General features: G+C 40.3%; 56 protein-coding genes, 1 tRNA gene and 5 pseudogenes (1 of these 62 running past the window's edge). 39 read left to right on the top strand and 23 right to left on the bottom strand.

What is annotated here, in order from left to right:
• Window positions 1-244 carry the 5' end (the start) of an MBL fold metallo-hydrolase gene (locus tag HMPREF0851_RS10565; RefSeq protein WP_000690868.1) on the bottom strand. Its footprint begins 386 nt before the window's first position, so only the first 244 of its 630 coding nucleotides appear in the window; its start codon is at window positions 242-244; its stop codon lies beyond the left edge, outside the window.
• A gap of 123 nt (window positions 245-367) precedes the next feature.
• Entirely contained in the window at window positions 368-595 is a 228-nt protein-coding gene (locus HMPREF0851_RS10560) for a hypothetical protein (RefSeq protein ID WP_009014309.1), read from the bottom strand.
• A gap of 379 nt (window positions 596-974) precedes the next feature.
• Here HMPREF0851_RS10560 and HMPREF0851_RS10550 point away from each other — a divergent pair, with 379 nt between their 5' ends.
• Complete coding sequence (locus HMPREF0851_RS10550; protein ID WP_001123810.1) at window positions 975-3197, top strand: RelA/SpoT family protein; 2223 nt, start codon at window positions 975-977, stop codon at window positions 3195-3197.
• A gap of 29 nt (window positions 3198-3226) precedes the next feature.
• The gene (gene dtd / locus HMPREF0851_RS10545; RefSeq protein WP_000691419.1) at window positions 3227-3670 is read left to right on the top strand and encodes a D-aminoacyl-tRNA deacylase; all 444 of its coding nucleotides are present in this window, start codon (window positions 3227-3229) and stop codon (window positions 3668-3670) included.
• Window positions 3671-3707: 37 nt separating this feature from the next.
• Here dtd and HMPREF0851_RS15800 read toward each other — a convergent pair whose 3' ends face one another.
• The 5 genes and pseudogenes from HMPREF0851_RS15800 to HMPREF0851_RS10525 form a co-directional block, all read right to left on the bottom strand.
• Window positions 3708-4121 carry a hypothetical protein gene (locus HMPREF0851_RS15800; protein WP_000720036.1) on the bottom strand — a complete coding sequence of 138 codons (414 nt, stop codon included), beginning with the start codon at window positions 4119-4121 and terminating at the stop codon, window positions 3708-3710.
• Between the two features lie 18 nt (window positions 4122-4139).
• Window positions 4140-4553, bottom strand: a complete 414-nt coding sequence (locus HMPREF0851_RS10540; protein WP_000732792.1) for a hypothetical protein — start codon at window positions 4551-4553, stop codon at window positions 4140-4142.
• A 119-nt stretch (window positions 4554-4672) separates the two neighbouring features.
• Window positions 4673-5383, bottom strand: a complete 711-nt coding sequence (locus HMPREF0851_RS10535; RefSeq protein WP_000749114.1) for a nicotinamide mononucleotide transporter — start codon at window positions 5381-5383, stop codon at window positions 4673-4675.
• A pseudogene (locus tag HMPREF0851_RS10530) lies at window positions 5349-5537 on the bottom strand (hypothetical protein). Before HMPREF0851_RS10530 ends, HMPREF0851_RS10535 begins: the two are co-directional and overlap by 35 nt.
• Window positions 5503-6153 carry a metal-dependent transcriptional regulator gene (locus HMPREF0851_RS10525; protein ID WP_000188528.1) on the bottom strand — a complete coding sequence of 217 codons (651 nt, stop codon included), beginning with the start codon at window positions 6151-6153 and terminating at the stop codon, window positions 5503-5505. The pseudogene HMPREF0851_RS10530 and the gene HMPREF0851_RS10525 overlap by 35 nt, the downstream one beginning before the upstream one ends.
• 111 nt (window positions 6154-6264) lie before the next feature.
• On the opposite strand from HMPREF0851_RS10525, the gene HMPREF0851_RS10520 reads away from it, so the two are divergent.
• Together HMPREF0851_RS10520 and HMPREF0851_RS10515 are read left to right on the top strand one after the other, a co-directional pair.
• Window positions 6265-7107 carry a metallophosphoesterase family protein gene (locus HMPREF0851_RS10520; RefSeq protein WP_000160927.1) on the top strand — a complete coding sequence of 281 codons (843 nt, stop codon included), beginning with the start codon at window positions 6265-6267 and terminating at the stop codon, window positions 7105-7107.
• Between the two features lie 75 nt (window positions 7108-7182).
• Window positions 7183-7620 carry an Rrf2 family transcriptional regulator gene (locus HMPREF0851_RS10515; protein WP_001166788.1) on the top strand — a complete coding sequence of 146 codons (438 nt, stop codon included), beginning with the start codon at window positions 7183-7185 and terminating at the stop codon, window positions 7618-7620.
• Window positions 7621-7828: 208 nt separating this feature from the next.
• Here the strand turns inward: HMPREF0851_RS10515 and HMPREF0851_RS10505 are convergent, their stop codons facing one another.
• From HMPREF0851_RS10505 to HMPREF0851_RS10500, 3 genes are all read right to left on the bottom strand, one after another.
• Window positions 7829-8902, bottom strand: coding sequence for a DUF2974 domain-containing protein (locus HMPREF0851_RS10505; RefSeq protein WP_000181729.1), 1074 nt, complete (start codon window positions 8900-8902; stop codon window positions 7829-7831).
• 127 nt (window positions 8903-9029) lie between these two features.
• The gene (locus HMPREF0851_RS0104085) at window positions 9030-9806 is read right to left on the bottom strand and encodes a hypothetical protein (protein ID WP_000820272.1); all 777 of its coding nucleotides are present in this window, start codon (window positions 9804-9806) and stop codon (window positions 9030-9032) included.
• 88 nt (window positions 9807-9894) lie between these two features.
• The gene (locus tag HMPREF0851_RS10500; RefSeq protein WP_156790867.1) at window positions 9895-10464 is read right to left on the bottom strand and encodes a TetR/AcrR family transcriptional regulator; all 570 of its coding nucleotides are present in this window, start codon (window positions 10462-10464) and stop codon (window positions 9895-9897) included.
• A 409-nt stretch (window positions 10465-10873) separates the two neighbouring features.
• Here HMPREF0851_RS10500 and HMPREF0851_RS10495 point away from each other — a divergent pair, with 409 nt between their 5' ends.
• The 8 genes and pseudogenes from HMPREF0851_RS10495 (at window position 10874) to HMPREF0851_RS10465 (ending at window position 17406) form a co-directional block, all read left to right on the top strand.
• Window positions 10874-11551: a response regulator transcription factor gene (locus HMPREF0851_RS10495; RefSeq protein ID WP_000548991.1), complete on the top strand. Its 678-nt coding sequence runs from the start codon at window positions 10874-10876 to the stop codon at window positions 11549-11551.
• The gene (locus tag HMPREF0851_RS10490) at window positions 11544-12518 is read left to right on the top strand and encodes a sensor histidine kinase (RefSeq protein WP_000887974.1); all 975 of its coding nucleotides are present in this window, start codon (window positions 11544-11546) and stop codon (window positions 12516-12518) included. The genes HMPREF0851_RS10495 and HMPREF0851_RS10490 overlap by 8 nt, the downstream gene beginning before the upstream one ends.
• 794 nt (window positions 12519-13312) lie before the next feature.
• On the top strand, window positions 13313-14824 hold the full coding sequence (locus HMPREF0851_RS10485) for an ATP-binding cassette domain-containing protein (RefSeq protein ID WP_000938207.1): 1512 nt from the start codon (window positions 13313-13315) through the stop codon (window positions 14822-14824).
• A 290-nt stretch (window positions 14825-15114) separates the two neighbouring features.
• Window positions 15115-15525, top strand: a pseudogene (locus HMPREF0851_RS10480) (DUF389 domain-containing protein); the annotation flags it as partial.
• Window positions 15524-15757 (top strand): annotated as a pseudogene (locus HMPREF0851_RS16205) (TMEM175 family protein); the annotation flags it as partial. The pseudogenes HMPREF0851_RS10480 and HMPREF0851_RS16205, both read left to right, overlap by 2 nt.
• Complete coding sequence (locus HMPREF0851_RS10475; protein ID WP_000397556.1) at window positions 15682-16023, top strand: hypothetical protein; 342 nt, start codon at window positions 15682-15684, stop codon at window positions 16021-16023. The pseudogene HMPREF0851_RS16205 and the gene HMPREF0851_RS10475, both read left to right, overlap by 76 nt.
• 13 nt (window positions 16024-16036) lie before the next feature.
• A complete protein-coding gene (locus HMPREF0851_RS10470; RefSeq protein ID WP_001253404.1) occupies window positions 16037-16360 on the top strand; it encodes a potassium channel family protein in 324 nt (107 codons plus the stop codon).
• Window positions 16357-17406, top strand: coding sequence for a DUF389 domain-containing protein (locus HMPREF0851_RS10465; RefSeq protein WP_000126417.1), 1050 nt, complete (start codon window positions 16357-16359; stop codon window positions 17404-17406). Before HMPREF0851_RS10470 ends, HMPREF0851_RS10465 begins: the two co-directional genes overlap by 4 nt.
• A 153-nt stretch (window positions 17407-17559) precedes the next feature.
• Here the strand turns inward: HMPREF0851_RS10465 and thrS are convergent, their stop codons facing one another.
• The 3 genes and pseudogenes from thrS to HMPREF0851_RS16705 form a co-directional block, all read right to left on the bottom strand.
• Window positions 17560-19503: a threonine--tRNA ligase gene (gene thrS / locus HMPREF0851_RS10460; RefSeq protein ID WP_000608359.1), complete on the bottom strand. Its 1944-nt coding sequence runs from the start codon at window positions 19501-19503 to the stop codon at window positions 17560-17562.
• A 21-nt stretch (window positions 19504-19524) separates the two neighbouring features.
• Complete coding sequence (locus HMPREF0851_RS10455) at window positions 19525-20139, bottom strand: ATPase AAA (RefSeq protein WP_009014305.1); 615 nt, start codon at window positions 20137-20139, stop codon at window positions 19525-19527.
• Window positions 20124-20324, bottom strand: a pseudogene (locus HMPREF0851_RS16705) (hypothetical protein). The gene HMPREF0851_RS10455 and the pseudogene HMPREF0851_RS16705 overlap by 16 nt, the downstream one beginning before the upstream one ends.
• Window positions 20325-20643: 319 nt before the next feature.
• Between HMPREF0851_RS16705 and rpsO the strand changes: the two are divergent.
• The 6 genes from rpsO to HMPREF0851_RS10425 all read left to right on the top strand — a co-directional run bounded on the left by rpsO (window position 20644) and on the right by HMPREF0851_RS10425 (window position 26213).
• Window positions 20644-20913 carry a 30S ribosomal protein S15 gene (gene rpsO, locus HMPREF0851_RS10450; RefSeq protein ID WP_001018251.1) on the top strand — a complete coding sequence of 90 codons (270 nt, stop codon included), beginning with the start codon at window positions 20644-20646 and terminating at the stop codon, window positions 20911-20913.
• A gap of 946 nt (window positions 20914-21859) precedes the next feature.
• Window positions 21860-22471: a CadD family cadmium resistance transporter gene (locus tag HMPREF0851_RS10445; protein WP_000250865.1), complete on the top strand. Its 612-nt coding sequence runs from the start codon at window positions 21860-21862 to the stop codon at window positions 22469-22471.
• Window positions 22472-22706: 235 nt separating this feature from the next.
• Window positions 22707-23753 (top strand): FecCD family ABC transporter permease, encoded by a 1047-nt coding sequence (locus HMPREF0851_RS10440; protein WP_000949333.1) that lies wholly within the window; start codon window positions 22707-22709, stop codon window positions 23751-23753.
• 1 nt (window position 23754) lies between these two features.
• Window positions 23755-24510 (top strand): ABC transporter ATP-binding protein, encoded by a 756-nt coding sequence (locus HMPREF0851_RS10435; protein WP_000364128.1) that lies wholly within the window; start codon window positions 23755-23757, stop codon window positions 24508-24510.
• Between the two features lie 19 nt (window positions 24511-24529).
• Complete coding sequence (locus HMPREF0851_RS10430) at window positions 24530-25540, top strand: ABC transporter substrate-binding protein (RefSeq protein WP_000753244.1); 1011 nt, start codon at window positions 24530-24532, stop codon at window positions 25538-25540.
• Window positions 25521-26213, top strand: coding sequence for an alpha/beta hydrolase-fold protein (locus tag HMPREF0851_RS10425; RefSeq protein ID WP_000175775.1), 693 nt, complete (start codon window positions 25521-25523; stop codon window positions 26211-26213). The genes HMPREF0851_RS10430 and HMPREF0851_RS10425 overlap by 20 nt, the downstream gene beginning before the upstream one ends.
• A 43-nt stretch (window positions 26214-26256) precedes the next feature.
• On the opposite strand, the gene HMPREF0851_RS10420 is transcribed toward HMPREF0851_RS10425, so the two are convergent.
• A complete protein-coding gene (locus tag HMPREF0851_RS10420; protein ID WP_000500202.1) occupies window positions 26257-27006 on the bottom strand; it encodes a lysophospholipid acyltransferase family protein in 750 nt (249 codons plus the stop codon).
• Window positions 27007-27139: 133 nt separating this feature from the next.
• Here HMPREF0851_RS10420 and HMPREF0851_RS10415 point away from each other — a divergent pair, with 133 nt between their 5' ends.
• The 6 genes from HMPREF0851_RS10415 (at window position 27140) to HMPREF0851_RS10385 (ending at window position 34399) form a co-directional block, all read left to right on the top strand.
• A complete protein-coding gene (locus HMPREF0851_RS10415; RefSeq protein WP_009014303.1) occupies window positions 27140-29476 on the top strand; it encodes a cation-translocating P-type ATPase in 2337 nt (778 codons plus the stop codon).
• A gap of 101 nt (window positions 29477-29577) precedes the next feature.
• Window positions 29578-30255, top strand: a complete 678-nt coding sequence (locus tag HMPREF0851_RS10410) for a tRNA (adenine(22)-N(1))-methyltransferase (RefSeq protein WP_000624084.1) — start codon at window positions 29578-29580, stop codon at window positions 30253-30255.
• Window positions 30242-31039 carry a Nif3-like dinuclear metal center hexameric protein gene (locus HMPREF0851_RS10405; protein ID WP_000881152.1) on the top strand — a complete coding sequence of 266 codons (798 nt, stop codon included), beginning with the start codon at window positions 30242-30244 and terminating at the stop codon, window positions 31037-31039. The genes HMPREF0851_RS10410 and HMPREF0851_RS10405 overlap by 14 nt, the downstream gene beginning before the upstream one ends.
• Before the next feature lie 16 nt (window positions 31040-31055).
• Complete coding sequence (locus HMPREF0851_RS10400) at window positions 31056-32159, top strand: NAD(P)/FAD-dependent oxidoreductase (protein WP_000754646.1); 1104 nt, start codon at window positions 31056-31058, stop codon at window positions 32157-32159.
• Window positions 32160-32412: 253 nt separating this feature from the next.
• Window positions 32413-33432: a UDP-glucose 4-epimerase GalE gene (gene galE, locus HMPREF0851_RS10390; RefSeq protein ID WP_001156553.1), complete on the top strand. Its 1020-nt coding sequence runs from the start codon at window positions 32413-32415 to the stop codon at window positions 33430-33432.
• A 1-nt stretch (window position 33433) separates the two neighbouring features.
• The gene (locus HMPREF0851_RS10385) at window positions 33434-34399 is read left to right on the top strand and encodes a glycosyltransferase family 2 protein (protein WP_009014300.1); all 966 of its coding nucleotides are present in this window, start codon (window positions 33434-33436) and stop codon (window positions 34397-34399) included.
• Window positions 34400-34456: 57 nt separating this feature from the next.
• Here HMPREF0851_RS10385 and HMPREF0851_RS15785 read toward each other — a convergent pair whose 3' ends face one another.
• Window positions 34457-34654, bottom strand: a complete 198-nt coding sequence (locus tag HMPREF0851_RS15785; RefSeq protein ID WP_198004170.1) for a ferredoxin — start codon at window positions 34652-34654, stop codon at window positions 34457-34459.
• Between the two features lie 45 nt (window positions 34655-34699).
• Here HMPREF0851_RS15785 and HMPREF0851_RS10380 point away from each other — a divergent pair, with 45 nt between their 5' ends.
• The 8 genes from HMPREF0851_RS10380 (at window position 34700) to HMPREF0851_RS10345 (ending at window position 40450) form a co-directional block, all read left to right on the top strand.
• The gene (locus HMPREF0851_RS10380; protein WP_001040917.1) at window positions 34700-35182 is read left to right on the top strand and encodes an SAG1386/EF1546 family surface-associated protein; all 483 of its coding nucleotides are present in this window, start codon (window positions 34700-34702) and stop codon (window positions 35180-35182) included.
• Between the two features lie 8 nt (window positions 35183-35190).
• Complete coding sequence (gene cmk / locus HMPREF0851_RS10375) at window positions 35191-35862, top strand: (d)CMP kinase (RefSeq protein ID WP_000849402.1); 672 nt, start codon at window positions 35191-35193, stop codon at window positions 35860-35862.
• 129 nt (window positions 35863-35991) lie between these two features.
• The gene (locus tag HMPREF0851_RS10370; protein WP_001061604.1) at window positions 35992-36330 is read left to right on the top strand and encodes a zinc ribbon domain-containing protein YjdM; all 339 of its coding nucleotides are present in this window, start codon (window positions 35992-35994) and stop codon (window positions 36328-36330) included.
• Window positions 36331-36332: 2 nt separating this feature from the next.
• Entirely contained in the window at window positions 36333-36962 is a 630-nt protein-coding gene (locus HMPREF0851_RS10365) for a Pr6Pr family membrane protein (RefSeq protein ID WP_000042388.1), read from the top strand.
• Window positions 36963-37247: 285 nt separating this feature from the next.
• Window positions 37248-38399: an MFS transporter gene (locus HMPREF0851_RS10360; protein ID WP_000808695.1), complete on the top strand. Its 1152-nt coding sequence runs from the start codon at window positions 37248-37250 to the stop codon at window positions 38397-38399.
• Between the two features lie 99 nt (window positions 38400-38498).
• Entirely contained in the window at window positions 38499-39248 is a 750-nt protein-coding gene (truA, locus tag HMPREF0851_RS10355; protein WP_000199192.1) for a tRNA pseudouridine(38-40) synthase TruA, read from the top strand.
• On the top strand, window positions 39238-40011 hold the full coding sequence (locus HMPREF0851_RS10350; RefSeq protein WP_000794761.1) for a bifunctional hydroxymethylpyrimidine kinase/phosphomethylpyrimidine kinase: 774 nt from the start codon (window positions 39238-39240) through the stop codon (window positions 40009-40011). Before truA ends, HMPREF0851_RS10350 begins: the two co-directional genes overlap by 11 nt.
• The gene (locus HMPREF0851_RS10345) at window positions 39989-40450 is read left to right on the top strand and encodes an ECF transporter S component (protein ID WP_000814966.1); all 462 of its coding nucleotides are present in this window, start codon (window positions 39989-39991) and stop codon (window positions 40448-40450) included. The genes HMPREF0851_RS10350 and HMPREF0851_RS10345 overlap by 23 nt, the downstream gene beginning before the upstream one ends.
• Before the next feature lie 246 nt (window positions 40451-40696).
• On the opposite strand, the pseudogene HMPREF0851_RS10340 reads toward HMPREF0851_RS10345, so the two are convergent.
• From HMPREF0851_RS10340 to HMPREF0851_RS10325, 4 genes and pseudogenes are all read right to left on the bottom strand, one after another.
• A pseudogene (locus HMPREF0851_RS10340) lies at window positions 40697-41170 on the bottom strand (GNAT family N-acetyltransferase).
• A gap of 48 nt (window positions 41171-41218) precedes the next feature.
• Window positions 41219-41941 (bottom strand): ABC transporter permease, encoded by a 723-nt coding sequence (locus HMPREF0851_RS10335; RefSeq protein ID WP_000191421.1) that lies wholly within the window; start codon window positions 41939-41941, stop codon window positions 41219-41221.
• 1 nt (window position 41942) lies between these two features.
• Window positions 41943-42854 carry an ABC transporter ATP-binding protein gene (locus HMPREF0851_RS10330; RefSeq protein WP_000205300.1) on the bottom strand — a complete coding sequence of 304 codons (912 nt, stop codon included), beginning with the start codon at window positions 42852-42854 and terminating at the stop codon, window positions 41943-41945.
• Complete coding sequence (locus HMPREF0851_RS10325; protein WP_000675234.1) at window positions 42851-43984, bottom strand: ThiF family adenylyltransferase; 1134 nt, start codon at window positions 43982-43984, stop codon at window positions 42851-42853. The genes HMPREF0851_RS10330 and HMPREF0851_RS10325 overlap by 4 nt, the downstream gene beginning before the upstream one ends.
• A 439-nt stretch (window positions 43985-44423) precedes the next feature.
• Here HMPREF0851_RS10325 and HMPREF0851_RS10320 point away from each other — a divergent pair, with 439 nt between their 5' ends.
• A complete protein-coding gene (locus HMPREF0851_RS10320) occupies window positions 44424-45131 on the top strand; it encodes a LytR/AlgR family response regulator transcription factor (protein ID WP_000912215.1) in 708 nt (235 codons plus the stop codon).
• A complete protein-coding gene (locus HMPREF0851_RS10315; RefSeq protein WP_000961369.1) occupies window positions 45131-46399 on the top strand; it encodes a GHKL domain-containing protein in 1269 nt (422 codons plus the stop codon). The genes HMPREF0851_RS10320 and HMPREF0851_RS10315 overlap by 1 nt, the downstream gene beginning before the upstream one ends.
• A gap of 18 nt (window positions 46400-46417) precedes the next feature.
• Here HMPREF0851_RS10315 and HMPREF0851_RS10310 read toward each other — a convergent pair whose 3' ends face one another.
• The 4 genes from HMPREF0851_RS10310 to HMPREF0851_RS10290 form a co-directional block, all read right to left on the bottom strand.
• The gene (locus HMPREF0851_RS10310; RefSeq protein ID WP_000040947.1) at window positions 46418-47500 is read right to left on the bottom strand and encodes a M24 family metallopeptidase; all 1083 of its coding nucleotides are present in this window, start codon (window positions 47498-47500) and stop codon (window positions 46418-46420) included.
• Window positions 47501-47627: 127 nt separating this feature from the next.
• A complete protein-coding gene (gatD, locus tag HMPREF0851_RS10305) occupies window positions 47628-48410 on the bottom strand; it encodes a lipid II isoglutaminyl synthase subunit GatD (protein WP_000263159.1) in 783 nt (260 codons plus the stop codon).
• Window positions 48410-49753: a lipid II isoglutaminyl synthase subunit MurT gene (murT, locus tag HMPREF0851_RS10300; protein WP_001050239.1), complete on the bottom strand. Its 1344-nt coding sequence runs from the start codon at window positions 49751-49753 to the stop codon at window positions 48410-48412. The genes gatD and murT overlap by 1 nt, the downstream gene beginning before the upstream one ends.
• Before the next feature lie 296 nt (window positions 49754-50049).
• Window positions 50050-51366 carry an FAD-containing oxidoreductase gene (locus HMPREF0851_RS10290; protein ID WP_000958920.1) on the bottom strand — a complete coding sequence of 439 codons (1317 nt, stop codon included), beginning with the start codon at window positions 51364-51366 and terminating at the stop codon, window positions 50050-50052.
• Window positions 51367-51695: 329 nt separating this feature from the next.
• Between HMPREF0851_RS10290 and HMPREF0851_RS10285 the strand changes: the two genes are divergently transcribed.
• The 5 genes from HMPREF0851_RS10285 to HMPREF0851_RS10265 all read left to right on the top strand — a co-directional run bounded on the left by HMPREF0851_RS10285 (window position 51696) and on the right by HMPREF0851_RS10265 (window position 56224).
• A complete protein-coding gene (locus HMPREF0851_RS10285) occupies window positions 51696-53270 on the top strand; it encodes a DEAD/DEAH box helicase (RefSeq protein WP_000671136.1) in 1575 nt (524 codons plus the stop codon).
• A 254-nt stretch (window positions 53271-53524) separates the two neighbouring features.
• Window positions 53525-54313 carry a GTP-sensing pleiotropic transcriptional regulator CodY gene (gene codY / locus HMPREF0851_RS10280; protein ID WP_000940739.1) on the top strand — a complete coding sequence of 263 codons (789 nt, stop codon included), beginning with the start codon at window positions 53525-53527 and terminating at the stop codon, window positions 54311-54313.
• Window positions 54313-54888: a cysteine hydrolase family protein gene (locus HMPREF0851_RS10275; protein ID WP_000158720.1), complete on the top strand. Its 576-nt coding sequence runs from the start codon at window positions 54313-54315 to the stop codon at window positions 54886-54888. Before codY ends, HMPREF0851_RS10275 begins: the two co-directional genes overlap by 1 nt.
• 80 nt (window positions 54889-54968) lie before the next feature.
• Window positions 54969-55054, top strand: a tRNA-Leu gene (locus tag HMPREF0851_RS10270).
• Between the two features lie 210 nt (window positions 55055-55264).
• Window positions 55265-56224: an Rpn family recombination-promoting nuclease/putative transposase gene (locus HMPREF0851_RS10265; protein ID WP_000603347.1), complete on the top strand. Its 960-nt coding sequence runs from the start codon at window positions 55265-55267 to the stop codon at window positions 56222-56224.
• Window positions 56225-56519 lie beyond the last annotated feature (295 nt).

The raw sequence follows: 56519 nt of genomic DNA, 5'->3' as shown, positions 1-56519 counted from the left end.
CCTCACTCTCTGCGATATAAACAGGAGGATTGCCAAAAGTCTCGCGAACCAAGTCCAGACTCATGATATGGTCATAATGGGCGTGGGTCAGGAGAATAGCGCAGACAGGTTTGTTGATGTTCTCTATTGTCTGACGAATAGCTTCCCAATGGCTGCCAGGATCGACCACGATGAGGTTCTTTTCGCCTTCCAAATAATAGGTATTTTCATAGGCAACAGGATTCACAGTTTTATGGATTTTCATATTGACTCCAATCTCAAAGAATGTACTAAGATAAGTATAGCACAGTTGGGGAGAATAGGTAAGGATTTAGAATGAATTTAAAAACCAGCATGACTAGATGAAGACAGGCTGGTTATCAATTTATCAATATTGGAGAGGTGTCAATTGCCCTTCATAGGTTGCATAAACTCCGTCATTAGCTTGTTTGATAGACGTGATGTTTAGAGTGCCACCGTAGTTGGCTTCTCGTTTATCGCTATATTCACTATAACTTATCCTATTGGGCAGGTTCTGGTCGTTAGCATAGTATTGAACGACTGTTTTTTTATAGCTTTGCTGGCTGAATAGGAGTAGGCAACTAACTCCTAACACTAGGAGAGCAAAGATAGAAATAGCAGTTTTTTTCATAGGTGTTCTCCTTATAAACTAAAGGATAAAAGAAAGTATCTTGAGGATTTTAATTCCAAAATCCAGTCAAGGTACCAGTGTATGTGACACGAGTTCCACCGTTTATCTTTCGTATCTTCAATGGAATTGGGGAAGTCAGAAAGTCTTTCGGTTACAATATGGTTTCCGTTCTTCTATCTCTCCTTCTATCACCTAAGTTTAAAATCTAACTTCGTAATATATTATAGACCAATAATTCAGAATTGTCAAGCAATTCTGAATTATTTTTTTCTTATTCTGTTCCAATCTAGTTTTCATATTCTTAAAAAAGTGATAAAATGGTAGGAAGAATTGGAGAGTAGAGATGCCAAAAGAAGTGAATTTAACAGGCGAAGAAGTTGTCGCTTTAACCAAAGAATATTTAACGGAAGAGGATGTCCATTTTGTCCATAAGGCCTTGGTCTATGCTGTTGAATGCCATAGTGGTCAATATCGTAAATCAGGTGAACCTTATATCATTCACCCTATCCAAGTGGCAGGTATTTTAGCCAAGCTCAAGCTGGATGCTGTAACGGTAGCTTGCGGTTTCTTGCATGATGTGGTGGAGGATACAGATGCGACCTTGGACGATTTGGAAAGAGAGTTTGGTCCTGATGTGAGGGTAATCGTCGATGGGGTTACCAAGCTCGGTAAGGTCAAGTACAAGTCTCACGAAGAGCAGTTGGCTGAAAATCATCGCAAGATGCTCATGGCCATGTCTGAGGACATCCGTGTTATTTTGGTCAAACTGTCTGACCGCTTGCACAATATGCGGACCCTGAAACACCTTCGAAAAGACAAGCAGGAGCGCATTTCCAAAGAAACTATGGAAATCTATGCCCCACTTGCTCACCGTTTGGGGATTTCCAGTGTCAAATGGGAATTAGAAGACTTGTCTTTCCGTTATCTCAATCCAACGGAGTTTTACAAGATTACCCATATGATGAAGGAAAAGCGCAGAGAGCGTGAGGCCTTGGTGGATGAGGTGGTCACAAAATTAGAAGACTATACGACAGATCGTCACTTGAAAGGGAAGATTTACGGTCGTCCCAAGCATATTTACTCAATTTTCCGTAAAATGCAGGATAAGAGAAAACGGTTTGAGGAAATCTATGACTTGATTGCCATTCGTTGTATTTTAGATACCCAAAGTGATGTTTATGCCATGTTGGGTTATGTGCATGAACTTTGGAAACCCATGCCTGGTCGTTTCAAAGACTATATCGCCAACCGCAAGGCCAATGGTTACCAGTCTATCCATACGACAGTTTATGGGCCAAAAGGGCCGATCGAATTCCAGATTCGAACTAAAGCCATGCACGAGGTGGCTGAGTACGGGGTTGCGGCTCACTGGGCTTATAAGAAAGGCATTAAGGGGCAAGTCAACAGCAAGGAATCTGCTATTGGGATGAACTGGATCAAGGAGATGATGGAGCTCCAAGATCAGGCTGATGATGCCAAGGAATTTGTGGATTCAGTTAAGGAAAACTATCTGGCTGAGGAGATTTACGTCTTTACTCCAGATGGGGCTGTCCGCTCTCTTCCAAAAGATTCAGGACCTATTGATTTTGCATACGAAATTCATACTAAAGTAGGGGAAAAAGCAACTGGTGCCAAGGTCAATGGCCGTATGGTTCCACTGACAACCAAGCTCAAGACAGGGGATCAGGTCGAAATTGTCACTAACCCCAACTCCTTTGGACCGAGTCGTGACTGGCTCAATATGGTCAAGACCAGCAAGGCGCGTAACAAGATTCGTCAGTTCTTTAAAAATCAAGATAAGGAATTGTCAGTCAACAAGGGTCGTGAAATGTTGATGGCCCAGTTCCAAGAAAATGGTTATGTGGCCAATAAATTCATGGACAAGCGCCATATGGACCAAGTTCTACAAAAGACCAGCTACAAGACAGAAGAATCCCTCTTTGCGGCTATTGGTTTTGGAGAAATTGGTGCTATTACTGTCTTTAACCGTCTGACTGAAAAGGAACGTCGTGAAGAAGAACGTGCCAAGGCCAAGGCTGAAGCAGAAGAACTTGTCAAAGGTGGAGAGGTCAAGGTTGAAAACAAAGAAACCCTCAAGGTTAAGCATGAGGGTGGAGTAGTCATTGAAGGTGCCTCAGGCCTCCTAGTGCGGATTGCTAAGTGTTGTAACCCCGTGCCTGGTGATGACATTGTTGGCTATATTACTAAGGGTCGTGGTGTGGCTATTCACCGTGTGGACTGTATGAACCTGCGCGCTCAAGAAAACTACGAGCAACGTCTCCTTGATGTGGAATGGGAAGACCAGTACTCTAGCTCAAATAAGGAGTATATGGCCCATATCGATATTTATGGCCTCAACCGTACAGGATTGTTGAACGATGTACTGCAAGTTCTATCAAACACAACCAAGAATATCTCAACAGTTAACGCCCAACCAACCAAGGATATGAAATTTGCCAATATCCATGTGTCCTTCGGCATTGCCAACCTATCGACGCTAACCACGGTCGTAGACAAGATTAAGAGTGTGCCAGAAGTTTACTCTGTCAAACGAACCAACGGCTAATTGTCTGAGCTCTTACTAGAAAGGCTATTATGAAAATCATTATCCAACGGGTTAAAAAGGCCCAAGTGAGTATTGAAGGTCAGGTGCAGGGGAAAATCAATCAGGGCCTCTTATTGCTGGTTGGTGTTGGACCAGAGGACCAAGAGGAAGATTTGGACTATGCTGTGAGAAAGCTTGTCAATATGCGAATTTTTTCAGACGCAGAAGGCAAGATGAACCTGTCTGTCAAAGATATTGAAGGAGAAATCCTCTCTATTTCTCAGTTTACCCTCTTTGCGGACACCAAGAAAGGCAATCGTCCAGCCTTTACTGGCGCAGCCAAGCCTGATATGGCATCAGATTTCTATGATGCTTTCAATCAAAAACTAGCGCAAGAAGTGCCTGTTCAGACAGGTATCTTTGGAGCGGATATGCAAGTTGAGCTGGTCAATGACGGACCAGTTACCATTATCCTTGATACGAAAAATAGATAAGAAAGACCAAGCCAGACAGCTTGGTTTTTCTTATCTATCACAAAATATTCCAAAATGAAATCGGTTCTTGATAGGCTTGGGGGAAGTCTCTTTTCAAGCTTTGGCAGGTGCGATAGGAAGGGATGAGATGTCCTAGGATGAGGAGATTTCCCTGAAGGAAAAGTGCCACACCACTCAAACATATCAAGGAGAGAATCATCAGACTATCCCATAGGAGGATTTGTAAGGCAAAGCGCCAGAATCTCGGTCTAATCTGGGAATAGAGGTGACTAAAGTGGTCACAAAGTTGGTTGGACAGATAGGTCAATAGCACAGGATGAAAGAAAATGAGCCAACCGCTATAAATTAAAATCCAATCCCAAGTAAGCCCCTCTTTAAATGTCAAAAATACCAGCATGATTCCATCAATGACAAGGAGTTGAGTGGTTTTGATGAAGATGATTTTTTTCATGCTAAAACCTCCTTTTCCTTAGAGACACTCCCATAAAGTGATGTGTTTGTCGTAAAAGTCTGGATAGTTTTCTCTTAGGTAGTCAGCTGTCCTATAATATAAAGTAGAATGGCAAGCAGTGATGATTGGCATAAGAGATGAAAAACGATGAGAACTAACGAAGGCTAAAAGGACAAAAAATAGAAAATCAATGGAGAGAACCCCTAAATAGTAGAAGCGAATCTTTTTATTGATTTGAGGATAAATCTCAGCGAATTGATGTTTGAGTCGGACAACCAAGCGAAATAGCAGGAGTCCCTGAGCAAGGAGGAAAATAAAACCAGTGAGCAAGAGCCAGTCGAAAACTGTCTCGTGTCTAGTACCAAAAAATGTAAATAGTAGCAAATCAATGACTGCAATTGCTACAAAATGGATTCTAAAGAGTTTTTTCATGACAAGACCTCCCTCTTTTATCTATCTTCATTCTACTCCAAAAGAATGGGAGTTACAAGTAAAATGATAAAAAATTTTAGTAAGGAGATTCTATTAGATTTCTTTATTTGATTTCCTTCTTATTGTTCCACCTCTTCATCATTCCAGACAAACAAAGCTCCGATTGCATTGAGGATATAAAAGATGTATTTACCGATATTGGCGAAATTCCCTTGAATACCAGCCTTTGTCAGCTGAACGAAATTGTAAATCAACCAAAAGCCCCACTGAGTTGTTAGTTTCAATGCGTTCAAAGCATTGGCAATGAGGGACAGTGCAAAGGCAATAGTTGTTACGTAGGCAAGGAGATTCATCTTGCCACCATAGCCGATATAGTTGGTCGCAAAGGCAAAGAGGAAGGCGATGATGGAAATGATGATGGCCGCCAATTTTAGCTGTTTTTGGCTCATTTGGTTGGGTCTGCCTTCTTGCGAAGCTTCCCATTTCTTAATCGCAAAGGTATAAATGAGGAAGGTGACGGGATAGGTGATAATAGCCGCCTTATTTCCAAGGATATAATCAATGCTACCAGACAAAATGGTATTAACAATACCAAAATAATTTCCCCATTTGCTTAATTTTCCCGTGAAACGAGTGGACAACATGGAAATCCCAACATTGGTTACGGAAATCAATCCAAAGGGAACAAGAGCTGTCCATGGGCCCCAGTCTACGAATTTGTCGAGACGGGAGTTGAGGTAACCAGATGCAATCGCAATCCCAACGACCAAAGCAACTCCAAAGAGGTCAAACCATTTAGATGTCGCAAAAATTTTTAGTGATTTTTTCATAGTTTAAACTATCTTTCTTTTTTTTAACAAATATTCTACAACTAAATGAAAGCAAAATCAAATGATAAAAATAAAACCCTGAAAATCAAACTTTCAGGGTTGGTAGGGGACTTGAGAAATTAGTCGATTTTTTCGACGTAGAGTTGTTTGGCAGTGTCCATATTTACTTGTAAATCCTTGTCTTTACTGAGGATAGTGAAGCTATTGCTGAAGCCATCAAACTGCTGGACTTGGAGCGGATCACCGATGTGAAGTGCATGCTTGTCCAGATAATTGAGAATGTCAAAACTATCGTGCACCCGAGTCAGACGGTAGGCGCCAGCTTCTTTAATATCCGAAAGGGGGAGGTTATTGATTTCAACTAGGAGTTCTCCCTTGGCAGGAATGGTTCCTCCGTGGGGGCAGGTTTTAGGGAAACCTAGCAATTTATCCAGTCTTTCCACGAACAGGTCAGAGACAGTATGTTCCAAGACCTCAGCTTCCTCGTGAATCTGGTCACTCGTATAGTCTAAATGATGAACTAGAAAAACTTCAATCAGGCGGTGCTTACGGTAGAGCTCAGAGACTAGTTTGAGCCCGAGGTCAGTCAGTAGATAGCCACATTCCTTGTCTTTGAGGATGAGGTTTTCGCTCTTCATCCGTTTAATCATTTCAGTTACGGCAGGGGGAGAGACTTGCATGCGAGCCGCAATTTCCTTGTTGGTAATCTTATGCAGGTCTGTGCCAATTTCATAAATACACTTTAGATAATCTTCTTTATTCGGGGTCATTCGTTTCCTCTTGTCTAATATCTTTATCTAGTATATCAAAAAAAGCTAGATTTCTCTAGCTGTGACTTTTTATGTTATACTTATTGCAAGAGAAAAAACGAGGAGATGAATATGACAAAAATAGCTCTTCTTTCAGATATTCATGGAAATATTACAGCCTTGGAGGCTGTTTTGGCAGATACTCGGCAGCGAGGAGTGGATGAATACTGGCTTTTGGGAGATATTCTCATGCCAGGAACAGGGCGCAGAAGGATTTTGGACTTGTTGGCTCAACTACCGATTACAGCTAGAGTTTTGGGAAACTGGGAAGACAGTCTGTGGCACGGTGTCCGTAAGGAATTGGATAGTACCCGCCCCAGTCAACGCTATCTCTTGCGCCAGTGCCAGTATGTTTTAGAGGAAATTTCCCTAGAAGAAATCGAAACGCTCCATAATCAACCTCTCCAGCTCCATCGACAGTTTGGGGATTTGACGGTAGGAATTAGCCACCATCTTCCTGATAAGAACTGGGGGCGTGAGTTGATTCATACTGGAGCTCAAGAGGATTTTGACCGCTTGGTGACCAATCCGCCTTGTGATATTGCTGTTTATGGTCATATTCACCAGCAGTTGCTTCGTTACGGGACTGGTGGCCAATTGATTGTCAATCCAGGTTCGATTGGGCAGCCTTTCTTTCTAGATGCTCAGTTGCGGAAGGACTTGCGAGCTCAGTATATGATTTTAGAATTTGATGACAAGGGCTTGGTAGATATGGACTTCCGACGGGTAGACTATGATGTGGTAGCTGAATTGCAGTTGGCTAAAGCCCTCAAACTTCCCTATTTTGAGGTTTACTATGAAAGTCTGGTCAATGGGATCCACCATACTCATCATCAGGAATTTCTGAGAGAATTGGCCCAGAAAGAGGGTTATGATAGGGAGTTAGATGTCTGGTTGAAAAGTGGTAACGATTGACATTACAACTAAAAAGGGTATAATAAAAGAAAAAGAAGAGTAGAGGCAGGGGAGCCTCGTAAAAAGGAGAAGAGGATGCAAATTCCAAGTAGATTTACCATTGCGACTCATATGCTGATAATTATTGCCCTCGAGGGGAAGGAAAGCAAGGTGACCAGTGATTTTCTGGCTGCTAGTGTCGGGGTCAATCCTGTCATTATCAGAAAGACCTTGTCCCAGTTGAAGAAGGCAGAGCTGATTTCAGTAGCGCGTGGAACAGGGGGAACAGAGATTGTTAAGGATCTCAAGGACATTAGTCTTTTAGATGTTTATCAGGCGGTCGAATGTCTTGGTAAGACAGGTCAACTCTTCAGTTTCCATGACAATCCAAATCCAAATTGCCCAGTTGGAGCGCATATTCATGATGTTTTGGATCAAAAATTGGAGAGAATTCAGCTGGCTATGGAGGCTGAACTTGGTCAGACCAGTCTAGAGCAAGTCGTGGCTGATGCAGAGAGTCAGATGAAGGAGTGATTTCTTCTTTAAAACAAGAAAAGCTTATGAGAAGGTTTTTATACTCAATGAAAATCAAAAAGCAAACTAGGAAGCTAGCCGCAGGTTGCTCAAAGCACTGCTTTGAGGTTGTAGATGAAACTGACGAAGTCAGTAACATATATACGGTAAGACGACGCTGACGTGGTTTGAAGAGATTTTCGAAGAGTATTACCTTTTCATAAGCTTTTTATCTATTTTTCCATGCTTGGTAACGGGTATCAATCAATAACTGGGTAAGGCGTCCCATGGTTTCTCTTTCTTTTGGAGTGAGGGATTGCGCTTGGACAAAGAGATGATGAATATGCTCGATAGCTTTTAAGGAAGACAGGTCATTGATGGAGCTAATCCCAGCATCGAGAATAGTGCCAAAGAAGAGATCGAAGTAGAGCTGGAGTTCCACATCAGGGACTGTGGCCACCCACTCCTTGAAGGTTGTGTCGACTTGTTGGCTATCGCTGTTGGTCTTTTCCAGTTGGACGAAGTGCTTGTCCTCAATCTGCCAACTAAAGGTATCGTGCTGGGCGATACCACCCAAGGCAGTACTTTGAACAATGATTTGGTGGGCAGGAATTTCCAGCATCATACCAATAATGGAACCTTGTGGAATGAAGACCTTGGTTCTATCCATTATCCTTTGATAGCCCTCGGTTTGGGTCAATTCTTTGTGGAGACCAGGCGCATCAAAGGTATAAACTGCTGTGATTTGATTTTGCAAGCTTTGCTCAATTTGGCTAGCGGCATAGATGGCTAGATTTCCTCCCTTGGAATGCCCGGCCAGAATGACCTTTTGCTTAGGATGGTGGGTAAAAAAGTTCTTTAAATAGTGGAGGGCGTGCTTTTGAGCAGGAATTTCCTTCATATAGGTCAGGTGGAAATCTTCCTTCCAGCCAATGATACTGTCATCAGTCCCACGAAAGACAATCAGATAGGTATCGAGAGTGAGACGGTAGGTTATAGCCGCAAATTGCTTTTGCAGTTCAGGGTCGATGTCGTTGATGAAATGGGAGAGTTTGCAATTCTTGAAGCGTTTGTGTTGGGCTAGTTTGTCTAATAACTGGAGCCTATTTTTATTTGTCAACATGTTGGGCTCCCTTGGAACCTGAGGAGCCAGATCTAAAAGTCGCTGAGGAGTTGTGGAGACCAGATTATCAAAGGAGAGATAGGTGGTTTCTGTTAAGGCTAAAACATCTAATTCATTCAAAGGTAAGTCGTAAAAGGAATCGTGTGCGACATCTTTCAGATAGTCAAAAATATTGGTCATAAGAGCTCCTTTCTCTATGTTTATCCTACCATATTTACATAGAATTAGCTAGTAGGCTTGTTTAGCCGCTCTACAAAATGACCTAGTAGTTAGGGTTTGATTCAGATATACAGAAGACAGATTGCTTTTATTTCAAACCTCTAAACGAGCTTACTTGGATATTTTTGTTATCAATGCCATTTTCCTTTAAAAAATTCTTCATCTCATTTACATCATCAGGCTGACCTGTGATGAGATAGCTGGCTTGATTGCCGTATTCATCAATAGCACGTTTTAAAAATGCTTGGCTTTGAGAAAAGGTTTCGCTAGTTTTATAAGTTAGATTCGGATTATTCTTACTAAGCTCTCTTAACTCATTATCAAAAATGTTTACTCCTTTGTCTAAATGATTAAGAATGATGGATCGCTTACCAGCCCACTCTTTCACAACTGGACGTAGAGTAGAAATACCGACATCAGAGGCAAAACAAACCAGTGCTTGGTCATTGTCTTTAACAGATAAAGATGACTCCAGCCAACTCATCTCAATTTTACTACCAGCTGGTAAATGTGTTAAGGTTTCCTTAAACACGCTACCACTATTATGGGTTACAATAAGAATTTCATCCTCATCAGGAGTGGAAGCAAGGGTTAGCCATCGGCTAGCCTGATCCTCCTTTACTGGACTTTTGTCTGGACCAAACGAGCTGTCAGGAAGCTTAAACTGAGCATAGGAGCTAGCTTTCCATATTTGATTTTTTGGTTTTGTGATGTGAACTAAATACAAATCTCCGCTGGGATTTTCAATGGATTTTATCGATAAAGTTTGACTTCGTCCAAGATAGGTAATGATTCCCCAAGATATAAAGCCGAGCACTCCAAGTGTAGTTAGAATAATTATGAACATTTTTTTCCCTCGTTTCATTTTTAACTCCTATAGTGTAGTAATTTTCTATGAATGAATAATATTTTTTTTCATTCAATAATTTCCAAAAAATAAAGAAAAGATTTCTTTATTTCAGTATTCCTTTAATGAAGTTGGTTGCTAGTATTTCTACAGTTTTGCTAATATCTGGAAAATCATTTTCTGTGATATGCATATCCATGTAGTAAAATAGGTTGTAAACCTGTAAAATATCTTGAATTTTTTCTGGTGAATAGCCTTCAGACCGCAAACGATTAGTAAAGGTTTTCACGAGAAATTGATGAAATGGATTCGCGACTTTCCCTTCTTCTGAAGAATAGTAATTGTGTAACTCATCTGCAATAGCAGGATTATACCATTCAGCAAGAATTTTATTGGAAGAAACGAGTGCTCTGGATTGAGCAAAGAGTTGACTAATGAGATCAGTCATATCAATTTCCCAATCCAGTTCTTCAATCATAGCTTGGCGAACACGGTTGTTTTCATCAATATAGATATCTAGAAAAATAGCTTCTTTACTTTCGTAATAGTTATAAAAAGATCCGACTGCTACATGAGCTTGTCTAGCAATTTCTGAAATTCCTGTCGCCTTGTATCCTTTTCTTGAAAAAACTTCGTAAGCTGCTGATTTTAAAGTCTGTTTTTTGTCCAATTTGATTTAATCTCCCTTTGAATGAATATTTTGTTTAATTCATTCATATCTTAACAAATCTTTTGCAGATTGTCAATCCGAAAGCTAGAACTTTTTATGTCTACTATTTGATAAGGAGCTTCTCAATGTTATAAGAGTATGGAATCTCGTTTTAACTACACTCAAGGTTTAGAAGAATAGATATAAATTTTTGTTAAGGGGATGGATAAGAGAACTGAAATGAAGGTTGAAAAAAATTAAAAATAAAAGGGTAGGACTGGCACTATGTATGAAAATAAGGTATGATATCAATGGGGTTATTCACTATTTGTTTTTGAGCTGTTGTGACAAGGAAATGTCAAAAAAGTATTAGATACCAGCCCCTTTATTTATAATAAAGGATTTAAGACTCCTAGAATTAGCAAAGGAGAAGCGCATGCACAAGATTTTATTAGTAGAAGATGATCAGGTTATTCGTCAACAAGTCGGAAAAATGCTATCTGAATGGGGATTTGAAGTGGTCCTGGTAGAAGACTTTATGGAAGTTTTGAGTCTTTTTGTCCAGTCGGAGCCTCATCTGGTCCTCATGGATATTGGACTGCCCTTGTTTAATGGTTATCACTGGTGTCAGGAAATTCGCAAGATTTCCAAGGTGCCGATCATGTTCCTTTCTTCGAGGGATCAGGCTATGGATATTGTCATGGCAATCAATATGGGGGCGGATGACTTTGTGACCAAGCCTTTTGACCAGCAGGTTCTTTTAGCCAAGGTTCAGGGCTTGCTACGCCGTTCCTATGAGTTTGGGCGTGACGAGAGTTTACTGGAATACGCCGGTGTGATCCTCAATACCAAATCCATGGATTTACATTATCAAGGCCAAGTCTTGAATTTGACCAAGAACGAATTCCAGATTTTACGCGTTTTGTTTGAGCATGCGGGCAATATCGTAGCGCGTGACGACTTGATGCGAGAACTTTGGAACAGTGACTTTTTCATTGATGATAATACTCTCTCTGTCAATGTGGCTCGTTTGCGTAAAAAGTTGGAAGAACAGGGCTTGGTAGGATTTATCGAGACCAAGAAAGGGATAGGGTACGGATTGAAGCATGCTTGATTGGAAACAATTTTTTCTAGCCTATCTGCGCTCCCGTAGTCGTCTGTTTGTTTATCTGCTCTCTTTGACGTTTCTGGTTTTGCTCTTTCAGTTTTTATTTGCCAGTTTGGGAATTTACTTTCTCTACTTTTTCCTCTTGTGTTGCTTTGTAACCATCTTATTTTTCACTTGGGACATATTGGTGGAAATGCAGGTCTATCGCCAGGAAATTCTCTATGGGGAGAGGGAAGCCAGATCTCCATTGGAAAGAGCTTTAGCAGAAAAATTAGAAGTGCGTGAGATGGAACTTTATCAGCAGAGGTCAGATTCAGAAAGAAAACTGACGGATTTGCTGGATTACTATACCTTGTGGGTCCATCAGATTAAGACCCCCATTGCAGCTAGTCAACTCTTAGTTGCAGAAGTAGCCGACCGCCAACTGAAGCAGCAGTTAGAACAAGAAATTTTCAAAATCGATTCCTATACCAATCTAGTTTTACAGTACCTGCGTTTAGAAAGTTTTCATGATGATTTAGTCTTAAAGCAGATTCAAATTGAGGACTTGGTTAAGGAAATAATTCGTAAATATGCTCTTTTCTTTATTCAAAAAGGCTTAAATGTCAATCTACATGACCTTGATAGAGAAATCGTGACGGATAAGAAGTGGCTACTAGTGGTTATTGAGCAAATTATCTCAAATAGTCTCAAGTACACCAAGGAAGGTGGTCTGGAGATTTATATGGACGGTCAAGAGCTCTGTATCAAGGATACAGGAATCGGGATAAAAAATAGTGATGTCCTCCGAGTCTTTGAACGTGGTTTCTCAGGATATAATGGACGCCTAACCCAGCAGTCATCTGGACTTGGCCTCTACCTATCTAAGAAAATTTCTGAAGAACTGGGTCACCAGATTCGTATTGAGTCTGAGGTTGGAAAAGGAACGACAGTGCGGATTAGATTTGCTCAAGTGAACTTAGTCCTTGAGTGATAAGAGACAATGAGTTTTTACCCAATCTCTTTTTGCTATATTTCAGGATATTTGAAGACTGTTTTTTACAAAACCAATAATAGAATTTTTAATACGGAATATAGTATAAATACTGGTTCAAAGTGAAGTTTTGTATGCTTTATACTTTTGTTGAGTATAAAATCTATAAACTAAGGGTGAATTACAAAAATTAATTTGAGATGAAGTGAATTGTAGACTTGGGAAATGTCTCCTATTCAATTTCAGAATGAATCGTTGATACAGGATTAAAAGAACTGCAGCTTTCTTTTTATTTTGAATGAGATAGGTGTATATAGATTTGTGTAACTGGTGTAGAACTGTTTCCAAGAATTTATTGATTGTATCGAATACACACATTCTATTGATTTTGAACTAGTTTTTAATTTCTAAATGTTATAATAGTTTTATCAAGTAAAAGGAGACTGCCATGATTGCAGACAATATAAAATTCTTACGAAAATCACATAATCTGATATAACCAGAATTTTCACGGATTGTGGGTGTGTCACGAAATAGCCTAAATCGTTAGAAAAACTGAAGAAGCTTTCAATAGAAGTATTGGAAATATTCATTTTACATCTATCAAAGAAACATGGGATAGACCTATATTTTACAAAATAGCAAATTATATTTTGAATGATAGTAAAAACGGCAGTACTTGTGTGATTTACAATTATTGCACTCAATGTCCGAGTATCGCACTATCTGAAATAGGGAATAGTAGAGATTGTTCTGCGATATGTAAAAAAACGGATTAGCAAGGAGTATCGTATATGCTACCATATCTTAAAACTATTAGATGGTATCTCTTCTTTAATTTTCTTTTTGGTGTAGTATCGAATATCTGCACAGCTTTGTTACCGTATTTCACGCAGGAATTAATCAAAGGGGATTATCAAGTAGCTCTATATGGTTACTCTATGTCAGTGGCAGGCTATTTGAGTTGTAACTATATCCAAATGATACTTGATTGGAAGCAGGGGATTATCTTTTCGACTACTTTGAAAAATGAGTGGTTTCGTTCACTTCTGGGACTCAGTCACCACGATTTCAAGCAGAAAACAGTAGCAGAGTATATTTCCTATCAATCTAATGACCTAGATTCGTTGGAAAAGGATTACCTTCCTCCATTGATGAGTTTTATCAAACAAATTTTACGTATCATCATTTACGCTTTCATTATTAGCAGAACAATTAATCCTATTGTATCACTGATTTTAATCTTTTCTACTGGAATTAGTATTCAAATTCCTAAAATCGTTGGGAAGTTGACCGCTAATCGTAGACAGGTTTACTTGAAAAAACAAGGAGATTACTATCGAACTTTGGAGGATTTGCTCATGGGACATCATTTGGTAAATAAACTAACTATGTCGCATTTTTTGAATCAACAAAAGAGTTCTCTAAAGAATTTGCAGGATAAGTATTTTAAGTATGGTTTGACAAAAATTACAGGCATCTTATTGACAGGTGTTTCTTTTGAATTCATTAGTCTTGTTCTGTTTATTTATTTAGCCTACTCTCTATCTCACCAGCAACTCGGTATTCCTGAGGTGGTGGCGAGTTTCGGATATATTAATGCTTTTTCTGAACCAATACAGGAAATCCTTTATGATTTACAAATGTTAGAGTCCGTAAAGCCTGTAATCAAGAGTTTTCAAAACATTGTTGGGAGACCCGTTTCAGTTCAAGCACCTCAACATTCTTTTGATACGATTACTTTGAAAAACATTTCCAAACAACTGGGAGAATCAAAATTGATAATTACTTCCGCTACGATTCAAAAAGGGGATAAAATTGCGCTTATTGGTAAGAATGGGTCTGGAAAAAGTAGTCTTCTCAACATTTTAAATGGAACAGATGAAGATTTTGAAGGACAAATTGTGCTAGATGGGCTTGTTTTGGACCATCTTTGGGGAAGATTCGGTATGATTCTGCAACAAGAACATACATTTATTTCGAGTTATGAAAATAATGTAACGCTATTCAATAGTTTCAATGAAAAATTCAGAGAAGAAGATTTTGAAAAAATTCCACCACAATCCCTGTCAGGTGGTCAGCAACAACGAATGTATTTAAATCGTGAGAAAAATCGTAAGAATCCATTGCTTATCCTAGACGAACCTTTCTCTGCCTTGGATACTAATCAGTTTAAAATGGAATTGGAAAGAGTTCTGGAACTACCAAGTGCCGTCATTGTTACTTTACATCGCCAAAACGAATTATTAAGTAAGTTTGACCAAGTTTGGGAAATTAAGAATGGAGAACTTGTAATTTTGAAATAGCTAAATTATAAAGAATAAAACGCATAGTATCAAGGTTCAGGAGATACCGTTTTTCCTTCTTCGGATAAGGAAACAAAAATTTCTTGCTTCATCTATCTATTCAATTGATAGATTTCGTCAGAGAAAAACTGTAAAATTTTTGATATAATATAAAGGATGGACTGACGGATACTTAAAAGATAATTTTCAAAAGAATAACAGGTGAGAAGAAAAATATGTAAGATTGGACAGAAGTCTCTCTACCATCATCCATGCAGAAACAAGATTATATAAAATAAAAGGAGTAACCAATGAACGGAAATTATTCAACACGGGAATACCGTGAGAAATTATACGATGACCTTCATGTTCGATTGAGAGATACAGCGATTTTGATGTGTGCAATTTTTATTGCCTCTATCGGTCTAAATATGAATTCAACAGCTGTTATTATTGGAGCCATGTTAATTTCACCTCTCATGACACCGATTGTTGGACTGGGATTCGGTTTAGCTATTTTTGATACGCGTTTAATCAAGCAATCTCTAGAGGTTTTATTGACTCAAGTGTTGGTCAGTTTGCTTGTCTCGACTCTGTATTTCTGGATTTCTCCCTTGTCTTATGCAAGTAGCGAGTTGATCGCACGAACCTCTCCAACCATTTGGGATGTTCTCATTGCTATTGCTGGTGGGATTGCTGGTGTGATCGGTTCAAGGAAAAGAGTTAGAAAAACCAACAACACCAAGTCTTGAAGCTTTTTGGGATTTACGGCAAAATTTCTTTGCTTGTTTTCTTTCCTTTTTCTGGTTGGGATCGTTATGGATGGCACTAAACACATTATGGGAAAAGGTTGAGAAAATTTCCTCAGAAATTATTTGGTGGAATTTGTTTCTACTCTTGGAGCGGCAGGAGTTCTCTTTGGAGAATTTCATGCCATCCAAGATACCAGTCTGAATGATGTGGTGGACCGGATCTATATAAATGTCAAGGATTTACCGTTTCAGTCCTTGGGAGCTTTAGCTAATATCCTGTCTGATGTTAAGAAGGGACTGATTCAAGACAGTCATATCTGGTCTTTCTTCCAGTCATTTTTCAAACAATATCAGTTGATAATCAGCTTAAATCAGATCTATCAGTTTGTCTATCTTTCTCTGATGGAGATCATGTCCTATCTTCACTTTGATTATTGGAAAAAACGGCTCGGTCAGGAGCTAGTATGAATAAGGAGAACAAATGAGACGTTTAAAAATGTTATGGCATATTATACAGGTTACGGGTTTTACTCGGTTTGCTCTGAGTTTTGTGACCTTTGTTTTTGGGTCAGGAGGCGTGCTTTTCCTAGTTGAACCTGCTATCACAAATTACGGAGACGGTCTTTGGTATGCTTTTGTGACTTCGACGACTGTCGGCTACGGGGATCTCCTAGCTGTGACCTTGATTGGAAGGATTACCAGTGTCTTCTTGACGATTTATGGGCTCATATTTTTTGGCTGTTTATCAGCTGTTATTATTAATTATTATACCGATTTAAATAAGGAAAGAGGAGAGGACAAATGACTGCCAATTATTCAACACGGGAATACCGTGAGAAATTATATGATGATCTTCATGTTCGATTAAGAGATACAGTGATTTTGATGTGTGCGATTTTTATTGCCTCTATCGGCCTAAATGTGAATTCAACAGCTGTCATTATTGGAGCCATGCTGATTTCTCCTCTTATGACACCGATTGTTGGACTGGGGTTTGGTTTAGCTATTTTTGATACGCGTTTAATCAAGCAATCTCTAGAGGTTTTATTTACTCAAGTATTGGTCAGCTTGCTTGTCTCGGCTCTGTATTTCTGGATTTCTCCCTTATCTTATGAAAGTAGCGAGTTGATCGCACGAACCTCTCCAACCATTTGGGATGTTCTCATTGCTATTGCTGGTGGGATTGCTGGTGTGATCGGTTCAAGGAAAAAAGAAGCAAACAATATCGTGCCAGGAGTAGCCATTGCTACAGCTTTGATGCCGCCTATCTGTACTGCTGGCTATGGTTTAGCTAATGGGAATGTACGATTTTTATTGGGGGCTCTCTATCTTTTCTTGATCAACTGTGTCTTTATCATGCTAGCCAACATTGTTGGAACAAGAATTTTGATGAGAAAATCTCCTTTAACTTCATTTAAAGAGCTGAGCATTAAAATGAGAATTGGCTTGATTTCTTTGATTGTATTGTTGATTCTTCCAGCTAGCTATTCGGCAGTTACTCTGACAATAGAACAAGCGCGCAAAGAAGGGATCAAACAGTTTGTAGGAAAAGAGTTCGCCAATTATACGGTTATTAATCAAGTCTACAAGTCAAGTAACAATGAATTGGTCTTGACGGTTGTTGGAGATCCGATTTCAGAAGAAGAATTAGAAACACTCCACCAAAAACAAGCCTCTTACGGTATTCAATCTGTTCAATTGAAAGTGAATCAAGTTCAGAACTCGCCAACATTAGATAGTGAAGCGACCAAGGAATTTTATGAAAACATTGACAAGTATATTGATCAAAAACTCTCTGAAAAAGATTCACAAAACGATCTCGTAAAAGAAAATGAAGCAGACAAGGATTGAGGATATTGACCTTGTCTAACTCATGAAAGCAAATCTTGTATGGTGGTTTGACCAATCACTACTAGCTCAGGTTAAATAAAATATAAAAAGCAACAGCTGAAATAGTTGTTGCTTTTTCTGGCTCTGAAAAATGTTTCTCAGACTGTGATTATTTTATTTCTCAACTCGTGATTTGTTGGCGATATCAGCAAGGATAGCTTGAACAAAGTCATCAACTGAGACAGTTTGTGTTTCTTTTTGTCCATAGCGGCGAACGTTGACTGTTCCGTCTTCCATTTCCTTGTCTCCAACAATCAATTGGTAAGGAATCTTGCTGGTTTGTGACGCACGGATCTTAAACTGCATTTTTTCATTGCGTTCATCTACGTCTGCACGGACACCACGGTCACGGAGTTTCTTAGCTACTTCCCAAGCGTAGTCCACGTGTTTTTCGTTAGATACTGGGATGAGGGTTACTTGGTGTGGTGCAAGCCATGTTGGGAAGGCACCCTTGTAGTTTTCAATTAAGATAGCTGTGAAGCGTTCCATAGTTGAGATAACTCCACGGTGAATCATGACTGGACGGTGTTCCTCACCATCAGCTCCGATGTATTTGAGGTCGAAGCGTTCTGGAAGCAAGAAGTCAAGTTGGATAGTAGAAAGGGTTTCTTCTTTACCAAGGGCAGTCTTAACCTGGATATCCAATTTTGGTCCGTAGAAGGCTGCTTCCCCTTCGGCTTCAAAGTAGTCCACACCCATTTCATCAAGGGCTGCACGAAGCATGGTTTGGGCATTTTCCCACATTTGGTCGTTATCGAAGTATTTTTCCTTGTCCTCTGGGTCACGAAGAGAGAGGCGGAAGCGGTATTCAGTCAAGTTGAAATCTTCATAAACATCGATAATCAACTGAAGGGCACGTTGGAATTCTTCTTGGATTTGTTCAGGAGTTACAAAGAGGTGACCATCGTTGAGAGACATTTCACGCACACGTTGAAGACCAGTCAGGGCACCAGATTTTTCATAACGGTGCATCATACCGATTTCGGCGATACGGATTGGCAACTCACGGTATGAGTGAACATGGTGTTTGAAGACTTGGATGTGGTGTGGGCAGTTCATTGGACGAAGGACAAATTCTTCCCCGTCACCCATGTCCATAGTTGGGAACATGTCTTCTTGGTAATGATCCCAGTGACCAGAAGTCTTGTAAAGCTCAACTGAAGCAAGTGGTGGAGTGTATACGTGTTGGTAGCCAGAAGCCAACTCTTTGTCTACGATGTAGCGTTCCAATTCACGACGGATAGTCGCACCATTTGGCAACCAGAATGGAAGTCCTTGACCAACCTCTTGAGAAATCATGAAGAGGTCAAGCTCTTTACCAAGCTTACGGTGGTCACGTTCCTTGGCTTCTTCACGCATTTGAAGGTAGTTCTTCAAGTCTTTCTTGTCAAACCAAGCTGTACCGTAGATACGTTGCATCATAGCGTTGTCGCTATTTCCACGCCAGTAAGCACCAGCTACGTTAAGAAGGTGGAAAATTTGGATGCGACCAGTTGATGGGACGTGAGGACCACGGCAGAGGTCCACGTATTCACCCTGACGGTAGATAGTTAAACCACCCTCGTCTTCTGAGTGTTCTTCAATCAATTCCAACTTGTAAGGGTCATTTTTGAAGATTTCACGTGCCTCGTCTTTGGTAACTTCTTCACGAATTGATGGGAAGTTTTCTTTGACAATTTTTTGCATTTCTTCTTCGATACGAGGAAGATCTTCGTTAGAGATTTGACCAGCTGTGTTGTCAGTATCGTAGTAGAAACCATCTTCGATGGCTGGACCAACTCCCAAGTGAATGTCTGGGAACAGACGACGAGCTGCTTGGGCGAACAAGTGAGCAGCTGAGTGACGCAAGATTGGAAGGGCATCTTCGTGATCTGGTGTCACGATTTCGATGCTTCCATCTTCAGTGATAGCACGAGTAGTGTCGATGAGTTTGCCGTTGAATTTACCAGCCAAGGCTTTTTTAGCCAGGGAATTGCTGATAGATTGGGCAATTTCAAAAGTTGTAACGCCAGATTCGAATTCACGAACAGCGCCATCTGGGAAAGTAATGTTAATCATGATGTTCTCCTTAAATATTTATTATTTTTTGTTGGACAATTTTAAGAGCCGAGCAACCTCTTTCATAGTCTGATTTTCTGATTGACTACCATCTATCAAGAGACTAGAATATCCTAATTCCATTGCTTCTTTACGAACCATTTGGGCAAAAAGAATGTCTCGTTGCATCCAGTTTTCAAAAGCTTTATCAGGGTTGGTTGTCCCCTCTAAGACATAAGGAACCCATTCTCTCTGTCTATAATGCTTTTTCTGAAAATCAGTTGTCGGAGTCAAGCATAGATAGGAAGACGCTGGATATTCAAGCTCCTTAACCAAGTGAGGCAACAGTCCTGCTCCCTCCACCAAGAGAGGTCTGTTTTGATTTTTTATTAAGTAAGATTTTACATAAGGAAAAATCTCCTCATAAAAGTGCCATTCTTCATCCGCCATCTCTTCTGGATTTCTCATCCAGATTTGTTCCGGACTTCTATCCTTCCTAAGAAGGCAAATTGGTTGTGAGTCTGCACTTGCTTGACTAATCATCTCGTTTAGCAAATCATCGAGTTTGATATGACGTAGCTGATATTGTCTAGCAAGAAGTGAGGCAATTGTTGACTTTCCACTACAAGGCGATCCACCAATCATATAAAGCACCATTCTTCCTCCTTCTGAAAAACAAAAAGCGACATCCTCAAAAGGACGTCGCAACGTGGTTCCACCTTCATTTATGTACCTCAAAAGAGAGGGACACCTCTGATTGGCTCTAACGTGGCCACCGTTTTATGTTTTCATAAAAAACTCAAGAGTAGTATCAGTTTAGGCTCTCTATGCGTTTCCAGCAACCACGCACTCTCTAGTAGAAAGGGACTAAGTGACTTGTCTCTATGGATTATTATAGCATGATTGTGAAAATTTTCAAGATATTTGTAGATTTTTTTGAATTTCCTTGTTGGAAAGGCGTTGGTAATCAGCTATGGTAATATTAGTAGAAATTGACAATCTTAATTGTGTTAGTGAAGCAAAGAGAAAGAAAGTAAATCTGTTGACAAAGAAGTTAGTTATTGGTAGAATAGGGATTGTCGTAAAGACAAATAACTTCTTCTTGGTTACAGGCATGCCAACCTGTCACTCGGATGAAGCCAAATAAAAAGGAGAAACATCATGGCAATCTCAAAAGAGAAAAAAAATGAAATCATTGCACAATATGCACGTCACGAAGGTGATACAGGTTCAGTAGAGGTTCAAGTTGCTGTCCTTACTTGGGAGATCAACCACCTTAACGAACACATCAAACAACACAAAAAAGACCACGCTACTTACCGTGGATTGATGAAAAAAATCGGTCGCCGTCGTAACTTGCTTGCATACTTGCGTAAAAACGACGTTAACCGTTACCGTGAGTTAATCAACTCTCTAGGACTTCGTCGCTAATCTTGCGTCTAAACCGTTTCTATACTTCGTTGACTTCGGCTCGATGTACCATTAGTACAACCTTCGCCTCGTCGCCTAGTCTATAAACGGTTTATCCAGCAAGACTGGAGCTCTCTGATTTTCAGAGAGCTTTTTACGTTGTCACCTTACCTTGGTATGCTCAAGTATTATCTTTGGTTACGGTTCCTAGCACTGTAAGGGAAAATAAACCAGATCTTCTCCCTTCGGGGAGATTTTTTTTTGTTTCACTGAAAGTTTCGTACAACCTTCGCCTCGTCTATAAACGGTTTATCCAGCAAGACTGGAGCTCTCTGATTTTCAGAGGGCTTTTTATGTTGTCACCTTACCTCGATATACTCAAGTATAATCTTCGGTTACGGTTCCTAGCACTGTAAGGTAAAATAAACCAGCTTTTCTCCCTTCGGGGAGATTTTTTTGTTTCACTGAAAGTTTCGTACATTCTTCTCCTCGCCGTCTAGTCTATAAACGTTTTATCCAGAAAGAATCATGATGCTAAGGGCGTAAGAAATCCGTATGAAAATAGGGAAATGACACAGTGTTCGATGAACACAAGGAGTTTCATCTTTTTCACTAGGATTTTAGCCCGGGCTCAAATCAGCTCTCTAATTTTAGAGGGCTTTTTTATTGAGGTTTTATCGGTCACAATTTTGGAGACTACAAAAACCTCAAATGGTATCAGCTAATTACACCATAAAGGTGCGCAGCTACTCGGAGAGCCCACACTTTACGAAGTAAAGTATAGTATGTTATACTTTACATGGAAGTAGTCACCGAATTCCAGTTAGAAATTACTTTGTAACTACGTTTTGAGGAGGAGTAAAATGCTTTCCTATGTTCGACATTATCCACTAGCGATAGCTAAATTAATGTGTCTGTGCTCTCCTAAAATCTGCTGATTTATTACTGACTAATACAGGAGGTTTTTATGGTACAGACAATCATATCTGCTATTGGTGTTTATATTTCTACCAGTATCGATTATTTAATTATTTTAATTATTTTATTTGCACAGCTATCACAGAATAAACAAAAATGGCATATTTATGCGGGGCAATATCTAGGCACAGGCTTACTTGTAGGGGCGAGTTTAGTTGCTGCTTATGTCGTTAATTTCGTGCCTGAAGAATGGATGGTTGGATTGCTTGGTTTAATCCCTATCTATTTAGGGATCCGCTTTGCAATTGTTGGAGAAGGTGAGGAAGAAGAGGAAGAAATTATTGAAAGATTAGAACAAAGCAAGGCAAATCAACTGTTTTGGACAGTTACATTGCTGACAATTGCGTCTGGCGGAGATAATTTAGGTATCTATATACCTTATTTCGCTTCGTTAGATTGGTCACAGACCCTCGTGGCCTTGCTTGTGTTTGTAATCGGCATAATTATCTTATGCGAGATTAGTCGGGTGTTATCCTCTATTCCGTTAATATTCGAGACAATTGAAAAATACGAGCGAATCATTGTGCCCTTAGTATTCATTCTACTTGGACTATATATCATGTATGAAAATGGCACGATAGAGACTTTTCTGACCGTGTAGATTTTTTTGTTTCACTAGGATTTTAGCCCGAGCTCAAATCAGCTCTCTGATTTTCAGAGGGCTTTTTACGTTGTCACCTTACCTCGATATACTCAAGTATTATCTTTACTTACGGTTCCTAGCACTATAAAACCAACTATATTCATTTGTTCTCATCTTGTTCCATTGTTGAAAATATGGTATACTTTTCATGAGAATTTTCTAAATTTTTAAGATTCTATCAAAGGAGGTTTGCATGCTTTCCAAATTTTATGGAAGCCGACAAGACCAGCAATTTTTGTTACTTTTAGTTATTTTGCTAGGTATTTTAGGGATTTCTCTCTTTCTAGCAGTTTCAATGGGATCTGTTGCGATTGATCTAGGAGATACCTATCGGATTATTTTGAGCAGGTTGGGATTTCCTCTTGAGATAGGAGAGGTTTCCAAGTCTACTCTTGCCATTGTATGGAATATGAGGTTCCCCCGAGTATTGCTGGGTCTGATAGTAGGAGCAGGCCTTTCTATGTGTGGTAGCGTGATGCAGTCTACAGTGAACAATCCCATAGCAGAGCCTTATGTCTTAGGAATATCTGCGGGTGCAACTCTAGGGGCAACCTTGAGCATCATTCTTGGTTTAAAAGTGATGATTAGCCTTGGAGCTTTTCTTGGAGCTATTTTGGCAACAATTGCTGTCCTCATCATTGCCTCTATGCAGGGAAAGATGACGACTTCCAGTCTGATCTTATCAGGAACGGTGGTCAACGCTCTCTTTCTGGCTTTTTCCAACTTTATTATCTCAGTTGGCGCTAATGCGGACAGTGTGATGACCATTAAGTTTTGGACTATGGGCTCGCTTGCCGGGACTACCTGGTCTGATTTGGTCCTGCCAACTATAGTAGTAGGAATAGCCTTTCTATTTTTCTCTACCCAGTATCGTGTTTTCAATGCGATGATGATGGGAGATGAGGCTGCTTTAACTTTGGGAATTCCCTTATGCTTCTATTGGTATCTTTACGTGACCGTGGTAGCTGTGCTGACAGCTGTTTTAGTGGCAACCTGTGGGATTATTGGATTTGTTGGTCTGATTACTCCACATTTAGCTCGAGGGTTAGTAGGAACGAATCACAAGAGGCTTTTTCCTGTTGCAACCTTGCTAGGCGCCCTCTTTGTCATTTGGGCAGACGTACTCTCTCGTATCATCATTCCAAACGCAGAGCTTCCTATTGGTATTTTCACAGCCTTGGTAGGTGCTCCCTTCTTTATCTACATTGTTGGGGGTAGGCGAAGGGAGGTGAGGGTCTGATATGGACTTGATTTGTCAGGATGTCCACTTTGGACTAGGAGAGAAAAAAATCCTCAAAGGAGTCTCTCTTAAGGTTGAAGGGAATCAATTTCACACGATACTAGGACCAAATGGAAGTGGAAAAACCAGTCTACTTAAACTCCTTTATCGTCAGGAAAAGGTGGACAAAGGCTTGATAAGCCTAGATGGAAAGCCTCTGGAACAATGGACGCTCAAAGAAACAGCCAAGCAAATGGCAGTTGTGACCCAGTTTAACCAGCTGCAGTTTGATTGTACAGTTGAGGAAATTGTCTTGCTGGGAAGAACTCCCCACCTCTCTTTTCTACAAAAGGAAAGGGAAAGGGATTATGCGCTCGTTCAAGATGCTCTCGTTAAGGTGGATATGCTCGAGAAGAAAACTCGTCTCTATTCGTCCCTGTCAGGGGGAGAGAAACAGCGAGTCTTGTTAGCACGTGCCTTGGCGCAAGAACCGACTCTCTTGCTCCTTGACGAACCAACCAATCACTTGGATATCAAGTATCAGCTAGACTTGTTAGCCATTGTGAAAAATCTCAATATCAATATTCTAGCTGTCCTGCATGATATTCAACTTGCTTGTCGCTATTCGGATTATCTCTATCTGATGAAAGAAGGGGAAATCCTTTACCAAGGGACTCCAAAGGAGATCATCACCCCTGAGTCATTGCAAACTGTATATGGAGTTCAAAGTCAGGTGACTTGGACCGAGGATCAGCAAGCTATGATTCACTATTTATAAGAATGAAAAGGAAAACAAGATGAAAAAAACACTAAGCATTTTACTCGTAACAGTAGCTACCTTAACTTTGGCAGCTTGTGGCAACACTACCACTGAAAAAGCTACGACACAATCAAGCGCAGAAACAAGTCAAAAGGCCAGCACAGAGACGACTTATCCGTTAACGGTCAAGACCTATGATGCTAAAGGAAATGAAGTAGAACAAGTTTTTGACAAGGCACCTGAAAAAGTTATCACCAACAATCTTTCAACCACTGAAATCTTATTGGAGTTGGGGTTGAAGGATAAAATTGTTGGCATGCTCAATCCAGACAATGCTGTGACGGACAAATACAAGGACGCGATTGCGACGATTCCTCAAATTGGGGATAAAAAAACAGTTTCACAAGAGACAGTCCTTTCTTATGAGCCAGACGCTGTGATGGGTCGAAATATGATGTTTTCTGAAAAATCCTTGGGGGCAGTTAGCACTTGGAATGAGAATAAAATCCCAGTTTATACACAAAAAGCTTCTCTCTCAACAATTCAGCAAGATTTGGGGAATATCGTAGAAGATGTCAAAAATCTTGGAATGATTTTTAATGTTCAGGACAAGGCTAATGAATACGCAGCCCAATTACAAACTAAAATTGACGCTGTTAAGAAAGCAAATCCAGCAAGCCAAGGTGAAAAGAAAAAGGCTTTGATTATGGTTGCTTATAATGATGAAACTTTCGGTGCTTACAAGTCTGCTTTGCAAGAAAGTTTGCTGAACCAACTTGGTTATACAAACGTTGCTACGGGGACATCAGGCTTGACCTTGGAAAATCTCGTGTCAATGGATCCTGAATTGATTATCTATGTAACCAGCGATCGCAATAAAAAATTGGATGCCAACGCAGTAGAGTTGATGAAGGCAAATGCTGTTTTGGAAGGTGTTCCTGCTATTAAGAATCAAAAAATAATGACTATCTCTTACGATGAGTTGATGGATTATGGTCCAGCAGTGATTGATTCCCTTGAAAAAATCAATGACTTTATCAATAAATAATGAGTTTGATTGGGAAGGAATCCAAGTCAAGGTCAGCCTGCCTTCGACCTATGATCCCAATCAAACCTATCCAGCGATTCTCTTGAATGATGGAAACTTGGACTTCTTATCGTCACTTTCTGAATCTGTGATTTTAGTGGGACTGACCTCTAAAAATCGCTTAGCCGACTACACTCCCTGGACGACATCGGCTCTGAGAGAGGGAGCTCCAGATTTTGGAGGTCAGGCCAACGTCTATCATGATCATTTATTTGGAGGCCTTTTAGACAAGTTGCAGTCGCTTTATCGACTGGATGAAGCACGCCTTGCTTATGGAGGCTACTCACTAGGTGGTTTGGCGGCAGTCTATAGTCTTTTCAGCTTTGACAAGGTTTCCTGTGTCTTTTCGATCTGTGGTTCCTTTTGGTATCCTGATTTTGTGACTTACTGCAAGGAAGAAAATGTGAAAAATTTGGACTGTTTGCTGTATTTACAGAATGGTCAAACAGAAGGAGCTCATCATAGCAATCGCTTGGCTCAAGCACCAGCCTATGCTGAGCAGATCCATACCAGTCTTCAGAAATGCTATCCGAACGGCCAGTTTGTCTTTGATCCTTATGGACACCATGAACAAGTAGCTGAACGATTCCTAGCTTTTTCCAGCTGGTTGGCCCAAAAATGGAAAATCGAATAAAAGATTTATCCCTTGGATTTTGCCAAGGGATTGTTGTATTTATTTAACCAAGTTTTTCTCTCTTCTTATCTGGATTCCATACGAAGCTTGCGATAAAGCTAAAGATGATGGTTAGGATAGCGAGGATAATGGCAAGGATGAGGGCAGGGATACGGATAAGCCACCAGAGTGGGTTTGGTTTTTTATCATTGTGCCATTGTTTGGTTTCTTGGTCCAGACGTTGAAATTCTGCTTGGATACGATTGGCAACTGTTTCAATGCCTTCATCATTCATTTTCTTGATATCTGAAATATCGATTGGATTTCCAAAGTTCATATCGACACGTTCACGGCTAACTAAGCCCTTCAAAGTCATGGGACCTGTGTAGGTAACTGGCATGATACGGACCTTGGCCATTTTGGCAATCAGAGCTACGCCACCCTTGACATCATTTGAGTGACGGCTTCCACTTGGAAACATGATGAGAGAGCGGTCACTTTTTTTGAGGACATTGATAGGATATTTGATGGCTGAAGCGCTTGGATTTTCACGGTCAATGGGAAAGGCACCACACATACGAATCCACCAGCCAAAGATACGGTTAGTAAAGAGTTCTTTTTTGGCCATAAAGATGAACTGTTTTGGCTTGGTCGCAAAAGCCATGTAAACAGGATCCCACCAGGTGCGGTGAGGGGCAACCAGAATATAATTTTCATCTTGATTAGGAATTTTATCAGTATTATGATAGTGGGCATTGCCATTGATGGACCATAGGAGCAAGACAACCAATCCACGTAAATAAGTATAAAACATGCGATCTCCTTCGATTGTTTTCTTGTTAATATTATACCTTATCAAAGGAGGGCTGGCAAACTTTTTCCCTTGACTAGGTGCATATTTGGGATGAGATTAGAATTCTTTTAGAAAAAATGATATGATAGAATTTATGGATAAAAATAAGATTATGGGGTTAACCCAAAGAGAAGTCAAGGAAAGACAGGCTAAGGGCTTGGTCAATGATTTTACCGCTTCGGCCAGTACTAGCACTTGGCAAATCGTTAAACGAAATGTCTTTACCCTTTTTAACGCTTTGAACTTTGCCATTGCTTTGGCACTAGCCTTTGTGCAGGCTTGGAGCAATCTGGTCTTCTTTGCCGTTATTTGCTTTAACGCTTTTTCAGGAATTGTGACCGAGCTACGGGCCAAACACATGGTGGACAAGCTCAATCTCATGACCAAGGAAAAGGTCAAAACTATTCGTGATGGCCAGGAAGTAGCTCTGAATCCTGAAGAATTGGTGCTAGGAGATGTCATTCGTTTGTTTGCTGGGGAGCAGATTCCTAGTGATGCCTTGGTTTTGGAAGGCTTTGCGGAAGTCAATGAAGCCATGTTGACCGGTGAGAGTGATTTGGTGCAAAAGGAAGTTGACGCCTTGCTTTTGTCTGGAAGTTTCCTAGCCAGTGGGTCAGTTTTGGCTCAAGTCCACCATGTCGGGGCAGACAACTATGCTGCTAAACTCATGCTGGAAGCCAAGACAGTGAAACCGATCAACTCCCGAATTATGAAATCGCTGGACAGGTTAGCTGGTTTTACTGGGAAGATTATCATTCCCTTTGGCCTAGCTCTCTTGCTAGAAGCCTTGATGTTGAAAGGCCTGCCTCTTAAGTCGTCCGTTGTAAATTCGTCGACAGCTCTTTTGGGAATGTTGCCTAAGGGGATTGCCCTTTTGACCATTACTTCGCTCTTGACTGCGGTGATTAAGCTGGGCTTGAAAAAGGTCTTGGTGCAGGAGATGTACTCTGTTGAGACCTTGGCGCGCGTAGATATGCTCTGTCTGGACAAAACGGGCACCATCACCCAAGGAAAGATGCAGGTGGAGGCTGTTCTTCCGCTGACGGAAACTTATGTTGAAGAAACTATTGCCAGCATTTTGACTAGCTATATGGCCCATAGTGAGGATAAAAATCCAACAGCCCAAGCGATTCGTCAGCGTTTCCAAGGTCAGGTAGCCTACCCTATGCTTTCGAATCTTCCTTTCTCAAGCGACCGCAAGTGGGGTGCTATGGAATTGGAAGGTCTGGGAACAGTTTTCTTAGGTGCGCCTGAGATGTTGCTGGACTCTGAAGTCCCAGAAGCCAGAGAGGCTTTGGAGAGAGGGTCACGTGTCTTGGTCTTAGCTCTTAGTCAGGAGAAACTGGACCACCACAAACCACAGAAACCATCTGATATTCAGGCACTAGCCTTGATGGAAATCTTGGACCCCATTCGAGAGGGAGCAGCAGAGACGCTGGACTATCTCCGTTCTCAGGAAGTGGGGCTCAAGATTATCTCTGGTGACAATCCAGTTACGGTATCCAGCATCGCCCAGAAGGCTGGCTTTGTAGACTATCGCAGCTATGTAGACTGTTCGAAAATAACGGATGAAGAATTGGTTGCTATGGCTGAGGAAACCGCTATTTTTGGACGTGTTTCCCCTCATCAAAAGAAACTCATCATCCAAACGCTGAAAAAAGCAGGTCATACAACGGCTATGACAGGGGACGGGGTCAATGATATCCTGGCTCTTCGTGAGGCAGATTGTTCTATCGTGATGGCTGAGGGAGACCCTGCGACTCGTCAGATTGCAAATCTGGTTCTCTTGAACTCAGACTTTAATGATGTTCCTGAGATTCTCTTTGAGGGTCGTCGTGTGGTCAATAATATCGCCCATATCGCACCGATTTTCTTGATTAAGACCATCTATTCCTTCTTGCTCGCAGTCATCTGTATTGCCAGTGCTCTTCTAGGACGGTCAGAATGGATCTTGATTTTCCCCTTCATTCCGATTCAGATTACCATGATTGACCAATTCGTGGAAGGTTTCCCTCCATTCGTTCTGACTTTTGAGCGAAATATCAAGCCTGTCGAGCCAAACTTCCTCAGAAGGTCCATGATTCGTGCCCTACCAAGTGCCCTCATGGTTGTGTTCAGCGTTCTTTTTGTGAAACTATTTGGAAGTAGTCAAGGCTGGTCTGAGTTAGAAATCTCAACTCTACTCTATTATCTACTTGGGTCTATCGGTTTCTTATCCGTATTTAGAGCCTGCAAGCCATTTACCCTATGGCGTGTCCTCTTGATTGTTTGGTCAGTAGGAGGTTTCTTAGCCACAGCTTTCTTCCCAAGAATTCAAAAACTGCTTGAAATTGAGACCTTGACAGGACAAACGTTACCTGTTTATGGAGTCATGATGTTGGTCTTTATAGTGATTTTCATCCTGACCAGTCGCTATCAAGCCAGAAAATAAAGAAAGACTGCAATCTGTGGATTGCGGTTTTTTTAGGTGCAAGATTGCTAGCTGAAATGTGGTATAATAAGAGGTAACAGAGTTTTGGAAAGAGAGAGAAGATGATTTCAAAGAGATTAGAATTGGTGGCTTCCTTTGTGTCACAGGGAGCCATTTTACTAGATGTGGGGAGTGACCATGCTTATCTGCCTATCGACTTGGTCGAAAGAGGCCAAATCAAAAGTGCCATTGCAGGTGAGGTTGTGGAAGGTCCCTACCAATCTGCGGTTAAAAATGTTGAGGCTCACGGCCTAAAGGAGAAAATCCAGGTTCGTTTAGCCAATGGCTTGGCAGCCTTTGAAGAGGCAGATCAGGTATCGGTCATTACTATTGCTGGCATGGGCGGCCGTTTGATTGCTAGGATTTTAGAAGAAGGCTTGGAGAAGCTTGGCAATGTGCAACGTTTAATCCTCCAACCCAATAATCGTGAAGATGACTTGCGCATCTGGTTACAAGACCATGGATTTGAGATTGTGGCAGAAAGTATTCTAGAAGAGTCTGGGAAATTCTATGAGATTTTGGTGGTGGAAGCAGGACAAATGAAGTTATCAGCCAGTGATGTTCGCTTTGGTCCTTTTTTGTCCAAAGAAGTCAGCCCAGTCTTTGTCCAAAAATGGCAAAAAGAAGCTGAGAAGCTAGAGTTCGCCCTCGGACAAATTCCAGAAAAAAATCTGGAGGAACGTCAAGTTCTAGTAGATAAAATTCAAGCCATCAAGGAGGTGCTCCATGTTAGCAAGTGAAGTGATTAATGCGTATGAGGCCTTTTGCCCTCAGGAATTTTCCATGGAGGGAGACAGTCGTGGTCTGCAAATTGGCACTTTGGACAAGGATATCCAAAGTGTCATGGTGGCTCTCGATATTCGTGAAGAAACGGTGGCTGAAGCTATTGAAAAAGGTGTGGATTTGATTATTGTCAAGCACGCGCCGATTTTCCGTCCCATCAAGGATTTGGTAGCTAGCCGTCCACAAAATCAGATTTACATCGACCTGATCAAGCATGACATCGCAGTGTATGTCAGCCATACCAATATTGACATCGTTGAAAATGGCCTCAATGATTGGCTCTGTCAGATGCTAGGTATCGAGGAAACGACTTATCTGCAGGAAACAGGCCCTAAACGTGGGATTGGTCGTATTGGGAATGTTCAGCCTCAGACATTTGGGGATTTTGCCCAGCATGTCAAGCAAGTCTTTGGCCTAGATAGTCTTCGATTGGTGCATTATCAAGAGAATGATTTGCAGAAGTCTATTTCAAGAGTGGCCATCTGTGGTGGAAGCGGGCAGTCTTTCTATAAGGATGCTTTAGCTAAAGGAGCGGATGTCTATATCACTGGTGACATCTACTACCATACTGCCCAGGATATGCTGTCTGATGGCTTGCTAGCCTTGGACCCAGGTCACTATATCGAAGTGCTTTTTGTGGAAAAAATCGCAGAGCTTCTTAATCAATGGAAAGAGGAAAAATACTGGACAATCGATATTGTACCTAGTCAAGCATTGACCAATCCTTTCCACCATATCTAGTTAGAAGGTGAAGACAATGAAAAAAGTTGCTATTATCGGAGCAGGGATTGTAGGTGCAACAGCTGCCTACTACCTCTCGCAAGAAAGTGACCTAGAGGTGACCGTCTTTGACCATGGACAAGGTCAGGCTACCAAGGCCGCAGCAGGAATTATCAGTCCTTGGTTTTCCAAACGTCGAAATAAATCCTGGTACAAAATGGCGCGCTTGGGGGCTGACTTTTATGTGGATTTGTTGGCTGATTTAGAAAAGTCAGGACAAGAAATCGACTTTTACCAGCGTTCGGGAGTTTTTCTCTTGAAAAAGGATGAGTCCAAGTTGGAAGAACTCTATCAACTGGCCCTCCAGCGCAGAGAAGAATCTCCCTTGATAGGGAAATTAGCCATCCTGGATCAAGCATCAGCTAATGAATTATTCCCTGGCTTGCAGGGATTTGACCACCTGCTCTATGCTTCTGGTGGAGCGAGAGTAGATGGCCAACTCTTAGTGACTCGTTTGCTAGAAGCCAGTCAGGTCAAGCTGGTCAAAGAAAAAGTGAGTTTGAAGCCTCTATCATCAGGTTACCAGATTGGTGAAAAGGTGTTTGATCAGGTTATTTTAGCGACGGGAGCTTGGTTGGGGGATTTGTTAGAACCTTTAGGTTATGAAGTAGATGTTCGTCCCCAAAAGGGGCAGCTCCGAGATTATCAACTTGCCCAAGACATGGAAGCTTATCCTGTTGTTATGCCAGAAGGGGAGTGGGATTTGATTCCTTTCGCAGGTGGGAAATTGTCCTTAGGAGCTACCCATGAAAATGATATGGGATTTGATTTGACGGTAGATGAAGGCTTGCTCCAGCAAATGGAGGAGGAGGCCTTGCCTCACTATCCAGCTTTGGCTAAAGCGACTTCCAGAGCTGAGCGTGTAGGAATCCGCGCCTACACCCGTGATTTCTCTCCTTTCTTTGGGCAGGTTCCAGAATTGTCAGGTGTCTATGCGGCTAGTGGACTAGGTTCATCAGGCCTCACAACAGGTCCTATCATTGGCTACCATCTAGCTCAACTGGTTCAAGGCAAGGAGTTGACCTTGGACCCTGAAAACTACCCAATTGAAAACTATGTCAAACGAGTAAAAAGCGAATAATACTCAATGAAAATTAAAGAACAAACTAGGAAACTAGCTGCAGGCTGCTCAAAACACTGTTTTGAGGTTGTGGATAGAACTGACGAAGTCAGTAACATATATATGGCAAGGCGACGTTGACGTGGTTTGAAGAGATTTTCGAAGAGTATAAGCATTTTACTGAAATTTTATCCTACCCTCTAGGATGGCAAATGACATTCCCTATCAAAAATGGTAAAATAAGAAAAAATAATCCGAGAATCGAGGAAAGAAGATGCAAGAAAAGATTTTGGTAACGGGTGGAGCGGGTTTTATCGGAACCCACACAGTTATTGAGTTAATCCAAGCAGGTCATCAGGTTGTTGTGGTGGATAACCTTGTTAATAGTAACCGTAAAAGTTTAGAAGTTGTTGAAAGAATCACAGGAGTTGAAGTGCCTTTCTATGAGGCAGATATTCGTGATACAGATACCCTCAGAGACATTTTCAAACAGGAAGAACCGACTGGTGTTATTCACTTTGCTGGTTTGAAGGCTGTCGGTGAATCTACTCGTATTCCTCTTGCCTACTATGACAACAATATCGCTGGGACTGTTAGTCTTTTGAAAGCCATGGAAGAAAACAACTGTAAAAACATCATCTTCAGTTCTTCTGCGACAGTTTATGGAGATCCTCATACAGTGCCAATCTTGGAAGATTTCCCACTTTCAGTGACCAATCCATACGGCCGCACTAAGCTTATGCTTGAGGAAATTTTGACGGATATTTACAAGGCAGACTCAGAATGGAATGTGGTCTTACTTCGTTACTTTAACCCAATTGGAGCCCATGAGAGTGGTGATTTGGGAGAAAATCCAAACGGTATTCCAAACAATCTCTTGCCATATGTGACTCAAGTAGCCGTTGGGAAATTAGAGCAAGTGCAAGTGTTTGGAGACGATTACGATACGGAAGATGGAACTGGTGTTCGTGACTATATCCACGTTGTCGATTTGGCTAAAGGTCACGTTGCAGCTCTGAAAAAAATCCAAAAAGGATCAGGTCTAAACGTTTATAACCTTGGAACAGGTAAAGGTTATTCTGTTCTTGAAATTATCCAAAACATGGAAAAAGCAGTGGGACGCCCAATTCCTTACCGCATCGTAGAACGTCGCCCAGGTGATATTGCAGCCTGCTATTCAGAACCTGCAAAAGCCAAAGCAGAACTCGGCTGGGAAGCAGAACTCGGCATCACCCAAATGTGTGAAGACGCATGGCGTTGGCAAAGCAAGCATCCAAATGGATTTGAAGACTAAGATGGTGATGTCAATCATTGTTCCCTGTTTAAACGAAGAGGAAGTACTTCCTCTTTTTTATCAGGCTTTGGAAACTTTACTTCCAGATTTGGAAACAGAAATCGAGTATGTCTTTGTCGATGATGGCTCAAGCGATGGGACCTTGGAACTCTTAAAGGCCTATCGGGAGCAAAATCCGGCAGTTCATTATATTTCTTTCTCGCGAAATTTTGGCAAAGAAGCAGCCCTCTATGCAGGCTTACAATATGCGACAGGAGACCTAGTGGTGGTGATGGATGCAGACCTCCAGGATCCTCCTAGTATCTTGCTTGAGATGAAAAATTTACTAGACCAGAATGCAGATTTGGACTGTGTTGGAACACGGAGAACCAGTCGGGAGGGGGAACCATTCTTTCGCAGTTTCTGTGCTGATCTCTTTTATGGCCTCATGAAAAAAATTAGTCCAGTAGCCCTGCCGTCAGGTGTCCGTGATTTTCGCATGATGAGAAGATCCGTAGTGGATGCCATTTTAAGCTTGACTGAGTCCAATCGTTTTTCAAAGGGGCTCTTTGCCTGGGTCGGATTTAAAACCTACTATCTGGACTATCCAAATGTCGAAAGACAGGCCGGCAAGACCAGTTGGAGTTTTAGGCAACTCTTTTTCTACTCCATTGAAGGGATTGTTAATTTTTCAGATTTTCCCTTGATTATAGCCTTTGTGGCAGGTCTCCTATCTTGTTTTATTTCTCTGCTTATGACCTTTTTTGTTGTGGTTCGAACCCTTATTTTGGGCAATCCGACATCGGGTTGGACCTCTCTGATGGCTGTTATTCTCTTTCTTGGAGGCATTCAACTCTTGACCATTGGGATTCTCGGCAAGTATATCAGTAAGATTTATCTAGAGACTAAAAAAAGACCACTTTATCTCGTTAAAGAAAAAAGTGACCTTCCTGATTTTACAGAAAAAAATAAAGTGAAAAGACTATAATTTTACATGGAAATATGCTAAACTAGAAGGAGTGGAACGTTCGTATTGATATTAGAGTTAATCTTTAATCAAGGCACGTGTCGGACAGTTTCTAACAGCTTCTAGGACGTCTTGGCTAGGAGAAATTTCTTTTTCTAGTTGATCAGGGTCATCGTAAAAACGCACGATTCCATTATCGTGATAGTCAAATAATTCAGAATAAGTTTGGCAAAGCCCACAGGCAATGCAACGTTCAGGTATAAGTGTGATTTTCATATTTATATTGTAATAAGAAAAGTCAAAAAAAACAAGGAGTAAGGTATGGCAAAAGAACCGTGGCAAGAAGATATTTATGAAAATCAAGAAGAAACAAGAATACAACGTCGTAAGAGAGAACAAGGCGGAGGAGTCATTGCTAATCGTATCTTAACTATTTTAGCAAGTATTTTCTTTGTGATTGTAGTCGTGATGATTATTGTTCTTATCTATCTGTCATCGGGTGGGAGTAATCGTACGGCAGCCTTAAAAGATTTTCACGATTCTGATGCAAATGTAGTACAGATTTCATCTTCTAGTAGTTCAGAGCAGGCATCTTCTAGTTCAGAGGGTGAGGAAGAGTCATCTAGTAGTTCAGAACATTCAACAGATCCAGAAGGGACGACAAAAGTCTTGGCTGGAGAAGGAGAAGCAGCTATTGCAGCTCGTGCGGGGATTTCGATTGCACAGTTAGAAGCCTTAAATCCTGGGCACATGGCTACAGGATCTTGGTTTGCTAATCCAGGTGATGTTGTTAAAATCAAATAGGAGTTGATATGAAAACCATTCAAATTGCTATTGACGGTCCTGCTTCAAGTGGTAAGAGTACGGTCGCAAAAATTATTGCCAAGGATTTTGGATACACCTATCTAGATACAGGTGCCATGTATCGTGCAGCGACCTACATGGCTCTCAAGAACCAATTAGGAGTTGAACAAGTTGAAGAACTCTTAGACTTATTGGACCAGCTTCCAATCAGTTTTGGACGCTCAGAAATTGGAGAGCAGCTTGTCTTTGTAGGAGATGTAGATATTACTCATCCTATCCGTGAGAATGAAGTGACCAATCATGTCTCTGCTATTGCAGCAATTCCTCAAGTACGTGAGAAACTAGTTTCTCTCCAGCAGGAGATCGCCCAGCAAGGTGGGATTGTCATGGACGGTCGTGATATTGGAACTGTTGTATTGCCACAAGCAGAATTGAAAATTTTCCTAGTAGCTTCTGTCGATGAGAGAGCAGAGCGTCGTTACAAGGAAAATATTGCCAAGGGAATTGAAACAGACCTTGAAACCCTAAAAGAGGAAATTGCTGCGCGTGACTACAAGGATAGTCATCGTGAGACTTCGCCTCTCAAACAAGCAGAGGATGCTGTCTACCTTGATACAACTGGTTTGAATATTCAAGAAGTAGTTGAAAAAATTAAAGCAGAAGCTGAAAAAAGAATGTAAATGTAGAAAAGCCGATAGATGGATATCGGTTTTTTCTAGATTTGTCAAAATGCTGATTTTAGGGTATAATAGTTGCTGTTCGAGAAATTTTGATTTTCAAAGAATAGTGAATGATGATAAGGAGAAACCATGAACAACTTACCAAATTGCCAAAAATGTAACTCAGAGTATGTCTACGAAGACGGTGCCCTACTGGTTTGCCCAGAGTGTGCTCATGAGTGGAATCCTGCTGAAGTTGCAGATGTAGAAGAGGGCCTTGTTGCTATCGATGCCAACGGAAATAAATTGGCTGATGGTGATACAGTAACCCTCATCAAGGATTTGAAAGTAAAAGGTGCGCCAAAAGATTTGAAACAAGGGACGCGCGTGAAAAATATCCGTATCGTAGAAGGCGACCACAATATCGACTGTAAGATTGATGGTTTTGGTGCCATGAAACTCAAATCAGAGTTTGTGAAGAAAATTTAAACATGTCAAAGAACTATAAATTTGTATTTTATAGCCGTATCTTCTTGTTTCTAGCGGCTTTTACGGGAGTTTATCTTGAAATCGCCAAGCATGGTGGATTTGGGATGCTTCTCTATTATACGGTTCTGTCTAACCTCTTAGTAGCGATTTTTACGCTCTATCTCCTAAAGGTTATGAGCCGTTTAGGTGAAAACTGGCAAAGACCAAGTCTCTTGCGCTTAAAAGGTGGGGTCACCATGAGTATCATGATTACCTGTGTGATTTACCATTTTCTCTTAGCGCCCATTGCAACTAATTTCTATACTCTAGAAAATTTCCTTTGCCACTATATCGTTCCCCTCTGGTTTTTAGCAGATACCCTCTTTTTTGATAAACAGGGTCAATACAAGATTTGGGATCCAATTGTGTGGACGATTTTACCCTTGCTGTATATGATTTTTGCTCTTTTTAATGGCTTGGTACTGAAACTAGACATTCCTAATTCTAAGGTCAGCCCCTTTCCTTACTTCTTTTTGAATGTGAACAAGGGTTGGGATGTCGTGTTCAAGTGGTGTCTGATTATCTTTGTTGCCTATATGGTGGCAGGATTTATCTTCTACTTTATTAAGCAAATCAAGAGAAAGTCATCCTAAGACTCTTCGAAAATCTCTTCAAACCACGTCAGTTTCATCCACAACCTCAAAAACATGTTTTGAGCTGACTTCGTCAGTTCTATCTACAACCTCAAAGCAGTGCTTTGAGCAACTTGCGGCTAGCTTCCTAGTTTGCTCTTTGATTTTCATTGAGTATAAGACATAAGGGATTCATTTTCGAGTTTAAGAAGGAGTCTGCACACTAAAGAGGCTTCTTCTTTTCTTGCTTGTTTGATAACTATCAAAAGAGACAGAAGATTAAGAGAAAATATAGAAAGAGATTTCATGAAACAATTTTTAGAACGGGCCAGTATTTTGGCTCTCTCCCTCGTTTTGATTACATCCTTTTCCATCTCGAGTGCCCTGCCAGCCATGTTTGACTATTATCAAGGTTATCCTAAGGAACAAATTGAGCTCTTAGCGAGCTTGCCATCCTTTGGGATCATGATTATGTTACTACTAAATGGTTTCTTAGAAAAAATATTTCCTGAGCGCTTACAGATTAGTTTGGGCTTGTTAATTTTATCACTGAGTGGAACGGCTCCTTTCTGGTATCAAGCCTATCCCTTTGTCTTTGGAACACGGATTCTTTTTGGTTTGGGTGTTGGAATGATCAATGCCAAGGCCATTTCCATTATCAGTGAACGTTATCAAGGGAAAACGAGAATTCAGATGTTAGGGTTACGCGGTTCTGCAGAGGTCGTTGGTGCTTCTCTCATTACCTTGGCAGTCGGCCAGTTGTTGACCTTTGGTTGGACAGCTACTTTCTTAGCCTATAGTGCTGGATTTTTGGTGCTGACCCTTTATCTGCTCTTTGTCCCTTATGGAAAAGAAAAGAAAGAAGTCAAGAAAAAAGCGAAGGAAGCAAGTCGCTTAACTCGAGAAATGAAAGGCTTGATTTTTATCCTAGCTATCGAAGCGGCAGTTGTAGTTTGTACCAATACGGCTATTACCATCCGTATTCCAAGTTTAATGGTGGAAAGAGGGCTTGGAGATGCCCAGTTATCTAGTTTTGTTCTTAGTGTCATGCAGTTGATCGGGATTGTGGCTGGTGTGAGTTTCTCTTTCTTGATTTCTATCTTTAAAGAGAAACTGCTCCTCTGGTCTGGTATTACCTTTGGCTTAGGGCAAATTGTGATTGCCTTGTCTCCATCCTTGTGGGTGGTAGTGGCAGGAAGCATTTTGGCTGGTTTTGCCTACAGTGTAGCCTTGACGACGGTCTTTCAACTTGTCTCTGAACGAATTCCAGCTAAACTCCTCAATCAAGCAACCTCATTTGCGGTTTTAGGCTGTAGTTTCGGAGCTTTTACGACCCCATTTGTTCTAGGTGCAATAGGGTTACTAACTCACAATGGCATGTTGGTCTTTAGTATCTTAGGAGGGTGGTTGATTGTAACCTCTATCTTTGTCATGTACCTACTTCAAAAGAGAGCTTAGGATTGCTTTCCTAAGTTTTTCTTTTTAAGATTTTTGTACCCAGACAATGTTTATTTTAGGACCTTGTCTCCAGACTAATTTCTTGATACAATAAAAGTTATGACAAGATACAAAGCAACTATTTCCTATGATGGTTATGCCTTTGCTGGCTTTCAGCGCCAGCCCCATGCGCGTAGCGTTCAGGAAGAAATTGAAAAAACCTTGACCAGGTTAAATAAAGGGCAGGCGATTACTGTTCACGGTGCTGGTAGGACAGATAGTGGGGTTCATGCTTTGGGACAGGTGCTTCATTTTGACCTGCCATATCAGATGGATGAGGAAAAGCTCCGTTTTGCTTTGGACACCCAGTCCCCTGAAGATATTGATGTGATTTCGATTGAGCTTGTAGCAGATGATTTTCATTGCCGTTATGCAAAACATAGCAAAACCTATGAGTTTATTGTGGATAGAGGACGTCCCAAAAATCCTATGAGTCGTTATTATGCCACCCACTTTCCCTATCCACTCGATGTGGAACGCATGCAGATTGCAATCAAAAAGCTAGAGGGAACCCACGATTTCACAGGCTTTACAGCCTCTGGAACCAGTGTGGAGGATAAGGTTCGCACCATCACAGAAGCTAGTCTCAAGGTGGATGAGACAGGTCAGTTTTTGACCTTTACATTTTCAGGAAATGGTTTCTTGTATAAGCAGATTCGTAATATGGTGGGGACTCTTCTCAAAATCGGAAATAATCGCATGCCAGTAGAGCAGATTGACCTCATCTTGGAGAAGAAGGACAGGCAACTTGCAGGTCCCACTGCAGCACCTAATGGTTTGTATTTAAAGGAGATTCGTTATGAAGAATAATCGTATTTTAGCACTTTCAGGAAATGATATTTTTAGTGGTGGTGGTTTGTCCGCGGATTTGGCTACTTATACCTTGAACGGCTTGCATGGTTTTGTAGCAGTGACTTGCTTGACAGCCTTGACAGAAAAAGGATTTGAAGTCTTTCCAACTGACGATACCATTTTTCAACATGAATTAGATAGCTTGCGTGATGTGGAATTTGCAGGGATTAAGATTGGTCTTCTACCAACTGTCAGTGTGGCTGAGAAGGCATTGGACTTTATCAAGCAGCGTCCAAGAGTGCCTGTGGTATTGGATCCTGTCTTGGTCTGTAAGGAAACGCACGACGTAGCAGTCAGCCAACTCTGCCAAGAGCTGATTCGCTTTTTCCCTCATGTCAGTGTGATTACGCCTAATCTTCCTGAAGCAGAATTATTGGCAGGTCAGGAAATTAAAACCTTGGAAGACATGAAGGCTGCAGCACAGAAATTGCATGCCTTAGGAGCGCCAGCAGTCATTATCAAGGGAGGCAATCGCCTTAGTCAGGACAAGGCTGTAGATGTCTTTTATGATGGACAGACCTTTACTATCCTAGAAAATCCTGTTATCCAAGGGCAAAATGCTGGTGCAGGTTGTACCTTTGCCTCCAGCATTGCCAGTCACTTGCTTAAAGGTGATGAACTTTTATCAGCAGTAGAAAGCTCTAAGGCTTTCGTTTATCGTTCTATTGCACAAGCAGATCAGTATGGAGTAAGACAATATGAAGCAAACCAAAACAACTAAAATCGCCCTTGTATCCCTATTAACCGCCCTCTCTGTGGTTCTAGGTTATTTCCTAAAAATCCCAACACCGACAGGCATTTTAACTCTTTTAGATGCGGGTATCTTCTTTACGGCCTTTTACTTTGGTAGTCGCGAAGGGGCTGTAGTCGGAGGACTAGCAGGTTTCTTGATTGACCTCTTATCAGGCTATCCTCAGTGGATGTTCTTTAGCTTGGTCAACCATGGCTTGCAGGGATTTTTCGCAGGATTTAAAGGCAAAACTCAGTGGCTAGGCCTTATCTTAGCAACGATTGCCATGGTAGGGGGTTACGCCTTGGGTTCTACATTGATGAATGGCTGGGCAGCAGCCCTACCAGAAATTCTACCAAATTTCATGCAAAATATAGTAGGGATGATTATAGGATTTATCCTTAGTCAAAGTATCAAGAAGATTAAGTAATACTCTTCGAAAATCTCTTCAAACCACGTCAGCTTCCATCTGCAACCTCAAAACATTGTTTTGAGCAACCTGCGGCTAGCTTCCTGGTTTGCAAGTATAAAGAGGCTGAGTAAAAAGTCTTTCGAATAAGAAAAACGCATAGTATCAGGTGTTGAAAGCTTGATACTATGCGTTTTATTGTGGGAAGATTTCCCTCATTTTCTAGTAAAATTGAATTTTTCCCAGCATCTTTTTATAGATTATTTCTTAATCAATTATCATTTCCATTGTTGTTTCTTGTGGTTTCATCCCTTGTCTTTGATAAAAGCGGAGAGCACCCTCGTTATCATTCCAGACACTTAAAGTTAGATTGTGGCAACCGATTTCTTTAGCATAATTGAGAGCAAATTGATAGAGTTGATCACCAATTTTTTGACCACGAGCATTTTGATCCACACATAAGTCTTCTATAAAAAGGGTTTTGATTTCTTGGAGAACAGGGTTATCAGTTTTATCTTTTATGGTACAAAATAGATGTCCAAGAACTTGCCCCTTTTCATTTTCAAAAACAAAAATTGGTATGTGTTATTGAGAGAGTATGTTTTGCAAGTCAGAAGCACTATATTTAGATCCGTTTTTCTTAAAAATATCAGGTTGTGCTTGGTGGTGAACCGTAAGGATTTGTTGTAATAAATCGAGTAATTTAGGAATATCTTCTTGTTTAGTTTTTCGAATATTCATGAAGGTTCTTTTTATTGGCTTAGTCTATAAGAAAAGCTTTAGGGGCAATCATTTTTCTTTATGAAGAGTTCTTAAAATAATTAACTGTGTTAACATAATCCAAAGAATGAGAATACTCATGTCCAATAGGGAAACATTTCCGTAGTCGTAAAGGCTGGCTCGCAGAAGATTTGAGGAAGGGACGAAAGGGAGGGCACGGTAAAGATGGTTTACCCACTCAGGTAGTCGATCTGCTGGATACATGAGTGGTGAGAACATGAGTCCAATCATAAGAATTAGCTGCGACATAAGGGTTACTGTATTTGGAGAAAAGGTGTAGGCTATAGCAAATCCCAGACTAATCATAGTAAGACAAATCAGAAGCACAATAAAAACACCAAGAAAAGATGGATGGAGACGAACAGAAAAACGGACATACCCAAGTAGAATAGAAATAAAAACTCCCGGCAAAATGGCAATTAACCACATCCACAAGTCAGCGAGAGAAATGAATATCCTAGGGATGGGTAAGGCACGAATATAATCAAAATGCCCTTCCAACTTATCATTTGCTATAACAGGGGAGGAAATTGTACAACCCATGGAGATAATTCCAATTAAAACAGAACCAGACGAAAGATAGTAGGCAGTAGTCGAATCGATATCGCCAATAACTAGAGGGTAGCCAAAAAGAAGAGAAATGGATAAGAGGAGCTGTGCTAGTGTAAAAAGGATGAAAAGCTCTTTTTGGCGCAAGTAGTTCCAATGAAGTAAGTAAAAAAATTGAGTCATATTAGTTGGTTAGCTCCTCTCTATAAAGGTCAGAAATAGTCAATGTTTTTTGATGAAGAGAGAGATTGGAAATTGTTTTTTGACCAAGTTCTTCTGTCAGTTGTGCTATCAATGGAGCTAGACTTCTTTCCTCAATCTCTAATTGACAACTAACACCATTGATAATTGTATAATCTTCTATTTTGTCTAATATACTTTTAGTCTTAAAATCAAAGCTTATCTGATACAGTTTGTCATGGATGATTTGCTTAACCTTTCCTGATTTAAGCAATTTACCATTATTAAAGAGGGCGTAATTATCTGCATATTTTTCAACCTCCAGAAGATTATGAGTAACGATAATAATGGTATGCCCCTTGCTAGCTAACTTTTGCAATAATTGCCATTGCTTTTCACGACGAATGGGGTCAACATCATTTGTTGGTTCGTCAAGAAGAATGATGTCTGAGCTACCGATTAGTGTCATAGCGAAGGAAGTTAGTCTTTTGAGACCGCCCGAAAGATCCTTACCTTTTTTGTAACGATAGTCTTCAATTTCTAAATCAGTGAGAAGCTGGCTGATTGCTTTTTCTAGTTCTTGGGAACTCAATCCTCGCATTTTTCCAAGTATTTCTAAATTTTGTTCTACGGTTAATTTGTCGAGTGGGGCATATTGTTGAGACATATAACTAATTAAGGTGCGTGCTTGTTTACGATTGTATATAAAAGAAATATCACCATACAAAATATCTCCTTGGTCAGGTTTAGTAAAACCAATCATTTGATTCAATAGAGTAGATTTTCCAGCTCCATTGTGTCCCAAAAAAGCCGTGATTTTTGCTGGTGATATTTCTAAGGAAATATGATTATTGGCTAAGTGCTGACCATCAAAAGATTTAGTCAAATTATCAATTACGAGTTTTGCAGTTGTCATAACTTTAATTCTCCGTACTTAGAAAAAATTTCCCAATCGTCTTCTTTACCTGTGCCGCATGTTGGACATTCATCAAGATAGCGTCCCCAAGAATCGTGTGTGAATGAGGCTCCGTTTTCATAATTGATTTCGTATTGATGGTTAAGGCTAATTGGTTCCGTATATTGAGTTAATAATCGGATAGTTTCATCAACAATGGCAGAAGTCAGTTGAAATATTGCTGGACCATAGGCTATTGTAGGGATTGTTTTTGTAATCGTACGAACACCGTGGAATTGTTCAAGGAATAGAGTGTCAATTTTTGTATAATGAATATTTAAACAATCAAAACAGCCTGTTTGGTAAGGGATAACTGAATAGACACGACCACGACTAACTTGACTGGCGCCAAATATACAGGGAATATTTTTTGTAACGATTGCTTTATTTACGATACGTTGAATATCATATTGAGGTTTATCAATCACACATATCGTAATATCAACATCATCAAGTAAAGGAATCAAGTCACTTACAGAGGTGATACGTATATTATGGGTTTCTACTTCAATATCGGAATTCATTTTTGTAACTTCTCTATGGGCAATTTGAACTTTAGATAAGCCAATATCATCTTCCTTGTATAGAAATTGTCTTCCTAGATTACTTTGCTCAACAATGTCAAAATCCACTATTTTTATCTTTTTAGGTCCCAAGCCTGCTAGTAATGTCAGTATGTTAGAACCCCCACCACCAAGACCTAGTAAAAGGATAGTAGACTGATGAATTTTTTTCTGTGTTGCAATACTATCTTGGAAGCTATTTAAATAGCGACTGAAATAATATATATTTGAATGATAACGTTCTTTAATATCCTGAATTTCGCCCGCTTCTTCGAGAACCCCCTCATTATCTAAGAGTTCAAGAGCGCCTGTGATGTCTTCTTCAGTTAAATCATCATATTTTGTTAGCATGATATTGAGAATATCTTGAAAAGGACGTCCGTCCAAAATATTGACTAAATTCCACATTTTATTATTATCATCCTTAATTTCTGTGGTTATACCAATTTGTAGCCCAATCCTAAATAAATTTTTATGAAGTTTATAAACAGGATATATTTCTTTTATTCTTGGATGATAGAATTTCATTTTAACCTCACTATTTTATTAAAAAGGAAGACGAGGTGATTATAAATCATATATCCTCGTCTTGCAACTCCCAGTTCCTATTACAAATGGAAATAAGTAGAAAGAAAATGGTGAACCTATCTACTCAATTCCAACAGTAGGAATAAATAGAAAAGAACTCCTCTAAAAACTCAATTTTAAAATGCTAATTTTTCAACCTTTTCTGGTTACTAAACATAGAAAACCGGTAGTTTTTAGAGGTGCCCAAAATTTAGAAAACACCCCAGCTAATATCAGTTTTAGCAATAACTTTACGCACTTGAATATTTTTCATTTTTGTAACTCCTTTCATATTTGATAAGAATATTGTATAATAAATTAACGATTTTTTTATCAGCATGTCATAATTGACGTATTTGACGTTATAATTGGCAAAATCATGCTTGTAGTGAGGAATTTGATGTTAAAAATTGCGATTTGTGATGATTCTAATAGGGATGGTAGTCAGCTAGAAAACTTACTCTTATCTTATAAGGACATCAAAATAGAAACGAGTGTTTATACGAATCCCCAAAAACTATTAGAACAATTGACAGAGAAGTACAGTTGTGTTTTTTTGGATATCGAGATGCCACAGATAACAGGAATTGATATGGCACAAAAAATCCGTAAGGTAAACCCTTTTATCCCGATTATCTTTGTTACCAGTTATCGAGATTATATGGAGCAGGTTTTTGAAGTGCAGACTTTTGATTATTTACTTAAACCAGTGACTTCTAAAAAATTATATAAAACTCTGGATAGAGTGGTACGTTTTTTGAATTTAGGGCAAGCTGTATTTACGTTTACTTTTGGAAAGCAGCAATATTCACTGCCTTTAAATGACATTGTATTTTTTGAAAAGGATAAGCGTGCTGTCTTTATTTACACTAAAGATCAGACTTACAAAGCTTTGCTTAAAACGAAAGATATTTTAGAGAAATTACCTGATTACTTTATTCAAATTCATTCTTCCTATATTATCAATCCTAGATATGTGACAGAGTTTGATTCGCAAATAGTCACAATTTTAAATGGAATGGATGAAAATCACCTTCCAATTAGCCGAAAATTTCAAACGTCTTTTAGAGAAAAGTATTATTATTATCTGAGTGAGAGGAATTTTTAATGTTAGTCAGTTTGCGGATTGTGAGTATTCTGTTTGATTTATTTTTGGGAATTATTTTCTTTTATAGACCTCTGTCCCAAAAAGAAAAGTCTAGGAGAATTTGTATCTTTACTTCTCTCCTTTTATTTTTCCATGCCTTGTTGACGATATTATTTTCAGGAGCTAATCTTTTCTTAGTAGGGAATCTTATTCTCAGTATCGCAGAGTATTATTTTTTAGGTCTTTATTTTGGATATGCTGTTCAAGAATCTTCGTTTTGGATTTTTTGTCAGATGAGTCTAACTTTACTAGCTGGTACTATACTCAATCAAGCAGTGCAACTATTTTCCCCTTTATCAGTCATTTCAGAAAATCTAATAGCCATGCTTTTTTATCTCGCTGTAGCTTTTCTTTTATCATTGCTAGTGACCCTGGTTCTTCGACAACTTTTTCGTGCACATCAAAAGTTAGTTTATACTGTTTCTAAAGGGACTTGGTTATACCAGTTTATTGTACCATTTTTGTCCATTTGTTTTGCTTTTACAGTATCAGCGATTCAAGGGCAAGTGTTTGAGAAGGATTATCTTTCTTTTGTTTCTGTATTAGCCCTCATTGTGTTAACGTTCTCTTCTCTCTATTTCACCCTATATCTTTCTCAGCAACAACAGAGGTATTATCAAAGCATACTAGAGACGGAACAGATGACCTTTCAACTGAGAGAAATGAAACAATCTAAAAAAGATTATAGGAGGATTCAAAGGATTCAACACGATTTGAAAAATCAACATTTAATCCTCCTTGCACTTTTAAAAGAAGATCCTGAACAAGCGAAGTCTTATCTCCAAAGCATGACAAATAGTATAGAGAACCAAACTGTCTGTTATTCCAAGAATACAACAATTAACTTTTTACTCAATCAAAAATTACAGGATAAGATAGAGGACATACAATTGGAAATTGATTGTTTTGTACCTCAACGATTAGAAATCAATCCAGATATTTTAGCGGTTTTACTTGGTAATTTGTTGGACAATAGTCTTGAAGCCTGTATGCGCTTGAGTAATAAAGAAGATAGGGTCTTGATATTAGGAATACGATATTTTCAGAAGAAACTCTTTATTGCTATCGAGAATTCATTTGATGAGAATGAATTGGTAATACGAAAGGAACGTCAGACAGAGGGATGGGGGCTTAAAAATATTGAGAGACTTGTAACCAATCATAGGGGAACAATGAAGAATTTCATTCAGAATGGACGTCATAAAACAGAAGTGATTCTTCCTGTCTAACTAGGGTTTGTTGCTATCTTAATCAAAATAAAGCAAGTCTTTGCTGGTGCTTGTAAAGAGGTCGAAGCCATCCTTGGTAACAACACCGCAGTCTTCGATACGGACACCGACTTTACCAGGGATATAGATACCTGGTTCAACAGAGAAGCACATGCCTTCTTCGATGACCATGTCGTTTCCTTCCATGATAGATGGGAATTCGTGGACATCCATACCGATGCCGTGACCAAGACGGTGGTTGAAGTACTCACCGTAACCAGCTTTTTCGATGACCTCACGGGCAGCACGGTCCACTTCATGGGCAGTCACACCTGGCTTGATAAAGTCAAGAGCAGCTTGTTGAGCTTCAAGAGTCAAGTTATAAATGTCTTTCTTGAATTGGTCAGGTTTACCGACAGCGACTGTACGAGTCATATCTGACGCATAGCCGTTGACTAGAACACCAAGGTCAAAGAGGAGAAGAGCATTATTTTCAACCTTGTTTGCTGCTGGAATGCCGTGCGGATTTGCAGCATTATCACCAGTCAAGACCATGGTATCAAAGCTCATTTCATAACCTTCACGTTTCATAGCAAAGTCAATTTGAGCGATGATATCTGTCTCTGTCTTATCAAGAGAAATATTATCAAAACCAACCTTAACAGCCTTGTCCGCATAGAGACCTGCAACCATCATTTTTTGCACTTCGTCAGCTGATTTGATGAGGCGCATGCGTTGGATACGAGGTGTGAGGTTTTCAAACTCGGCTGTTTCAAAAACTGTCTTCAAGCCATGGTATTTGGTCAAGATAAGATTGTCAAACTCAACAGCGACACGTTTGAAGTCAAGTTGTGGAAGAGCATGTTTCATTTTTTGCCATGGATTTTCAGAATCTACATAGCCCACAACTGGGAAGGAAACGGTGTTGCTTGCACGCTCAACCTCAAGGGCTGGGACAAAGAGGAGGGGTTCTTGATCCGCTAGGACAAAAAGGAACATTTGGCGTTCATGGGGATCACTGTAAAAGCCAGTGAGGTAATTGATTGTGACGGGGTCAGATACGACAGCGACGTCTAGTTTTTCAGTTTCAAGATATGTTACGATTTGTTGTAATTTAGACATATGCTACCTTCTTTCTACCCCTCTATTTTGGCAAAAAAAGAGAGAAAATGCAAGGGAGAAGGGTAAAAGAATAGGTAAAAAGAACTCCGACAAGATAACGGAGCTCTTTGATATGGTTTTCCTTGTTTTAAGAAAAGTCAGCCTTGCTTTTGACGTCGCTGTATTCTTCAGCGATTTCTTGGCTGAGAATGTCCTCATAGGCAGGGAGTTGAATGTCCTGACCATATTTTTTCTTGAGGGCAGTAGTGACTAGGCGATAAGCTAGATTGGCATTACGAGAGAGGATAGGCCCGTGGAAGTAAGAACCAAAGACATTCTTATAATGAACCCCTTCGCCGACCTTTTCTTCGTTATTTCCATTTCCATAGACCACCTGTCCCAGCGGTTTTTGGTCATCTGAGAGGAAGGTACGTCCTTGGTGGTTTTCAAATCCATAGTAGGTTTCATCGAAATCTTCATTGTGAATCTTGATGTCCCCGATAAAACGGTTGTTGGTCTGATTGAGCGTATAATGTCCCATGACCCCTAGTCCTTCTATGCGTTTGCCTGAAGCTTCAATATAATATTGACCCAATAGTTGGAAACCACCGCAGATAGCTAGAACCACACCGTCGTTTTGGATGTAGTTGTCAATGCTCTCTTTTTTAGCAGGTAGGTCGTCTGCAATGATACTTTGTTCAAAGTCTTGACCGCCACCGAAAAAGGCGATGTCGTAGTGATTTTCATCAAAATCATCATGAAGTGAAACGATGTCAACGGTCACATGGGCTCCCAGTTTTTCAGCCACATACTTGAGCATGAGGATGTTTCCATTGTCCCCATAGGTATTCATGAGGTTTCCGTAGAGGTGGGCAATGTTGAGCTGATAGGGGTAATTGCCAGCTTTTGAGGAAAGTGAAGTATAAACCATTAGTTCATCTCCTTTCTAACAATCTGACGACTAGCCAGCAGTTCGCGGAATTCAAGCATAGCAGTATAGGTAGCCAGGATATAGGCATGCTTGCAGTCTTGATTTTCAATGGTCTTAAGAACTTGTTCCAGATTGCTTGTTTCAGTGATTTTATCAGCTGGGTAGCCTGTTACTCGTAGACGACGAGCGATTTCAGAATGACGAACACCGCCAGCGTTGATTTCAGGGATGTCCATGTCAGTGATTTGTTCAAAGTCAGCATCCCAGATCCAGCTAGTATCAATCCCATCAGCATAGTTGGCATTAAGGAGGACAGATAGACTAAATGGATAAGGTGCTAGTTTGATCATTTCGATAGCTTGGGTCGCACCGACTGGATTTTTAATGAGGACAAGGGTACATTCTTTATCACCGATATGGAAGGTTTCTTGGCGTCCAAAGACAGCACGGCTCTTATCAAATCCCTGCTTGATGAGTTGTGAATCTGCACCGAGGAAACGGGCGATGGCCACAGCAGCTAGAGCGTTGTAGATATTGTAGAGACCACCGATTTGAATACCGTATTCTTGGCCGTCAATGACAAAGCGAGATCGATTGTTGGTTAACTCAACCAATTCTGTCAAGCGATAGTCTAATTCAGGACGTTTACATTCGCAACCTTCACAGATATAGGCACCCAAGTTTGCATAGGTATTGTGCTCATATTTGAGGATTCCTTGGCAGTCAGGGCAGAGGATTCCTTCGGTATTATAGTGAGCTAGTTGGGCTGGCCCTTTTTCCAAGTCAAAACCAAAATACTGTACAGGATTTGGAATAGCTGGCTTGTAGAAAAGTGGACTGTCTCCATTAAGGAGAACAGTGGCAGTAGGCACCTTACGAATAGCATCCAAAATCATCTTGTAAGTTGTGTAAATCTCACCATAGCGGTCCATCTGGTCACGGAAAATATTAGTAATGACAAAAAGACTTGGCTGGATATAGTCACAGATACGAGATAGACTGGCTTCGTCAATTTCGAGAACGGCAATATTTTTACCAGTTTTAGACGATTTGGCAGTCAAGAAGGTCGTTGCGATCCCTGTAATCATGTTGGCACCACTTGGGTTGGTCAGAACTTGACCATAAACCTCTTTTAAAATGCCGACAGTGAGGGCAGTTGTCAAGGTTTTTCCGTTGGTTCCAGTGACCACGACAATCTCGTAGTTCTTAGCTAGGTTTTGTAAAATATCTTTATCAAATTGAAGGGCGAGTTTTCCTGGGAGCGTACTTCCACGGCCAAGACGACTTAAAACGAAGTGGGAAGAACGCCCAGCTAGGAGGCCCAAAGTAGTTTTTAAGTTCATGTTTCTATTATATCATAAAAGAGGGAAAAGACAGATTTGATACTCAATGAAAATCAAAGAGCAAACGAGGAAGCTAGCCGCAGGTTGCTCAAAATACTGTTTTGAGGTTGCAGATAGAACTGACGAAGTCAGCTCAAAACACTGTTTTGAGGTTGTAGATAAGACTGACGAAGTCAGTCACATATATATACGGCAAGGTGAAGCTGACGTGGTTTGAAGAGATTTTCGAAGAGTATGAGATTTCGCAGAAATGAAAACAGCCCTCAGAGGGCTGTTCGATACGATTAAATCTCAACTTAAATCGCAAACAAGTCATTCAAGTTCTCAGCCAAGGTTGGGTGAGTGAAGATTTGTTTTGTGAAGTAAGTGTAAGGAATCTTGTTGTCCATAGCAACAGTGATGATGTTGATGATTTCTTGAGAACCTTCTGAGAAGATGCTTGCTCCAAGAATTTCTTTTGTTTCAGTATTAACCACAGCTTTGAAGGCTCCGCGAAGGTCTCCGTTTACGTGACCACGAGGCATTGCTGCAACAGGGATTTCCTTAACGGAGTATGGAAGTTTCAAATCAGCCGCTTGGCTTTCAGTCAAACCAACTTGTGAAAGTGCAGGTGTGATAAACATGGTGTTTGGTACATTGAGACGGTCTTCAAGTGTGTAGCTGCCATCTCCAGCAAGGTAGCTGTAAACAACACGGAAGTCATCAAGTGAAATGTAAGTAAATTGAAGGCCACCGTTGACATCTCCAACTGCAAAGACACCAGGAACGTTTGTTTGACAATGTTTGTCTACTTTAATAGCACCACGTTCAGTAAGTTCAATATCTGTATTTTCAAGTTGAAGTGGTTCTACATTTGGTTTGCGTCCAGTTGCGTAGAGAAGGGCATCGAAACGGTAAGTTTCGTTTTCAGTTACGACAAGCACTTGGTCACCGTCGTTTTTGATTTCAGTAGTACGGATGTTTTGAAGCAATTCAATACCGTCTTCTTCCATGTATTGTTTAGCAAGAGCTGCGATGGAAGGTTCTGCACGAGGTAGGAAAGTATCCAAGGCATCTAGAACTGTAACCTTGCTTCCAAGTTTGTTGTAAAGGCCGGCAAATTCAAGACCGATATTTCCACCACCAAGGACTCCAAGGTTTTCAGGCAATTTGTCCAAGTTTTGGATACCTGTTGAGTCAAAGACGTTTTTGCTTGTAGCAAGTCCAGGGATTGGCAAGATGTTTGAAACAGCACCAGTGTTGATGACGATTGTTTCAGCAGTCAGTTCTTTCTTTTCATCACCAGCTTGGATCTCGATGACTTTATTTGAAAGGAAGTGAGCTTCCGCATCAAAGATGTCCACGCCTGTACCAGCAACAGTCGCATAGTTTTTACCGTTGAGGCGACCAGTGATCGTGTTTTTGGTAGCAATCACTTCTTCAAAAGACAAGTCTTTCTCAGCAGCAACTAGCAAAGTTTTAGTTGGGATACAACCAATGTTGATACAAGTTCCACCATACATAGCTTTACTACGTTCAACAAGGGCAACTTTTTTGCCAGCTGAAGCCAATTTACCTGCTAGTGTTTTACCAGCTTTACCAAATCCGATAACGATTAAATCATAAGTTAACATTTAGAGTTCCTCCTATTCGCATTTCATTCTAGCACAAGAAAAAAACTTTTGCACAATTCTGCTACGCTTTAAAAAAGTTTATGAAAAAGTGGAAATTTTGCCCTTGTTTTCTTAGAAAAATCGTTTACATGACTTTATCGACGAATTTAACTATCTTTTGCTTCTCTCTTGTGTTATACTAGATAGGTTGCAAAGGAAACAGTACTTTTCTTTTGTGGAAAAGAAGCAACACGATTTTGTATCCAGTATATGAAAATACGTCATAAAAAGAAAAGTATAAACTAAGCCCTATAGGGTGGCTTCGCACCACCTTTAGAAAGAAGAATAACGTGAAATTTAATGAATTAAACTTGTCTGCTGATTTGCTAGCAGAGATTGAAAGAGCTGGTTTTGTAGAAGCCAGTCCTATCCAAGAACAAACCATTCCTTTGGCCCTTGAAGGCAAGGATGTGATCGGTCAAGCTCAGACTGGTACAGGAAAAACTGCAGCCTTTGGCTTGCCTACCCTTGAAAAAATCCGTACAGAAGAAGCGACCATCCAAGCTTTGGTTATCGCTCCAACTCGTGAACTAGCTGTCCAAAGTCAAGAAGAACTCTTCCGCTTTGGTCGTAGTAAGGGAGTCAAAGTCCGTTCAGTATATGGCGGATCAAGTATTGAAAAACAAATTAAGGCTCTTAAATCTGGTGCCCATATCGTGGTGGGAACACCTGGTCGCCTCTTGGACTTGATTAAACGCAAGGCCTTGAAATTACAAGATATTGAAACGCTTATCCTTGATGAAGCGGATGAAATGCTCAACATGGGTTTCCTTGAAGACATCGAAGCGATCATTTCTCGTGTCCCTGAAAGTCGTCAAACCTTACTTTTCTCAGCAACTATGCCAGATGCCATCAAACGTATCGGTGTTCAGTTTATGAAAGAACCTGAGCATGTGAAGATTGCGGCTAAGGAATTGACAACAGAATTGGTTGACCAATACTATATCCGAGTTAAAGAACAAGAAAAATTTGACACCATGACTCGTCTTATGGATGTAGAACAACCAGAACTTGCTATTGTATTTGGTCGTACCAAACGCCGTGTAGATGAATTGACTCGTGGTTTAAAAATCCGTGGCTTCCGTGCAGAAGGAATTCATGGCGACCTAGACCAAAACAAACGTCTTCGTGTCCTTCGTGACTTTAAAAATGGCAATCTTGATGTTTTGGTTGCGACAGACGTTGCAGCGCGTGGGTTGGATATTTCAGGTGTGACCCATGTCTATAACTACGATATTCCACAAGATCCTGAAAGTTATGTTCACCGTATCGGTCGTACAGGTCGTGCTGGTAAGTCAGGTCAGTCGATTACTTTCGTATCACCAAATGAAATGGGCTACCTCCAAATCATTGAGAATTTGACTAAGAAACGCATGAAAGGTCTCAAACCTGCAAGTGCAGAAGAAGCCTTCCAAGCAAAAAAACACGTAGCTCTCAAGAAAATCGAACGTGATTTTGCAGATGAGACTATCCGTGCCAACTTTGAGAAATTTGGTAAGGATGCTCGTAAGCTAGCTGCCGAATTTACTCCAGAAGAATTGGCAATGTATATCTTGAGTCTGACTGTTCAAGACCCGGATAGCCTTCCAGAAGTGGAGATTGCACGTGAAAAACCACTGCCATTTAAACCATCAGGTAATGGATTCGGTGGTAAAGTTAAGGGAGGTCGTGGAGGCCGTCGTGGGGACGACCGTCGAGACCGTGATCGCCGTGGCAATGGTCGTCGTGATGATTTCAAAAAAGGAAGTCGTGGAAATGATCGTTTTGATAAGGAAAAACGTTACCGTAAGGATAATAAAAAACCACGCACTACTTCAAGCGAAAAGAAAACAGGCTTTGTTATTCGAAACAAGGGCGATAAATAAGAAAAGCGGTTCAAATGAATCGCTTTTTTATATAAGGAGACCGAATGGAAAAAGAAAGATATATAAAATAGCTATATTATCTTCTTGTAATGTTATGATAGACAAAAATAGGGAGTTTGTCAATAGAAAAGAAGCAATTTAATTAAAAATATTCTTGTTTTTTCAAATTGCAATTAAATAAGCAATTTTCAGATAATAATTGAAAATTCAAGCTGTTTATGTTATAATGATAGCGATTAAATTCGAGGTGAAAAATGGCACATTTATTAGAAAAAACTAGAAAAATTACTTCTATCCTGAAGCGCTCAGAGGAGCAGCTGCAGGAAGAACTTCCATACAATGCGATTACCCGTCAATTGGCAGATATTATTGACTGTAACGCCTGTATCGTCAATAGCAAGGGACGTCTCCTTGGTTATTTTATGCGTTACAAAACCAATACAGATCGTGTAGAGCAATTCTTCCAAACTAAGATTTTCCCGGATGACTACATTCAAGGTGCGAACATGATTTACGATACAGAAGCCAATCTGACAGTTGATCATGATTTGAGTATTTTCCCTGTGGAAAGTCGTGCCGACTTTCCAGATGGTTTGACGACCATTGCACCGATTCATGTATCAGGGATTCGACTTGGTTCTTTAATTATTTGGCGCAATGATAAAAAATTCGAAGACGAGGACTTGATTCTTGTTGAGATTGCGAGTACCGTTGTTGGAATTCAACTTCTTAACTTCCAGCGTGAGGAAGATGAGAAAAATATCCGTCGCCGTACTGCTGTCACCATGGCGGTTAATACCCTATCTTACTCCGAACTCCGTGCTGTTTCAGCAATTTTAGGGGAATTAAATGGAAATGAAGGTCAGTTAACTGCGTCTGTTATTGCAGACCGTATCGGAATTACCCGTTCTGTGATTGTCAATGCCCTTCGTAAACTTGAGTCTGCGGGGATTATTGAAAGTCGCTCACTTGGAATGAAGGGAACCTATCTTAAGGTCTTGATTACAGATATTTTTGAAGAAGTGAAGAAAAGAGATTACTAATGACTAAGGCTTTAATTTCGATTGATTATACAGAAGATTTTGTGGCTGATAGTGGAAAATTGACAGCAGGTGCTCCAGCCCAGGCAATTTCAGATGCCATCAGCAAGGTAACTCGATTGGCTTTTGAACGTGGAGACTATATCTTCTTTACCATCGATGCTCACGAAGAAAACGATTGTTTCCATCCAGAAAGTAAATTATTTCCTCCTCACAATTTGATTGGGACTAGTGGACGCAATTTATACGGAGATTTGGGGATCTTTTATCAAGAGCATGGTTCAGACAGTCGTGTCTTTTGGATGGATAAACGCCATTACTCAGCATTTTCAGGGACTGATTTGGATATCCGTCTGAGAGAGCGTCGCGTTTCTACAGTTATCTTAACAGGTGTCTTGACGGATATCTGTGTCCTACATACAGCTATAGATGCTTATAATCTAGGATATGACATCGAGATTGTTAAACCAGCCGTTGCTTCCATCTGGCCTGAAAATCATCAATTTGCTCTAGGTCATTTCAAAAATACACTCGGGGCTAAGTTAGTAGATGAAAAGCTAAATGAAATTTCTGAGTAATTTGGTTGATGAAATGAAAAAATTTGAAAAAAAGTGTTGACAAGCATCCTAAAAGTTGATATACTAGTAAAGTAATCGACGCGGGGATGGCGGAATTGGCAGACGCGCAGGACTAAGGATCCTGTGACCGCTTTAGGTCGTGAGGGTTCAAGTCCCTCTCTCCGCATGGGATAAGAGTTAGCTTAGGCTAGCTCTTTTGTTTTTTATCAGGTTTATAATATCTATGGTGGGCGTCCTTCGCTTTCAGATAAATAATATAGTTTGAAATTTCTCCTAATTTTCTCTATTCTTTCTACTTTTTCCGAATAAATAGATAGAACAATAGAATCTAGTAAAGTTAGATTTAAAACTATGGTATAATAAAAGGAGGAAATGGATGATTCTCAGACATCCGGGCATTAGCCCAACTAATGACTTGGTTGCTAAGAAGATTTTTAGCAATCCAGAAATCACTTGTCAATTTATCCGCGATATGTTGGATTTACCAGCAAAAAATGTAACTATTTTGGAGGGAAGTAACATTCACGTCTTACCTTCCATGCCGTACTCGGCCCAGGATTTCTATACAAGTATAGACGTCTTGGCGGAATTGGATAACGGTACTCAGGTTATTATCGAAATACAAGTCCATCATCAGAATTTTTTCATCAATCGTTTGTGGGTTTATCTGTGTAGTCAGGTTAATCAAAATCTAGAAAAAATTCGCCAGCAAGAAGGCAATACACACCAGAGTTACAAGCATATCGCACCAGTATACGCTATCGCAATTGTGGACAGCAATTACTTCCAAGATGATTTGGCTTTTCATAGCTTTAGTATGCGAGAGGACACGACAGGTGAGGTTTTAACTATCACCAATAATGGTCAAGAAAACCATCTAGTCAAGATGGCATTCTTGGAACTAAAAAAATACAGAGAAACCAGCAAAGACGAGGTTCGCAAGCCATGGTTGGAGTTTTTCGGTAATAAACCCTTTACCCAAGAACCTGAGCGAGCCATCAGTCAGGCAGACCAACTGCTGGACTATAAGAGCTGGTCCGAGGAGGACAGGAAGATGTTTAGTCAACTACGTATGCGTGAAGAACAAGCCTTGTTAGCACAGGACTATGCCTTGGAACAAGCTGAAGAAAAAGGATTAGAACGTGGGCGAGCTGAGGGTCTTGAAAAAGGTTTAGAACAGGGACTGGAGCGAGGTAAAGTTGAAGGAAGGGAAGAAGGGAGACTTTTTGCCTTCCTAGATATGGTTCGTCAAGGTATCCTGACACCTGAGATTGCCAGTCAGCAGTTGGGGATGACTGTCACTGAATTTGAGTCACTATTGAAAGACCATCATTAATAAAGCCTAAAAATACAGAGAAAGCAGCAAAGATAGGATTCGCAAGCCGTGGTTGGAGTTTTTTGGAAGAAACTCTTTACCCAATAATAAGCTTTCATCAATCCGCTGTCTATAAAATGTAAGGACAGGCAATCTACCATTTAAAATAAAATAATGACAGATTTTTCCGAAGCAAAAGGTAAGATCTGTTTTTTATTTATATTAAATTTTTATAATACATAGTCTAAAAACACGGTACAATAAGCATTGAATATATATATATATATATATATATATATATATATATATATAGTAA

Origin of the sequence: Streptococcus sp. M334, assembly GCF_000187745.1 — a bacterium.
Classification (GTDB): Bacteria; Bacillota; Bacilli; order Lactobacillales; family Streptococcaceae; genus Streptococcus.
This window is presented reverse-complemented; position numbering and strand designations above follow the sequence as displayed.

Bases quoted from the DNA above. Each gene is read 5' to 3' on its own strand.
- HMPREF0851_RS10550 (WP_001123810.1), top strand. From the start codon at position 975: ATGCCAAAAGAAGTGAATTTAACAGGCGAAGAAGTTGTCGCTTTAACC.
- dtd (WP_000691419.1), top strand. From the start codon at position 3,227: ATGAAAATCATTATCCAACGGGTTAAAAAGGCCCAAGTGAGTATTGAA.
- HMPREF0851_RS15800 (WP_000720036.1), bottom strand. From the start codon at position 4,121: ATGAAAAAAATCATCTTCATCAAAACCACTCAACTCCTTGTCATTGAT.
- HMPREF0851_RS10540 (WP_000732792.1), bottom strand. From the start codon at position 4,553: ATGAAAAAACTCTTTAGAATCCATTTTGTAGCAATTGCAGTCATTGAT.
- HMPREF0851_RS10535 (WP_000749114.1), bottom strand. From the start codon at position 5,383: ATGAAAAAATCACTAAAAATTTTTGCGACATCTAAATGGTTTGACCTC.
- HMPREF0851_RS10525 (WP_000188528.1), bottom strand. From the start codon at position 6,153: ATGACCCCGAATAAAGAAGATTATCTAAAGTGTATTTATGAAATTGGC.
- HMPREF0851_RS10520 (WP_000160927.1), top strand. From the start codon at position 6,265: ATGACAAAAATAGCTCTTCTTTCAGATATTCATGGAAATATTACAGCC.
- HMPREF0851_RS10515 (WP_001166788.1), top strand. From the start codon at position 7,183: ATGCAAATTCCAAGTAGATTTACCATTGCGACTCATATGCTGATAATT.
- HMPREF0851_RS10505 (WP_000181729.1), bottom strand. From the start codon at position 8,902: ATGACCAATATTTTTGACTATCTGAAAGATGTCGCACACGATTCCTTT.
- HMPREF0851_RS0104085 (WP_000820272.1), bottom strand. From the start codon at position 9,806: ATGAAACGAGGGAAAAAAATGTTCATAATTATTCTAACTACACTTGGA.
- HMPREF0851_RS10495 (WP_000548991.1), top strand. From the start codon at position 10,874: ATGCACAAGATTTTATTAGTAGAAGATGATCAGGTTATTCGTCAACAA.
- HMPREF0851_RS10490 (WP_000887974.1), top strand. From the start codon at position 11,544: ATGCTTGATTGGAAACAATTTTTTCTAGCCTATCTGCGCTCCCGTAGT.
- HMPREF0851_RS10485 (WP_000938207.1), top strand. From the start codon at position 13,313: ATGCTACCATATCTTAAAACTATTAGATGGTATCTCTTCTTTAATTTT.
- HMPREF0851_RS10470 (WP_001253404.1), top strand. From the start codon at position 16,037: ATGAGACGTTTAAAAATGTTATGGCATATTATACAGGTTACGGGTTTT.
- HMPREF0851_RS10465 (WP_000126417.1), top strand. From the start codon at position 16,357: ATGACTGCCAATTATTCAACACGGGAATACCGTGAGAAATTATATGAT.
- thrS (WP_000608359.1), bottom strand. From the start codon at position 19,503: ATGATTAACATTACTTTCCCAGATGGCGCTGTTCGTGAATTCGAATCT.
- HMPREF0851_RS10455 (WP_009014305.1), bottom strand. From the start codon at position 20,139: ATGGTGCTTTATATGATTGGTGGATCGCCTTGTAGTGGAAAGTCAACA.
- rpsO (WP_001018251.1), top strand. From the start codon at position 20,644: ATGGCAATCTCAAAAGAGAAAAAAAATGAAATCATTGCACAATATGCA.
- HMPREF0851_RS10445 (WP_000250865.1), top strand. From the start codon at position 21,860: ATGGTACAGACAATCATATCTGCTATTGGTGTTTATATTTCTACCAGT.
- HMPREF0851_RS10440 (WP_000949333.1), top strand. From the start codon at position 22,707: ATGCTTTCCAAATTTTATGGAAGCCGACAAGACCAGCAATTTTTGTTA.
- HMPREF0851_RS10435 (WP_000364128.1), top strand. From the start codon at position 23,755: ATGGACTTGATTTGTCAGGATGTCCACTTTGGACTAGGAGAGAAAAAA.
- HMPREF0851_RS10430 (WP_000753244.1), top strand. From the start codon at position 24,530: ATGAAAAAAACACTAAGCATTTTACTCGTAACAGTAGCTACCTTAACT.
- HMPREF0851_RS10425 (WP_000175775.1), top strand. From the start codon at position 25,521: ATGACTTTATCAATAAATAATGAGTTTGATTGGGAAGGAATCCAAGTC.
- HMPREF0851_RS10420 (WP_000500202.1), bottom strand. From the start codon at position 27,006: ATGTTTTATACTTATTTACGTGGATTGGTTGTCTTGCTCCTATGGTCC.
- HMPREF0851_RS10415 (WP_009014303.1), top strand. From the start codon at position 27,140: ATGGATAAAAATAAGATTATGGGGTTAACCCAAAGAGAAGTCAAGGAA.
- HMPREF0851_RS10410 (WP_000624084.1), top strand. From the start codon at position 29,578: ATGATTTCAAAGAGATTAGAATTGGTGGCTTCCTTTGTGTCACAGGGA.
- HMPREF0851_RS10405 (WP_000881152.1), top strand. From the start codon at position 30,242: ATGTTAGCAAGTGAAGTGATTAATGCGTATGAGGCCTTTTGCCCTCAG.
- HMPREF0851_RS10400 (WP_000754646.1), top strand. From the start codon at position 31,056: ATGAAAAAAGTTGCTATTATCGGAGCAGGGATTGTAGGTGCAACAGCT.
- galE (WP_001156553.1), top strand. From the start codon at position 32,413: ATGCAAGAAAAGATTTTGGTAACGGGTGGAGCGGGTTTTATCGGAACC.
- HMPREF0851_RS10385 (WP_009014300.1), top strand. From the start codon at position 33,434: ATGGTGATGTCAATCATTGTTCCCTGTTTAAACGAAGAGGAAGTACTT.
- HMPREF0851_RS15785 (WP_198004170.1), bottom strand. From the start codon at position 34,654: ATGAAAATCACACTTATACCTGAACGTTGCATTGCCTGTGGGCTTTGC.
- HMPREF0851_RS10380 (WP_001040917.1), top strand. From the start codon at position 34,700: ATGGCAAAAGAACCGTGGCAAGAAGATATTTATGAAAATCAAGAAGAA.
- cmk (WP_000849402.1), top strand. From the start codon at position 35,191: ATGAAAACCATTCAAATTGCTATTGACGGTCCTGCTTCAAGTGGTAAG.
- HMPREF0851_RS10370 (WP_001061604.1), top strand. From the start codon at position 35,992: ATGAACAACTTACCAAATTGCCAAAAATGTAACTCAGAGTATGTCTAC.
- HMPREF0851_RS10365 (WP_000042388.1), top strand. From the start codon at position 36,333: ATGTCAAAGAACTATAAATTTGTATTTTATAGCCGTATCTTCTTGTTT.
- HMPREF0851_RS10360 (WP_000808695.1), top strand. From the start codon at position 37,248: ATGAAACAATTTTTAGAACGGGCCAGTATTTTGGCTCTCTCCCTCGTT.
- truA (WP_000199192.1), top strand. From the start codon at position 38,499: ATGACAAGATACAAAGCAACTATTTCCTATGATGGTTATGCCTTTGCT.
- HMPREF0851_RS10350 (WP_000794761.1), top strand. From the start codon at position 39,238: ATGAAGAATAATCGTATTTTAGCACTTTCAGGAAATGATATTTTTAGT.
- HMPREF0851_RS10345 (WP_000814966.1), top strand. From the start codon at position 39,989: ATGAAGCAAACCAAAACAACTAAAATCGCCCTTGTATCCCTATTAACC.
- HMPREF0851_RS10335 (WP_000191421.1), bottom strand. From the start codon at position 41,941: ATGACTCAATTTTTTTACTTACTTCATTGGAACTACTTGCGCCAAAAA.
- HMPREF0851_RS10330 (WP_000205300.1), bottom strand. From the start codon at position 42,854: ATGACAACTGCAAAACTCGTAATTGATAATTTGACTAAATCTTTTGAT.
- HMPREF0851_RS10325 (WP_000675234.1), bottom strand. From the start codon at position 43,984: ATGAAATTCTATCATCCAAGAATAAAAGAAATATATCCTGTTTATAAA.
- HMPREF0851_RS10320 (WP_000912215.1), top strand. From the start codon at position 44,424: ATGTTAAAAATTGCGATTTGTGATGATTCTAATAGGGATGGTAGTCAG.
- HMPREF0851_RS10315 (WP_000961369.1), top strand. From the start codon at position 45,131: ATGTTAGTCAGTTTGCGGATTGTGAGTATTCTGTTTGATTTATTTTTG.
- HMPREF0851_RS10310 (WP_000040947.1), bottom strand. From the start codon at position 47,500: ATGTCTAAATTACAACAAATCGTAACATATCTTGAAACTGAAAAACTA.
- gatD (WP_000263159.1), bottom strand. From the start codon at position 48,410: ATGGTTTATACTTCACTTTCCTCAAAAGCTGGCAATTACCCCTATCAG.
- murT (WP_001050239.1), bottom strand. From the start codon at position 49,753: ATGAACTTAAAAACTACTTTGGGCCTCCTAGCTGGGCGTTCTTCCCAC.
- HMPREF0851_RS10290 (WP_000958920.1), bottom strand. From the start codon at position 51,366: ATGTTAACTTATGATTTAATCGTTATCGGATTTGGTAAAGCTGGTAAA.
- codY (WP_000940739.1), top strand. From the start codon at position 53,525: ATGGCACATTTATTAGAAAAAACTAGAAAAATTACTTCTATCCTGAAG.
- HMPREF0851_RS10275 (WP_000158720.1), top strand. From the start codon at position 54,313: ATGACTAAGGCTTTAATTTCGATTGATTATACAGAAGATTTTGTGGCT.
- HMPREF0851_RS10265 (WP_000603347.1), top strand. From the start codon at position 55,265: ATGATTCTCAGACATCCGGGCATTAGCCCAACTAATGACTTGGTTGCT.